General features: G+C 67.4%; 52 protein-coding genes, 1 tRNA gene and 1 other RNA gene (1 of these 54 only partly in view). 12 read left to right on the forward strand and 42 right to left on the reverse strand.

Features of this window, described 5'->3' with window-relative positions; genetic code table 11:
- The first annotated feature begins 52 nt into the window (after positions 1-52).
- Positions 53-691, forward strand: a complete 639-nt coding sequence (locus ACI3KU_RS01655; protein WP_404920542.1) for a Pr6Pr family membrane protein — start codon at positions 53-55, stop codon at positions 689-691.
- 33 nt (positions 692-724) lie between these two features.
- Positions 725-1,492: an HAD-IIB family hydrolase gene (locus ACI3KU_RS01660; protein ID WP_404920543.1), complete on the forward strand. Its 768-nt coding sequence runs from the start codon at positions 725-727 to the stop codon at positions 1,490-1,492.
- A gap of 171 nt (positions 1,493-1,663) precedes the next feature.
- On the opposite strand, the gene ACI3KU_RS01665 is transcribed toward ACI3KU_RS01660, so the two are convergent.
- From ACI3KU_RS01665 to ACI3KU_RS01695, 7 genes are all read right to left on the reverse strand, one after another.
- Positions 1,664-3,022, reverse strand: a complete 1,359-nt coding sequence (locus ACI3KU_RS01665) for an alpha-hydroxy-acid oxidizing protein (protein ID WP_404920544.1) — start codon at positions 3,020-3,022, stop codon at positions 1,664-1,666.
- A complete protein-coding gene (locus tag ACI3KU_RS01670; RefSeq protein ID WP_404920545.1) occupies positions 3,022-3,771 on the reverse strand; it encodes a FadR/GntR family transcriptional regulator in 750 nt (249 codons plus the stop codon). The genes ACI3KU_RS01665 and ACI3KU_RS01670 overlap by 1 nt, the downstream gene beginning before the upstream one ends.
- A gap of 208 nt (positions 3,772-3,979) precedes the next feature.
- On the reverse strand, positions 3,980-4,636 hold the full coding sequence (locus ACI3KU_RS01675) for a thymidine kinase (RefSeq protein WP_404920546.1): 657 nt from the start codon (positions 4,634-4,636) through the stop codon (positions 3,980-3,982).
- Between the two features lie 315 nt (positions 4,637-4,951).
- Positions 4,952-7,042, reverse strand: a complete 2,091-nt coding sequence (locus tag ACI3KU_RS01680; protein WP_404920547.1) for a RecQ family ATP-dependent DNA helicase — start codon at positions 7,040-7,042, stop codon at positions 4,952-4,954.
- A 49-nt stretch (positions 7,043-7,091) separates the two neighbouring features.
- Complete coding sequence (locus ACI3KU_RS01685) at positions 7,092-7,538, reverse strand: pyrimidine dimer DNA glycosylase/endonuclease V (protein WP_404920548.1); 447 nt, start codon at positions 7,536-7,538, stop codon at positions 7,092-7,094.
- A 268-nt stretch (positions 7,539-7,806) separates the two neighbouring features.
- Positions 7,807-9,264 (reverse strand): malate dehydrogenase (quinone), encoded by a 1,458-nt coding sequence (gene mqo / locus ACI3KU_RS01690; protein WP_404920549.1) that lies wholly within the window; start codon positions 9,262-9,264, stop codon positions 7,807-7,809.
- A gap of 93 nt (positions 9,265-9,357) precedes the next feature.
- A complete protein-coding gene (locus ACI3KU_RS01695; protein WP_404920550.1) occupies positions 9,358-10,425 on the reverse strand; it encodes an aspartate-semialdehyde dehydrogenase in 1,068 nt (355 codons plus the stop codon).
- Between the two features lie 173 nt (positions 10,426-10,598).
- Here ACI3KU_RS01695 and ACI3KU_RS01700 point away from each other — a divergent pair, with 173 nt between their 5' ends.
- The 4 genes from ACI3KU_RS01700 to ACI3KU_RS01715 all read left to right on the forward strand — a co-directional run bounded on the left by ACI3KU_RS01700 (position 10,599) and on the right by ACI3KU_RS01715 (position 14,044).
- Positions 10,599-11,549: an ABC transporter ATP-binding protein gene (locus ACI3KU_RS01700; RefSeq protein WP_404920551.1), complete on the forward strand. Its 951-nt coding sequence runs from the start codon at positions 10,599-10,601 to the stop codon at positions 11,547-11,549.
- On the forward strand, positions 11,546-12,358 hold the full coding sequence (locus tag ACI3KU_RS01705) for an ABC transporter permease subunit (protein WP_404920552.1): 813 nt from the start codon (positions 11,546-11,548) through the stop codon (positions 12,356-12,358). Before ACI3KU_RS01700 ends, ACI3KU_RS01705 begins: the two co-directional genes overlap by 4 nt.
- A gap of 42 nt (positions 12,359-12,400) precedes the next feature.
- Positions 12,401-13,423 (forward strand): LLM class flavin-dependent oxidoreductase, encoded by a 1,023-nt coding sequence (locus ACI3KU_RS01710; RefSeq protein WP_404920553.1) that lies wholly within the window; start codon positions 12,401-12,403, stop codon positions 13,421-13,423.
- A 129-nt stretch (positions 13,424-13,552) separates the two neighbouring features.
- A complete protein-coding gene (locus tag ACI3KU_RS01715; protein ID WP_404920554.1) occupies positions 13,553-14,044 on the forward strand; it encodes a hypothetical protein in 492 nt (163 codons plus the stop codon).
- A gap of 213 nt (positions 14,045-14,257) precedes the next feature.
- Here ACI3KU_RS01715 and ACI3KU_RS01720 read toward each other — a convergent pair whose 3' ends face one another.
- A complete protein-coding gene (locus ACI3KU_RS01720) occupies positions 14,258-14,878 on the reverse strand; it encodes an HAD family hydrolase (protein ID WP_404920555.1) in 621 nt (206 codons plus the stop codon).
- Positions 14,875-15,333 carry a GNAT family N-acetyltransferase gene (locus ACI3KU_RS01725; RefSeq protein WP_404920556.1) on the reverse strand — a complete coding sequence of 153 codons (459 nt, stop codon included), beginning with the start codon at positions 15,331-15,333 and terminating at the stop codon, positions 14,875-14,877. Before ACI3KU_RS01725 ends, ACI3KU_RS01720 begins: the two co-directional genes overlap by 4 nt.
- Before the next feature lie 68 nt (positions 15,334-15,401).
- Here ACI3KU_RS01725 and ACI3KU_RS01730 point away from each other — a divergent pair, with 68 nt between their 5' ends.
- The gene (locus ACI3KU_RS01730) at positions 15,402-15,704 is read left to right on the forward strand and encodes a YciI-like protein (RefSeq protein WP_404920557.1); all 303 of its coding nucleotides are present in this window, start codon (positions 15,402-15,404) and stop codon (positions 15,702-15,704) included.
- A 15-nt stretch (positions 15,705-15,719) separates the two neighbouring features.
- On the opposite strand, the gene ACI3KU_RS01735 is transcribed toward ACI3KU_RS01730, so the two are convergent.
- From ACI3KU_RS01735 to ACI3KU_RS01810, 16 genes are all read right to left on the reverse strand, one after another.
- Entirely contained in the window at positions 15,720-16,097 is a 378-nt protein-coding gene (locus ACI3KU_RS01735; RefSeq protein ID WP_404920558.1) for a RidA family protein, read from the reverse strand.
- Positions 16,098-16,131: 34 nt separating this feature from the next.
- Positions 16,132-17,235, reverse strand: coding sequence for an alanine racemase (locus tag ACI3KU_RS01740; protein WP_404920559.1), 1,104 nt, complete (start codon positions 17,233-17,235; stop codon positions 16,132-16,134).
- Positions 17,232-18,248 (reverse strand): ABC transporter ATP-binding protein, encoded by a 1,017-nt coding sequence (locus ACI3KU_RS01745; RefSeq protein ID WP_404920560.1) that lies wholly within the window; start codon positions 18,246-18,248, stop codon positions 17,232-17,234. The genes ACI3KU_RS01740 and ACI3KU_RS01745 overlap by 4 nt, the downstream gene beginning before the upstream one ends.
- A complete protein-coding gene (locus ACI3KU_RS01750; protein WP_404920561.1) occupies positions 18,245-19,243 on the reverse strand; it encodes an ABC transporter ATP-binding protein in 999 nt (332 codons plus the stop codon). The genes ACI3KU_RS01745 and ACI3KU_RS01750 overlap by 4 nt, the downstream gene beginning before the upstream one ends.
- Positions 19,243-20,127 (reverse strand): ABC transporter permease, encoded by an 885-nt coding sequence (locus ACI3KU_RS01755; RefSeq protein ID WP_404920562.1) that lies wholly within the window; start codon positions 20,125-20,127, stop codon positions 19,243-19,245. The genes ACI3KU_RS01750 and ACI3KU_RS01755 overlap by 1 nt, the downstream gene beginning before the upstream one ends.
- On the reverse strand, positions 20,124-21,083 hold the full coding sequence (locus ACI3KU_RS01760; RefSeq protein ID WP_404920563.1) for an ABC transporter permease: 960 nt from the start codon (positions 21,081-21,083) through the stop codon (positions 20,124-20,126). Before ACI3KU_RS01760 ends, ACI3KU_RS01755 begins: the two co-directional genes overlap by 4 nt.
- An 18-nt stretch (positions 21,084-21,101) precedes the next feature.
- The gene (locus ACI3KU_RS01765; RefSeq protein WP_404920564.1) at positions 21,102-22,727 is read right to left on the reverse strand and encodes an ABC transporter substrate-binding protein; all 1,626 of its coding nucleotides are present in this window, start codon (positions 22,725-22,727) and stop codon (positions 21,102-21,104) included.
- 32 nt (positions 22,728-22,759) lie between these two features.
- Positions 22,760-23,617 carry a fumarylacetoacetate hydrolase family protein gene (locus tag ACI3KU_RS01770; RefSeq protein WP_404920565.1) on the reverse strand — a complete coding sequence of 286 codons (858 nt, stop codon included), beginning with the start codon at positions 23,615-23,617 and terminating at the stop codon, positions 22,760-22,762.
- Between the two features lie 13 nt (positions 23,618-23,630).
- Positions 23,631-24,584: a hypothetical protein gene (locus ACI3KU_RS01775; RefSeq protein ID WP_404920566.1), complete on the reverse strand. Its 954-nt coding sequence runs from the start codon at positions 24,582-24,584 to the stop codon at positions 23,631-23,633.
- A complete protein-coding gene (locus tag ACI3KU_RS01780) occupies positions 24,584-25,597 on the reverse strand; it encodes a Gfo/Idh/MocA family protein (protein ID WP_404920567.1) in 1,014 nt (337 codons plus the stop codon). Before ACI3KU_RS01780 ends, ACI3KU_RS01775 begins: the two co-directional genes overlap by 1 nt.
- On the reverse strand, positions 25,594-27,138 hold the full coding sequence (locus tag ACI3KU_RS01785; protein WP_404920568.1) for an amidohydrolase family protein: 1,545 nt from the start codon (positions 27,136-27,138) through the stop codon (positions 25,594-25,596). Before ACI3KU_RS01785 ends, ACI3KU_RS01780 begins: the two co-directional genes overlap by 4 nt.
- Positions 27,139-27,141: 3 nt before the next feature.
- Positions 27,142-28,464: an aspartate aminotransferase family protein gene (locus ACI3KU_RS01790; protein ID WP_404920569.1), complete on the reverse strand. Its 1,323-nt coding sequence runs from the start codon at positions 28,462-28,464 to the stop codon at positions 27,142-27,144.
- Positions 28,461-29,306 carry an amidohydrolase family protein gene (locus ACI3KU_RS01795; protein ID WP_404920570.1) on the reverse strand — a complete coding sequence of 282 codons (846 nt, stop codon included), beginning with the start codon at positions 29,304-29,306 and terminating at the stop codon, positions 28,461-28,463. The genes ACI3KU_RS01790 and ACI3KU_RS01795 overlap by 4 nt, the downstream gene beginning before the upstream one ends.
- Complete coding sequence (locus ACI3KU_RS01800) at positions 29,303-30,109, reverse strand: IclR family transcriptional regulator (RefSeq protein WP_404920571.1); 807 nt, start codon at positions 30,107-30,109, stop codon at positions 29,303-29,305. Before ACI3KU_RS01800 ends, ACI3KU_RS01795 begins: the two co-directional genes overlap by 4 nt.
- A gap of 110 nt (positions 30,110-30,219) precedes the next feature.
- The gene (locus tag ACI3KU_RS01805) at positions 30,220-30,723 is read right to left on the reverse strand and encodes a sialidase family protein (RefSeq protein ID WP_404920572.1); all 504 of its coding nucleotides are present in this window, start codon (positions 30,721-30,723) and stop codon (positions 30,220-30,222) included.
- Positions 30,710-31,921, reverse strand: coding sequence for a sialidase family protein (locus tag ACI3KU_RS01810; RefSeq protein WP_404920573.1), 1,212 nt, complete (start codon positions 31,919-31,921; stop codon positions 30,710-30,712). Before ACI3KU_RS01810 ends, ACI3KU_RS01805 begins: the two co-directional genes overlap by 14 nt.
- 144 nt (positions 31,922-32,065) lie before the next feature.
- Here ACI3KU_RS01810 and ACI3KU_RS01815 point away from each other — a divergent pair, with 144 nt between their 5' ends.
- Positions 32,066-32,908, forward strand: a complete 843-nt coding sequence (locus ACI3KU_RS01815; protein ID WP_404920574.1) for a type II CAAX prenyl endopeptidase Rce1 family protein — start codon at positions 32,066-32,068, stop codon at positions 32,906-32,908.
- 70 nt (positions 32,909-32,978) lie between these two features.
- On the opposite strand, the gene ACI3KU_RS01820 is transcribed toward ACI3KU_RS01815, so the two are convergent.
- From ACI3KU_RS01820 to ffs, 14 genes are all read right to left on the reverse strand, one after another.
- Entirely contained in the window at positions 32,979-34,265 is a 1,287-nt protein-coding gene (locus ACI3KU_RS01820) for an aspartate kinase (protein ID WP_404920575.1), read from the reverse strand.
- Positions 34,266-34,374: 109 nt separating this feature from the next.
- Entirely contained in the window at positions 34,375-34,848 is a 474-nt protein-coding gene (locus ACI3KU_RS01825) for a hypothetical protein (RefSeq protein WP_404920576.1), read from the reverse strand.
- A complete protein-coding gene (locus ACI3KU_RS01830; protein ID WP_404920577.1) occupies positions 34,845-35,396 on the reverse strand; it encodes an EamA family transporter in 552 nt (183 codons plus the stop codon). The genes ACI3KU_RS01825 and ACI3KU_RS01830 overlap by 4 nt, the downstream gene beginning before the upstream one ends.
- Positions 35,397-35,415: 19 nt before the next feature.
- A complete protein-coding gene (locus ACI3KU_RS01835; protein ID WP_404920578.1) occupies positions 35,416-35,712 on the reverse strand; it encodes an EamA family transporter in 297 nt (98 codons plus the stop codon).
- A 56-nt stretch (positions 35,713-35,768) separates the two neighbouring features.
- Positions 35,769-36,362 (reverse strand): recombination mediator RecR, encoded by a 594-nt coding sequence (gene recR / locus ACI3KU_RS01840; RefSeq protein WP_404920579.1) that lies wholly within the window; start codon positions 36,360-36,362, stop codon positions 35,769-35,771.
- Positions 36,362-39,307, reverse strand: coding sequence for a DNA polymerase III subunit gamma and tau (locus ACI3KU_RS01845; protein WP_404920580.1), 2,946 nt, complete (start codon positions 39,305-39,307; stop codon positions 36,362-36,364). The genes recR and ACI3KU_RS01845 overlap by 1 nt, the downstream gene beginning before the upstream one ends.
- Positions 39,308-39,559: 252 nt before the next feature.
- Positions 39,560-42,037, reverse strand: coding sequence for a glycoside hydrolase family 65 protein (locus ACI3KU_RS01850; RefSeq protein ID WP_404920581.1), 2,478 nt, complete (start codon positions 42,035-42,037; stop codon positions 39,560-39,562).
- 35 nt (positions 42,038-42,072) lie between these two features.
- Positions 42,073-42,813 (reverse strand): HAD family hydrolase, encoded by a 741-nt coding sequence (locus ACI3KU_RS01855; protein WP_404920582.1) that lies wholly within the window; start codon positions 42,811-42,813, stop codon positions 42,073-42,075.
- 130 nt (positions 42,814-42,943) lie between these two features.
- Positions 42,944-45,400 (reverse strand): hypothetical protein, encoded by a 2,457-nt coding sequence (locus tag ACI3KU_RS01860; protein WP_404920583.1) that lies wholly within the window; start codon positions 45,398-45,400, stop codon positions 42,944-42,946.
- 529 nt (positions 45,401-45,929) lie between these two features.
- Positions 45,930-47,153: an acetate/propionate family kinase gene (locus ACI3KU_RS01865; RefSeq protein ID WP_404920584.1), complete on the reverse strand. Its 1,224-nt coding sequence runs from the start codon at positions 47,151-47,153 to the stop codon at positions 45,930-45,932.
- Position 47,154: 1 nt separating this feature from the next.
- Positions 47,155-49,278, reverse strand: coding sequence for a phosphate acetyltransferase (pta, locus tag ACI3KU_RS01870; protein ID WP_404920585.1), 2,124 nt, complete (start codon positions 49,276-49,278; stop codon positions 47,155-47,157).
- Positions 49,279-49,336: 58 nt separating this feature from the next.
- Positions 49,337-49,846, reverse strand: coding sequence for a hypothetical protein (locus ACI3KU_RS01875; RefSeq protein ID WP_404920586.1), 510 nt, complete (start codon positions 49,844-49,846; stop codon positions 49,337-49,339).
- A gap of 4 nt (positions 49,847-49,850) precedes the next feature.
- Positions 49,851-50,363, reverse strand: a complete 513-nt coding sequence (locus tag ACI3KU_RS01880) for a hypothetical protein (RefSeq protein ID WP_404920587.1) — start codon at positions 50,361-50,363, stop codon at positions 49,851-49,853.
- Between the two features lie 163 nt (positions 50,364-50,526).
- Positions 50,527-50,623, reverse strand: an RNA gene (gene ffs / locus ACI3KU_RS01885) — signal recognition particle sRNA small type.
- Between the two features lie 130 nt (positions 50,624-50,753).
- Here ffs and ACI3KU_RS01890 point away from each other — a divergent pair.
- From ACI3KU_RS01890 to ACI3KU_RS01905, 4 genes are all read left to right on the forward strand, one after another.
- Positions 50,754-51,773 carry an AAA family ATPase gene (locus ACI3KU_RS01890; RefSeq protein ID WP_404920588.1) on the forward strand — a complete coding sequence of 340 codons (1,020 nt, stop codon included), beginning with the start codon at positions 50,754-50,756 and terminating at the stop codon, positions 51,771-51,773.
- A 1-nt stretch (position 51,774) separates the two neighbouring features.
- Positions 51,775-52,983, forward strand: a complete 1,209-nt coding sequence (locus ACI3KU_RS01895; protein ID WP_404920589.1) for a DUF58 domain-containing protein — start codon at positions 51,775-51,777, stop codon at positions 52,981-52,983.
- On the forward strand, positions 52,970-55,246 hold the full coding sequence (locus ACI3KU_RS01900) for a DUF3488 and DUF4129 domain-containing transglutaminase family protein (RefSeq protein WP_404920590.1): 2,277 nt from the start codon (positions 52,970-52,972) through the stop codon (positions 55,244-55,246). The genes ACI3KU_RS01895 and ACI3KU_RS01900 overlap by 14 nt, the downstream gene beginning before the upstream one ends.
- Before the next feature lie 74 nt (positions 55,247-55,320).
- Positions 55,321-55,407, forward strand: a tRNA-Ser gene (locus ACI3KU_RS01905).
- Between the two features lie 139 nt (positions 55,408-55,546).
- On the opposite strand, the gene ACI3KU_RS01910 is transcribed toward ACI3KU_RS01905, so the two are convergent.
- The 3 genes in view from ACI3KU_RS01910 to ACI3KU_RS01920 are tightly spaced (at most 48 nt apart) and all read right to left on the reverse strand, a layout consistent with a single transcriptional unit that may run on beyond the window.
- Positions 55,547-56,839 carry an LssY C-terminal domain-containing protein gene (locus ACI3KU_RS01910; protein WP_404920591.1) on the reverse strand — a complete coding sequence of 431 codons (1,293 nt, stop codon included), beginning with the start codon at positions 56,837-56,839 and terminating at the stop codon, positions 55,547-55,549.
- 48 nt (positions 56,840-56,887) lie between these two features.
- Positions 56,888-57,286 (reverse strand): YccF domain-containing protein, encoded by a 399-nt coding sequence (locus tag ACI3KU_RS01915; protein ID WP_404920592.1) that lies wholly within the window; start codon positions 57,284-57,286, stop codon positions 56,888-56,890.
- 28 nt (positions 57,287-57,314) lie between these two features.
- On the reverse strand, positions 57,315-57,671 hold the final stretch of the coding sequence (locus tag ACI3KU_RS01920; protein WP_404920593.1) for an acyl-CoA dehydrogenase family protein. Its footprint extends 1,290 nt past the window's final position; the window shows 357 of its 1,647 coding nt (coding positions 1,291-1,647); its start codon lies beyond the right edge, outside the window — the gene reads right to left on this strand; it ends in the stop codon at positions 57,315-57,317.

The raw sequence follows: 57,671 nt of genomic DNA on the forward strand, positions 1-57,671 counted from the left end.
GGGTGTTCTCAGGTTCCGCGTCAAGAATGGCTGACACAGGGGAAGCACAGAGATGACCCGCTCCATCAGAAGACCGATCGCGGTCGCGCGACTCGCGTTCGGCACGATCATCGTTGGTATCCTCACGTACACATTCGGCCTGCTCGCGAACACGCACGGCATCTCGCTGATCGACTACTTCGGGTTCTTCACCAACCTCACCAGCCTCCTCACCGCGATCGTGCTGATCCTGACCGGCGCGGCGGGGTGGACCCGGCATTCGTTCTCCGTCCCCCTCACGCTGGCCCGCGCGGTGGCCACCGCGTGCATGATGCTGGTCGCCATCATCTACAACGTGCTCGTTCCCGGCACCGGAGCCGCGCCGCCGTGGGTGAGCGCGGTGCTCCACATCGCGTTGCCCGCACTCATGCTCCTGGACTGGATCGTGATCCGCGACCACCCCGGCGTCCAGTGGCGACACTTCTGGGTGCTGCTTCCCTATCCGCTGGTGTGGCTGGTGGTCGTCTTGATCCGTGGTGTCACCGACGGGTGGGTTCCCTACGGCTTCCTGCTCCCCGAACGCGGGTGGCCGAACATCCTGTTGACGTCGCTCGGGCTGCTCCTCGCTCTCGGAGCGGCAGGGATGGTGGTGTGGGCGACGCGCGGTTCATCGCCTGGGCTGTCCGGGCAGCGTACAGAAGCTCCTCGCTAAACTGGTGGCTTCCCGGACAAAGGATCATCTGCCGTGCCTGCACCGAAGCTCGTCGCCTTCGATCTCGACGACACTCTCGCTCCATCGAAGTCCCCCGTGAACCCGCGCATCGCGCAACTGCTCGTGGAGCTTGCCGAGCGTGTCGAGGTGGCGATCATCTCCGGCGGACAGTGGGAGCAGTTTCGCAGCCAGGTGCTCGCCTACCTCCCGGCGGGTTCGGAGGGTGCACTGGAGCGCCTGCATCTGATGCCCACGTGCGGCACCCAGTACTTCCGGCATGACGGCTCGGCCTTCGCCGCCGTCTACGCCGATTACCTCACCGACGATGAGAAGGAGCGCGCGATCGCGGCGCTGCGCTCGGAGGCAGCGCGCCTCGGGCTCTGGGAACCGAACCCGGCGGGCGATGTGATCGAGGACCGTGGATCGCAGATCACCTTCTCCGCGCTCGGACAGCGAGCTGCCCTTGACGACAAGAAGGCGTGGGATCCCACGGGTGCCAAGAAGTCGGCCCTGCGTGAGGCCGTTGCCGCACTGGTTCCGGATCTCGAGGTCCGTTCGGGTGGGTCAACCTCCATCGACATCACCCGTATCGGCATCGACAAGGCCTACGGGATGACGCGGCTGGCGGAAGCGACCGGCATCGCGTTCTCCGACATGCTCTTCTACGGCGACCGTCTCGACGAGGGCGGCAACGACTACCCGGTGCTCACTCTCGGGGTGCCCGCTCGCGCCGTCGAGGGCTGGGAGGACACCGCGGCACACCTCGATGCCCTGCTGCTGGAGCTCCCGGTCCGGGTCTGACCCCGCTTGTCGGGTCGGTACTGCGGATGCGGCCGACACATGAACATGCGCCGAGTCCATGACCCGCGTGGCGTTGCCCTCATGAACTGGGCGCATGTTCATGGACTCACCACAGGCATCACGCGCGAAAGGCCGGATGAGACGTCTCATCCGGCCCTTCCTACCTGTCGGTCAGCTCGCGGCCACGTCCTTGGCCTTGGCCGCCTTCGCCGGGGCCTTGACGGATCGCGCCGACTTGTTGGCCGGAACGGTGCGCGGCTGGTCGGCGGTCATCGCCTCGGCGACGTCCGCGAACGGCTTCGCGATGGGCTGCAGTCGCGACAGCTGCGTGACGTGCTTCGGGCTGAGCTCCTCGATGCTCGCGGCCTCTAGCAGCTTCATCGTGCGCTCGATCTCGGTGCCGAGAATCGAGATGGTCTTGTCCACACCGCGACGCCCGCCGGCCATCAGACCGTAAAGGTACGCGCGGCCGACGAGCGTGAACTTCGCACCCAGTGCTACGGAGGCCACGATGTCAGCGCCGTTCATGATGCCGGTGTCGACGTGGATCTCCATGTCGGAACCGAGCTCCTTCACCACGTGCGGCAGCAGGTGGAACGGGATCGGCGCACGGTCGAGCTGGCGCCCACCGTGGTTGGAAAGCACGATGCCGTCGACGCCCTTGTCGGCGAGGAGCAGCGCATCCTCGACGGTCTGCACGCCCTTCACCATGATCTTGCCCGGCCACAGCGAGCGGATGATCTCCAGGTCATCGAAGGAGATGGTCGGGTCCATGGCAGCGTTGAGCAGGTCGCCGACAGTGCCGCCGGTTGACGAGAGCGACGCGAACTCGAGCTTCGGGGTGGTGAGGAAGTTGATCCACCAGGCCGGACGTGGAATCGCGTTGATGACCACGCCGGGCGTCAGCTGAGGCGGGATCGAGAAGCCGGCGCGCTTGTCACGCAGACGCGCACCCGCGACAGGGGTGTCCACCGTGAAGAACAGCGTGTCGAATCCGGCGGCGGCGGCACGACGGACGAGGTCGTAGGAGACCTCGCGGTCGCGCATCACGTAGAGCTGGAACCAGTTGCGGCCGTTCGGGTTGTTCGCCTTCACGTCCTCGATCGATGTGGTGCCGAGAGTGGACAGTGTGAATGGGATGCCGGCGGCGCCCGCGGCACCGGAACCGGCGATCTCGCCCTCGGTTTGCATCATGCGCGTGAAGCCGGTGGGCGCGATGCCGAACGGCATCGAAGACGTGCCGCCGAGCACCTCGGTGGTCATGTCGACCTCAGGCACACTGCGCAGGATCGACGGGTGAAACTCCACATCCTCGAACGCCTGGCGCGCGCGTGCGAGCGACAGTTCGCCCTCGGCGGCGCCCTCGGTGTAGTCGAAGGGCGCACGAGGGGTGCGGCGCTGAGCGATGGTGCGCAGGTCGGCGATCGTGAGCGCCTTCTCCAGGCGACGATCGGTGGGGTTCAGGGTGGGCTTCTTGAACTTCATGAGCTCGGCGAGCTCGATGGGGTTCGGGAACTGGCGCTTGACCATCAGGCGCTTTCCTCTCGCTGTGCGGTGTGCATGTTGTGGGGGTCGAGGGAGATCGCGGCGTAGTAGCCCGCGATGTGGTCGTGGGTGCGGGTCGAGGCGGCCTCGGGGTCGGCCTCGCGGATCGCCGCGATGATGCTGCGGTGCTCCGCGCGAAGGCGATCGGCCATCGTGGGCCAATCCGCGAGGCGAGCGGCCCCGTCGCGCACGTAGGTCTCGATGCTGTGGCGAAGCCCGGCCATCGTCGCGATGATGACCTGGTTGCCCGCGGCCGATGCCAGCGCGAGGTGAAACGCGGCGTCCAGAGCAAGAAACTCCTCGGGCGTGACGTCGGGGGCATCCATGGCGTCCAGCAGCGCGGCTGCCGCGCCCAGATCGCCACCGACCCGAGCAAGGTCGCCGGCGACGGCGGACTCCAGGATCAGTCGAGTGCGCACGATGTCCGCCACCCGGAATCCACTGGCCGCAACCTGCAGGCGCATGAGCGCGCTCATTCCACCTTCCGGCGTGGCGACGATGATCGCGCCTGCGTTGGGGCCGGATCCCGTGGCCGTGCGGATGAGGCCCATGACCTCCAGCACGCGCAGCGCTTCGCGGACGCTGGACCGGCCGACGCCGAGGTCAGCGGACAGGATCCGTTCGCCGGGAAGTCGATCTCCCGGCACAAGGTCGCCGGACAGCAATCGGGATTCGACATGCTCGATGACGTTCTGCCATGCCTTCGGCGCCGCCTCGCCCGTGCTCTCGCTCATCCTCGCCCCGTCGCTCGAACGCCGCTCCCGCGGTCGTCACTGTGGTCCGACCACAGCGTATCACTGTGGTCGGACCACACACAATGCTCATGATCCTCCGCAGGAAGGCACACCCATACACCGCGAGACTTCCGTCTGTGGGCGAGAATCAGCGCAACGCGGCGATTGTCACCCACAGACGGAAGTCTCGCGGGACATGGTGCGGACTTCAGGGGGCGAGGACGCCGCCGGATTCCTCGAGATAGCAGGAGCCGCAGAGCGACTCGTACGTGACGAAGTGCTCATCGCGGACATCGGACGTGGCGGCATCGATGGCAACCTGGTCGCCGTCGAACACAAACCGACCATCGATCACACGGCCGTTGAAGACGGCCTTGCGACCGCACCGGCAGATCGTCTTCAGTTCTTCGAGGGAGTGGGCGATCTCCAGCAGCCGGCGCGAACCGGGAAAAGCCGCGGTGCGGAAATCACTGCGAATCCCGTAGGCCAGCACGGGAATCCCGTCCAGCACGGCGATACGGAACAGATCATCGATCTGAGTCGGGGTGAGAAACTGCGCTTCATCGACGAGCACGCACGCGATGTCTCCGACGCCGCCAGGGATGAGGGCCTCAGCAGCGTGAGCGAGGAGTCGCTCACGATACTCGCGCACCACGGTGCGAGCGTCATCGCCCGGGTGGAGGAGGAAGTCGACGTCGCGCGTCATGCCGAGGCGGGACTCGATCTGCCCGGCACCCTTGGTATCGATGGCCGGCTTCGTCAGCAACACGGTCTGACCGCGCTCCTCGTAGTTGTACGCGGCCTGGAGCAGTGCAGTGGACTTGCCCGAGTTCATCGCGCCGTATCGGAAGTAGAGTTTGGCCACCGGACGAGTCTACGGACTCGAACCGACACTCGAAGCGCGCAGCGGTCGCCGTCGGCCGCGTAGCGCGAGGATCGCAACCTCAGCCGCGCGACGCGAGGAACGCAGCGCGGCCACACGGCGCGACGATCACGAGCGCACAACGTGAGGACTCAAAGCGCCCCGCGCGAGGACCCAAGCGCCCCGCGCGAGGATCGCAACCTCAGCCGCGAAACGCGAGCGGCGCAGCCTCAGGCGCGTAGCGCGAGGAGCCTCCGGCGCGCAGCGCGAGGAGCCTCCGGCGCGCAGCACGAGGAGCCTCCGGCGCGCGGCGCAGCCTCAGGCGCGGAGGGCGAGGGTGAAGGGCAGCACGCGGGTGGCACCTGCCGCACGGAGCACGGACGAGGCAGCCTGCAGCGTCCATCGGCTGTCGGCGATGTCGTCGACCAACAGCACAGGGCCGGCGGGAATGTCGAGCCCCGTGGCGTGGAGTGTGCCCCAGACACGCGACAGGCGGAACGCGCTGTTGCCGCCGGTCTCAGATGCGGTACCGATGGCCGTGGTGGCGAGCTCGCCGAGGTACGGAAGCCGTCCCAGACCAGCGAGCCCCTGGGCGAGCGACGACACCAGCTGTGGGCGGGTGCGAGACGGAACGGAGACAACGGCGACGGGCCGCTCCGCCCACGACCACTCCCCCAACACGCGCGCGCAGGCGTTGAGCACGGCCGGCTGCAGAGGCGCATCCGCGGCTCCGGCCGCGAAGATCTCGCGCATGGTATTGCCCCACCCGAGGTCGGTCAGCCGGGCAAGGGCGCGACCCTCGTCGTATCGCTCGTCGACCGGGATGCGTCCGGTCAGGCTGAGCCCGAGGGACCCCATCCCCGTGGGCCATTGCGCGCGCGGCTCGATCACCGCACCGACACGATCCATGGCGGTGCGAGCCTCTTCCGCCGCGAACGATGCGACCTGCGCATCGATCCAGGCTCCGGCGCAGTTGTCGCAGCGCCCACAGGGTGCGGCAGTAGCGTCGTCCAGCGCGCGTTGGAGGAACATCATCCGACACTCGGTGGTGCGCTCGTACGCGAGCATCGCTTCCTGCTCTGCCCGGCGGGCGGCGGCGATTCGCCCATAGCGCTCGGCATCGTAGGTCCACGGCTGGCCCGTGCCGACCCAGCCCCCCTGGACCCGACGGACCGCGCCATCGACGTCCAGCACCTTGAGGAGAAGTTCGAGGCGGGACCGGCGAATGTCGACGCGCGCTTCCAGCGCAGGGGTCGACATCGGCGCGTCGCCGAGCGTGGTGATCACTCGCTCGGCGCGCTCCTGGTCGGGCATGGACGATGTGGCAAAGTACTCCCAGATCTCCGTGTCTTCCGGGCCGGGCAGCAGCAGAACATCGGCTCGATCCGTTGCGCGACCCGCGCGACCGACCTGCTGGTAATAGGCGACGGGCGACGACGGAGCGCCGAGGTGCACCACGAACCCGAGGTCGGGTTTGTCGAATCCCATGCCCAGGGCCGACGTGGCAACCAGCGCCTTCACCTCGTTGCGTCGCAGTTTGTGCTCGAGCTCTTCGCGCTCTTCGACCGGCGTCTGGCCGGAGTAGGCGTAGGCGTCGATACCCGCGGTCCGCATGGCTCGCGCGGTGTCTTCCGCGGCAGCCACCGTCAGCGTGTAGACGATCCCCGACCCGGCGAGATCACCGATGTGGGTGATCAGCCAGGCGAGGCGCGTGACCGCATCCGGCAGTCGCAGCACGCCGAGTCGCAGTGACGCCCGCGCAAGCGGACCACGAATGGTCAGCACATCAGTGTTGGCCGTCTCCATCTGCTCGGCGATATCGGCGACAACGCGGCTGTTAGCCGTGGCCGTTGTCGCAAGCACCGGGACGGTGGGATCGAGTTCGGCGATGAGGTCGCGCAGACGCCGATAGTCGGGCCGGAAATCGTGACCCCAGTCGCTGATGCAGTGCGCCTCATCCACCACGAGCAAGCCCATGCGCCGAACGAGTGACGGCAGCTGGTTCTCCCGGAAGGCAGGGTTGTTCAGTCGTTCCGGCGAGACGAGGAGCACGTCGATCTCGTCGTTCTCCAGCGCCGCCGACACCGTGGTCCATTCGTGCGCGTTGGTGGAGTTGATGGCGACGGCTCTCACGCCGCTGCGCTCGGCAGCGGCAATCTGGTCTCGCATGAGGGCGAGCAGCGGCGAGACGAGCACCGTGGGGCCGGCACCGCGCTCACGCAGCAACGCCGTGGCGACGAAGTAGACAGCGGACTTTCCCCACCCCGTGCGCTGGACCACCAGTGCACGACGATGTCCGTCGACGAGTGCTTCGATGGCCTCGAACTGCCCATCGTGGAAGTCCGCATCGTCCCGCCCCACCAGGGAGCGCAGGATCCGTCGTGCCGCCTCGCGGGTGTTCTCGCTCATCACTCCACCCTGCCACGGGGCACCGACATTGGCTGTGGCCCCGATGCGCCTACGCCGCGGAGGTGTCGAGCGGGACGCCGCGCTCCCACGACTCGATGGGGCCGGGAACCACGACGAACGTCGGCGCGGCGGCGGGCCCGGTGAGCTTCGGAAGCCACGCCGGATCGCGCACGATCACCTTGGTCCGCAACCATTCCAGCTCGTACGCGAGCTGCCCCTCCGTCACTGGGATCCGCGGATTCTCCGCATCCACGACGCCGATACGCGTGGCGTCGAAACGGTAGCCGCGCGCGGTCGCCTCGATCTGGAGCGCCGTGAGGAAGTGACCGATCGCGGCTGACGGATCGTCGGCTTCACGGAAGCGCTCGAGCTGCGGGTGGCGGGTGTAGCCGCGAGTCCCGCCAGCCAGGACCTTCTGCGCGAGAAGCCCCTCGCGCCAGCACGCAACCAGGGCCGCCCGGTCGAGGATGGACGGATCCAGAGACCACAGGCGCATATATCGAGCCTACTGGCCGCTGCCGGAAGCCCGCCGCCGAGGCCCGACGCCCGCGCGATGGTCTCAGAAGGCGCACCGATGCACCCCGACAACGACAGCAAGTGAGACCAAACCGCTCGGTGGTCTCAGAAGACGCACCGATGCGCACCGACAGCGACAGCAAGTGAGACCAAACCACTCGGTGGTCCCAGAAACGGTGGTCTCAGAAACTGCACGCCATCACCCCGACGTCGACAGAAAGTGAGACCGCCCGCGACGGACGAAAGACTCAGGCGGAAAGCTGCAGGGTCTCGGCGGTGGCGGCGAACTCCGCCGCAGCCGCCTTCGGGTTCCTGTTGAGCTTCTCGCCGTAGCTGGGGATGAGCTTCTTCAGCTCGGGCTGCCACGCCTCGATGCGATCGGGGAAGCAGGTCTTCAGCAGGTCGAGCATGATCGCGACCGCGGTGGACGCGCCCGGCGAAGCACCAAGCAGACCGGCGATGGAGCCGTCCTTGTGCGCGACGACCTCGGTGCCGAACTGGAGCTTGCCGCCCTTCATCACCTGTGCGCGCTGACCAGCCTGCAGCAGCTTCCAGTCGGCATCCTTCGCGGTGGGCATGAACTCGCGGAGGCTGTCGACCTTGCGGCGATGGTTTTTCGCCAGCTCCGACACCAGGTATTTGATCAGACCGAAGTTCGTGAAAGCCACGTTCAGCATCGAGAACAGGTTGCTGAATCGCACCTGCGTGACGATGTCAGTGAGGCGTCCCTGCTTGAGGAACTTCGGCGTGAAGGTCGCGAAGGGACCGAACAGCAGGCTGGTCTCCCCGTTGACCACGCGCGTGTCCAGGTGCGGCACAGACATGGGAGGCGCGCCGTTGGCCGCCTGCGAGTACACCTTCGCCTTGTGCTGCGCGACGATCTCGGGGTTGCTGGTCATCAGCCACTGCCCGCCGATCGGGAAGCAGCCGTAGCCCTTGATCTCCGGGATGCCGGAGTTCTGCAGCAGCTTGAGTGCCCAACCACCCGCACCGACGAACACGAAGCGCGCGCGGATCTCACCCGGCGTCTTTCCCAGCGAGCGACGATAGTTGATGCGCCAGGTGCCGTCCTTCATGCGCTTGAGGCTCTTCACCTCGGTGTTGGTCTGCAGGGTGGCACCCTTTTCGACCAGGTTGGCGAACATCTGGCGGGTGACCTCGCCGAAGTCCACGTCGGTTCCGTTGGGAACACGAGTGGCGGCGAACGACTCCCCCGCCAGGCGCTTCTGCATGAGCAGCGGCGCCCACTTGTTGATCACGCGCGAGTCGGTGGAGAACTCGATGCCCTCGAAGAGGGGCTGCTCTTTGAGCACCTCGTAGCGACGACGGAGGTAGTCCACGTCCTTGTCACCCCGCACGAAGGTCATGTGCGCAGCCGTGTTGATGAACGACGACGGATCGTGCAACACTCCGCGATCCACCAGGCTCGACCACAGCTGACGGCTCTGCTGGAACTGCTCGTTGATGCTGATGGCCTTGGCCGGATCCAGCGAGCCGTCCTTCGCCTCGGGCATGTAGTTCAGCTCACACAGGGCGGAGTGTCCGGTACCGGCGTTGTTCCAGGCGTTGGAGCTCTCCTCGGCAACTTCACTCAGTCGCTCGAAGACGGTGATCTTCCAGTCGGGCTGCAGTTCCGAGAGGAACGTGCCCAAGGTGGCGCTCATCACGCCACCGCCGATGAGGACGACGTCTACGGTTTCGGTCACCAGACAAGTCTAGGCCGGGTTTGACCGGTGACCTACACGACGAACATCCCGGTGAGGCGGGCGAACGATGCCCACCCCACCGGATGATGATCTTCAGGCGAGGTTGCTTGCAACCACTTCCGCGATCTGCACGGCGTTCAGTGCCGCTCCCTTGCGCAGATTGTCGTTCGAGATGAACAGAACGAGGCCCTTGCCTTCCGGTGCCGACTGGTCCTGGCGGATGCGACCCACGTAGCTCGGGTCGTTGCCCGCGGCGAGCAGCGGCGTCGGGATCTCCTCCAGCGCCACACCGGGGGCTGCCGCCAGGAGGTCGCGCGCGCGGTCGGGAGTGATGTCGTCAGCGAACTCGGCGTGGATGGAGAGCGAGTGCCCGGTGAAGACGGGAACGCGAACGCAGGTGCCCGCAACCAGCAGGTCGGGGATGCCGAGGATCTTGCGGCTCTCGTTGCGGAGCTTCTTCTCCTCGTCGGTCTCGTTGTCGCCATCGTCGACGAGATTGCCCGCGAACGGCAGCACGTTGAAGGCGATGGGGGCGACGTACTTCTCGGGCTGCGGGAAGTCGACTGCGCGGCCGTCGTGAACCAGGTTCAGCACCTTCTCGGGCCCCTGCGCAAGAACGCCCTCGACCTGACCGAACAGCTCCTGCGCACCCGCAAGACCCGATCCGGACACAGCCTGGTAGGTGGAGATGATCAGACGCTGCAGGCCGGCGGCGTCGTGCAGCGGCTTCAACACCGGCATCGCGGCCATCGTGGTGCAGTTGGGGTTGGCGATGATCCCCTTCGGCGGGTTGACCGTCGCCTCGGGGTTCACCTCGCTGACGACCAGCGGAACCTCCGGGTCCATGCGCCACGCGCTGGAGTTGTCGATGACGACGGCACCGGCCTCGGCGAATCGAGGCGCGTGGGCGCGGGATCCGGTGGCACCGGCGGAGAACAGCGCGATCTCCACGCCCGCGGGGTCGGCGGTCTCGACATCTTCGACGATCACGGTCTGGCCGCCGAACTCGATGGCGGTGCCGGCGGAACGGGCCGTGGAGAACAGACGCAGCTCGCGAATCGGGAACGCACGCTCGATGAGGATCTCGCGCATCACGGTGCCCACCTGACCGGTGGCACCAACGATGGCGACGGAGTACCCGGAATCGGAGATGCGCGTCATGTCGTGTCCTTCGAATAGGGGACGCGCCCAACCGCACGCGCCCAGCGTTCGGCGTACGTTGCCGTTTGGGCGATCTTACCCGTGACACGCCTCGGCACTGATTCCTATGACTTCGATCGACAACGCCGTTCGGGTAGTTATAGTTGAACTAGAACCAATCGGAAGGAGCGACGATGACTGAGACCGTCGTCAGCACGCAGATGCTGGAGAAGCGATACGGCGAGCGCACCGTCGTTCGCGGACTGGATCTCGAGGTTCGTCCGGGACGCGCCTACGGACTCCTGGGGCCGAACGGCGCGGGGAAGACGACGACCCTCCGGCTCGTCACCGGCCTCATCGCGCCGACCGCCGGCACCATCTCCGTGTTCGGCGAGCAGCTCACGTCCGCCAACGCGGATCGGATTCGTCAGCGAATCGGCGTGCAGACCGATACGGAGCTCTACGCCACGCTCAGCGCACGCGAGAACCTGGAGCTGTGGGGCGGCTTCTTCGGTCTCCGCGCCGCCGAGGCACGTCGCCGCACGGACGAGGTCCTGGAGATGATGTCTCTCACCGATCGCGCCTCCTCCCCCGTCGGATCCTTCAGCAAGGGCATGCGCCAGAAGATGGCGGTGGGGCGCGCGCTCCTCCCGCGCCCTCAACTGCTGTTCCTCGATGAGCCGACCGCAGGCCTGGACCCCGGGGCGACGGAAGATCTCATCGCCGACCTCACCACCCTCATGCGCGATACCGATCTGACCGTCGTGATCTGCACGCATCAACTGGCGGGGCTGGACGCCCTCTGCTCTGATGTGGGCGTGCTCGTTGGCGGCACGCTCGTGGCGCAGGGCGATATCGATGAGCTCATCGCCCACCGATGGCCGCGAACGCCGGTGCGCATCGACGTGGCGGGAGACCCTGCACGCGCCGCCGCTCTCGTCCACGGCGCGACGATGACACCCACGGGCATCGAGATACAGGCGGCATCGGATGCTGATACTGAGCGCGCCATCGCCGCACTCGCCGCGGGAGGGGTACCGATCCGCGCCGCTGTTCCGCAGCGACCGACCGTCCAGGACCTCTATTTCGCCACCGTCGCCGACGCTCATCGGGGCTCAGCTGAATCCGGAAAGGCCGCCGCATGAACCGCCAGCGCGTGTTGACCCTCGTCCGCAAGGACCTGCTCGAGGTTGTCCGCAACAAGCAGGCACTCGCGCCGATCCTCGTCGTGCCGTTGGTCCTCGTGGTGCTCATCCCGGTGGCGATCATCGTGCTGGGCGGCAACCCGGCACTGCTGAGCTCCATCAATGGCGTGCGCCCGTTCTTGGAGAACTTGCCCGCGGGTTTCGTGCCCGACGGTTTCACCACGCAGCAGACGGTCATCTATGCGGTGACCGTGTTCTTCATGGCGCCGATGTTCCTCCTCATCCCGATCCTGGTCGCCTCCGTGACGGCGGCATCCGCCTTCGTGGGCGAGAAGGAGAGGCGCACGATCGAGGGGCTGCTCTACACCCCGCTCACGGATCGTGAACTGGTGCTCGGGAAGGTGATCGCGTCCCTGATCCCGTCGGTCGGAGTCGCGTGGGCGTCGTTCGTGGTCTACACGATCGTGGTGAATGTCCTCGGCGGACCGGTGATGGGCGGCGTGTTCTTCCCGACTCCCGCCTGGTTTGTGGTGATCCTCCTCCTCGTCCCCCTGGTGGCGGTGCTCGCGATCACCCTCATCGTCGCGATCTCGGGACGGTCGAGCACTATGCAGGGTGCACAGGGACTCGCGGTCCTCGTGATCCTTCCCGTCCTCGCGCTGATCGTGGGTCAGGCGACGGGTCTGATGCTGTTCGATCTTTGGGTCGCCGTCATCGCGGCGGGCGTGCTCCTGGTGGTGGATGGCGTCGTGTTCTTCCTCGTGGCGCGCTCCGTCAGTCGCGAGCGGATCATCACGCGGCTGAGTTGAGGGATCGGGAATGAAGCCGAGATCCATTCGGTTGCATCGATCATGAAGAACATCGGATTCCTGTCGTTCGGGCACTGGACCGACCATCCCGATTCCGGGACGCGATCGGCTTCCGACGTGTTGCATCAGTCGATCGACCTCGCGGTCGCGGCAGAGGAGATCGGCGCGGACGGCGCGTACTTCCGGGTGCACCACTACGCGCAGCAGCTGGGATCGCCGTTTCCGCTGCTGGCGGCGATCGGTGCGAAGACCTCGACCATCGAGATCGGCACCGGCGTGATCGACATGCGGTACGAGAACCCGCTGTACATGGCGGAGGACGCGGCTGCCGCCGACCTCATCTCCGACGGCCGACTGCAGCTGGGCGTCAGCCGTGGTTCACCCGAGCAGGTGGTCGATGGCTGGAAGCACTTCGGCTACGCCGCGCCGGAGGGTATGACCATGGCCGATGTCGCGCGTCAGAACACCGAGGTGTTCCTGCAGGTGATCGACGGCGCTCGCTTCGCCGAGCCGAACCCGCGGCCAATGTTCCCTAACCCGCATGGCGGCCCGCTGGGCATCCAGCCGCAGTCCCCCGGGCTGCGCGAGCGCATCTGGTGGGGTGCCGGCTCCAACGCCACGGCGGAGTGGGCGGCCCGCGCGGGCATGAACCTGATGAGCTCCACGCTGAAGGATCACGAGTCGGATGAGCCCTTCCACGTGCAGCAGCGTCGGCAGATCGAGCTCTTCCGCGACGCGTGGAAGGAAGCGGGACACGAGCGCACACCGCGCGTCTCCGTGAGCCGCTCGATCTTCGCGCTCACCACGCCCGAAGACCACCGCTACTTCGGTCTGAATCGCGAGAAGAACGACCAGGTCGGATACATCGACTCCGGCCAGGCCATCTTCGGCCGCTCGTACGCGGCAGAACCCGAGACACTGATCGCGGAGCTGGCGGAGGACGAGGCGATCGCCGCGGCCGATACGGTGCTGCTCACGGTGCCGAATCAGCTGGGGGTTGCGTACAACACGCACGTGATCGAGTCGATCATCCGCGACGTCGCACCCGCCCTCGGCTGGCGCTGACGAGTTCGTGGTCCATGGATTCCATGGACCACGAACTCGCCTATCCACAGCTGGTGCTGGCCGAAGGACCGCCGTCCCAACATGTCCACTATCGTCGCAGGGCACACGGCAACCGGACATGAGGCATTGATGCGAGACATTTCAGCGGGCGGCGACATCGTGAATTCGACGATCACAGAGATCGTCGGGAACAACCCTTCCGTTGAGATCTTGCAGCAGCCAGCGCAGGAGCTCGCCGAGGCTGAGCGTGGATCGCGACGTATTGTGCGATTCGAGCGACGGCGGCGCGCCCGCCGCGCGGCGATCTTCGGCGGCGTCGCTCTGGCGGCGTTCGGCGCAGCCGGCGTACTCGGCTACTTCTGGCTCTTCCAGGGTGGCGAGTTGTCCTTCAACGACCTGGTCCACGATGGCTCGAACATCGCGATCGCCGCGCTCATCTCGACGCTCGTCGCCGCAATCGCCGGCGTCGTCACGACCGCGCTCTCCATTCGGCAGAAGACGCCCCGGGCGGCTGAGACTCTCAACGTCGAGCGCCTGGCGACCATCACGCTTCGATGGGATGAGTTGCGAGCACTGGGTCTCTCGAAGGCTGAGATCAAAGCGCTGCGCAAGCGTCGTTAGGCTGGTCCGCGCATGATGCGCTTCTAGCCCTCCCTGACCTCGTCTTGTTCGAGGATCGCGTGCCCCTGACAGATCGGTCGCACTCCGTGCCGGGCATCGTTCACGGCGGCCATGTTGCGAACGGTGCTCACAGACATGCATGCATTTGGCTGCATTGCCGGCGTAGTGTTTCGGAGATGTCGAGACTGGCGAGCAGCCGGAAGGCTCGCGTCGTCAGTCCAGGACGATGCCGTGGGTGCGCAGGCGCTCTGCCAGGGTGTCCTGGTCGTGATGAATCGACCAGTGCGTGGCCTGAAGACCCGCATCCTGAGCTCCGGCGACGTTCTGGGCGTTGTCGTCCACGAATAGGATCTCGGCGGGAGCGACACCGATCCGCTCTGCCGCGATGTGGAAGAAACGCGGGTCAGGTTTGGCCGCACCGATCGCACACGAGTACGCCGAGACGTCGAACATCCCGTCATACCCGAGAACGCTGGCCATGTGCCGCGCGCTCACGTGATCCTGATTCGAACCCAGGTGCACGCCGATCCCCGCGACGCGACAGGCCGCGATCGTGCGGAGGGAGTCATCGAACTGCGTCATAGCCCGCAGTGCCGCGTCGTGCAGCACGGCCGCCTGGACGAACTGCCCGAACTCGCCGAGCAACGCGTCCATCATCGCGTGCAGGTCCCCCTCTCCGGCGAGCATCGGGAGCTCCGCCTTCCAGGCACGACGCAGGAACTCGTCGCTGCGCTCTCCCAGCACCGGGAGAAGGACGTCGCGCCAGGCCCCGGGAAGATCCTGGATCACGCCGTCCGCGTCGAAGAGGACGTGGGTGAGAGGAGGTGTTGTCACAGCTCGCGTGTCATGTAGACGCTGTTGGGGTCGTCACGGTACTTGCCGAACGGGCCGCACTCGCGGAATCCGGCACGCAGGTACATCGATCGAGCGGCGACGAAGAAGTCATCGCTGCCCGTCTCGAGGGAGAGGCTGTGCACGCCGCGGCTGCGGGCGTCCTCGATCGCGAACTCCAGCAGCGCCCGCCCGATCCCCTGCCCGCGACGAGCCGGAGCGGAGCGCATGCTTTTCAGCTCTTCGTGCCCGTCTTCGAACGCCGCGAGCGCGACAGTGCCGACCACCGCGTCCTCGTCCCGGGCCGTCCAGACCCGCACGCCCGGAGCCTGCAGCCCGGTGAGATCCAGCGCGTGGCGGCTCTCCTTCGGAGCGGTCGGCTCCATATCGCGCAGGTGCTCTTCCAGGAACGCGATCACGCGTGCGTCGGTCAGATCTGCAGGCACAATGGTCACCATGATCTCCAGTAGATCACTGCGTGCCGTTCGGCACGAAACCCGGCTGATCCACCGACGGAAGGACCCCCGTGCACGCGGTGCTCCAGTACACCTACGCAGACGACTACCTCACCTCTCGCGAGGCATATCGGCCGGCGCATCTCGCCTATGCGTGGGAGGCGGCGGAGCGGGGCGAATTGCTCGTCGGCGGCGCGGTCGGTGAGGTGCCGACGACCGGGTTGATCATCTTCCACGGCGACGACGCGCTGGAGAGCGCACGCAGATTCGCCATGAACGATCCGTACGTGCACGCCGGCGTCGTCGTCGCCTGGACGGCTCAGCCGTGGACGACGGTGGTGGGTGACATCGCGGCGACGCCGGTTCGCCCCTGATCCGGACGGTGCGGCTCAGTCCGCCACAGACACGATGGCGTCGATCTCGATGTCGAAGCCGCGAAGCGCCGCCTCGATGGTGGTGCGCGCTGGATACGGCTCGACTAGATAGTCCTGGGCGAGCTCATTGAACTCGGCGAAGTCGTCGAGATTGCGCAGATACACCCCGATCCGCACCGCCCGATGCAGCGACGAGCCGGCAGCGAGCGCCACCGCCTCCAAGTTCTGGAAAGTTCGGTGCACCTGGTCGGCGAACGTCTCGCCGACGCGCTGACCGCGTTCGTCGAACGGGCCCTGACCCGCGAGGAAAGCAAGTCCCCTCACCACCACTGCCTGAGAGTACGGCCCCGCCGGAGGGGGCGCCTGCTCGCTGACGATCTTCGTTCTGCTCATCTGCTTCTCCTGTTCTCAGAAACCCGTATCGGAATCAGTGCCGGGCGAGGACCGACCATAGCCCGGTCACCACGTCGTCTTCCACGACGACGATGCGGTGGTGCATGTTGACCACGCCGCACGCGTGGTTCGGGCGGATGCGCACGACCTCTCCTACACGCGGATCGTCCGCTCCCTGCAGGAAGCCGTGCTCCTCGTGGCCGGTGATGACCACTCCGCCGCCGTCCGAGATCACGGTGCCGATGCGGCCGTCACCATGCATGCTGCCGTCGCTGCTCATCGCCTTGATCCCCGCGTCGATGATGGCCCAGTCTGCGGGCTGGGTGCTGATCACCCGGCTGTGTACCGACACGGCCACATCCTCCGGGGCGATCGTGCCGATGTGCACCTGGTTCTCATCACCCAGCGCATAGGTGCCGGGGCGCGCCTCGGTGACGCCGGGCACGGTCGGCGCCGACCGCACCCCGGGCGTGGAACCCACGGACACGCTGCGAACCTCATGCCCATCGGCGCGGATCGCCTCCGCCACAGCCACGAGCACCTCGCCGGCACGAACGCCGCGACGGTGCCGTTCGACGGGATCCGTGCCCGCCGCCTGCACCTGACCCTCGTGCGTCCAGACTCCGTCCAGATGCAGGCCGGGGAGAATCGCAACCGCGCGGGCGGCCGCGACCGCGACCTCCGGCACGACCCCGGTGCGGTGCAGCCCGGTATCGATGTCCAGGCGAACGGGGATCACGACCCCCGCTGCGGCCGCCGCATCAGACAGGTCCCGCACCGCGTCGACCGAGTCCGCGCCCACGATGACCTTCGCGGTGCGGGACGCTTCGATGACCGTGCCGACCCGGAAGCGGCCCACGGGCGGGTACGCCAGGAACACCGACGGCGACACGCCACCGGCGAGCGCGGCAAGTTCGGCCACGGTCGCCGCGGTGTGTCCCACGGACCCGGCATTGAGCTGCAGGCGCGCCACTTCCGCGGACTTCGTGGTCTTCCAGTGCGGGCGGAGGGCGACGCCGAGAGCGGCCGCGTGTGCCCCCATCTCGGCGATGTTGCGACGAAGCACGCCGGCATTGACCACCAGGACCGGCGTCGGCAGATCGGCGGCGTCCATTCCGATCACGATGCTCTCGCTCATGCTCGGGCCTCCCCCGCAGGACGACCGGCAAGAACGTCCAGCGGGTGGAAGCACGCCACGGTGCGGCCGCTGTCCCCCGCGGGCTCGAGTTCCGGCCTGCGCTCGGCACAGAGATCGTCAGCCCGCCAGCAGCGGGTGCGGAAACGACAGCCGGAGGGCGGGTTGAGCGGCGACGGCACATCCCCGGCGAGGACGATCCGCTCCCGCTTCTCGGCCGGGCCGGCGGGCGGAGTCGCCGATGCGAGTGCCGCCGTGTAGGGATGCGCCGGATGGGTGAGCACCTCCTCTGCCGTCCCTTGCTCCACGATCACACCCAGATACATCACCACCACGCGATCGGTGACATGGCGGATGACGTCCAGGTCATGCGAGATCATCACCATCCCGAGTGAGCGTGTGACGCGCAAATCCATCAACAGGTTGAGAATCTGCGCCTGAATCGACACGTCGAGCGCAGAGACCGGCTCATCCAGAATCAGCAGGTCGGGATCCAGGGCCAGGCCGCGCGCGATCCCGATGCGCTGACGCTGTCCCCCGGAGAACTCGTGCGGATAGCGATTCAGCGCAGTGGGACTGAGCCCGACCTGATCCAGCATCTCCACGACCTCCTCGCGAGACTGCTTTCCCCGCCACTCGCCGAACGCTCGCAGCGGCTCGGCGATGATGTCCTGCACGGTCATGCGGGGATTCAGCGAGGACTGCGGGTCTTGGAAGACGAACTGAATGCGTCGGCGCAGTTCCTTCCGGCGCGCGCGGGATGCGGCCACCAGATCTTCACCGCGGAAGGCGATCTCCCCGGCGGAGGGTCGTTCCAGTTGGGCGATGGTCTTGCCCGTGGTGGTCTTGCCACACCCGGACTCGCCGATGATTCCCAGAGCTTCGTTCTCTCCCACGATGAAGGACACACCGTCCACAGCACGCACCACGCGTCTGCCGGCAGCACGGAAGCTCACGTCCAGATCCGACACCTGCAGAAGGGGTGCGGTTGCTGCACCAGCGGATTCGGAGATCATGACTGCTCCTGGAAGTCTCGATAGTGGCACGCGCTCAGACGTCCGTTGATACTGGGGGCCACAGCCGTCGGCTCTTGGACGCACCGCTGTGACTTGAACGCCGAGGTGCATCGCGGCGCGAACGGACATCCGACGGGTAGACGATCCAATGACGGCGGCTGGCCGGGAATCGCCGGCAGCCTACCGCCGGGTTCGGCCAGCGCGGGGCGGCTGCGAATCAGGGCCTGCGAGTACGGGTGCCGGCTGTCATCGAACAGCTCCGTCGTGGTCGCGGACTCCATCACCTGCCCCGCGTACATCACGATCACGCGGTCCGCGTATTGCGCGATGACGCCGAGGTCATGAGTGATCAGCATGATCGCGACGCCGAGCTCCGTACGAGCCCGAGCCAGCACCTCCAGCACCTGAGCCTGAATCGTGGCATCCAGTGCGGTGGTCGGCTCGTCGGCGATCAGAAGGTCTGGATCGTTGACGAGCGCCATCGCGATGACCGCGCGCTGGCGCATGCCGCCCGACCACTGGTGCGGGTACTGCTGCATCCGCCGCACCACATCCGGTACGCCGACGAGCTCCAGCACCTCGGCGGCGCGTGCGCGCGCGGCGGCCCGCGACGCTCCTCGGTGATGGATCCGATACGCCTCCTCGATCTGCCTGCCCACCTTCACCACCGGGTCCAGAGTCGTCATCGGATCTTGAAAGATCATGCCGATTCGTCGACCGCGGACGTCGCGGATCGCGCGCTTCGACGCGGCAACGAGGTCATCGCCGTCGAAGCGCACGGACCCCGAGGTCACGCTGACAGCGGCCGGCAGCAGCCCCATCACCGCCAGGGCAGTCATGCTCTTCCCGGATCCGCTCTCGCCGACCACGCCGACCATCTCGCCGGGGCGGATGTCGAAGGCCACGTCACGAAGGATGGTGACCGGATCGGTGCGGCGGTCGATGCCGGCGTGCAGCCCTCGAATCTCCAGCAGGGGTGCGACTGTCTCAGACATCACTTGTTCCTCCGGGGGTCGATCGCGTCCCTGATTCCGTCGCCGATCGCCATCGCGGAGAGCACCGTGAGCGCGATCATGATGCCCGGCGGCAGCCACAACCACGGCATTGACGACAGCACGGTGAGCGACTGCGCTTCGGTGAGCATGTTGCCCCAGCTCGCCTGCGGCGGGCGGACACCGGCGCCCAGGAAGGACAGCGCGGATTCCAGCAGGACCGCCTCGGACACCAGAAGCGTCGCGGCGACGGTGACGGGCGGGAGCACGCCCGGAAGCAGGTGGCGGAACATGATGAAGCCGTTCCCGGAGCCCGACACCCGCGCCGCCTGGATGAACTCCTGCTCCTTCAGGCTGAGCACCACGCCGCGCGCGATACGGGCGGAGGAGGGCCACGACAGCCCCGCGATGACGCCGATCAGCATCGGGACGCTGGGGCCGATGATCCCCGCCACCACGATCACGACGAGCACCGGCGGCACGGAGAGCATGATGTCGACGATGCGGCTGATCACCGCGTCCAGGGCGCCGCCAAACCAGCCAGCGACGGTGCCGGCCAGCGCGCCGACGCAGACGGCGATCGCCGCGGAGAGGAAGCCCACCATCAGCGAAACCTGCCCGCCGGAGAGGAGTCGTGCGAACACGTCGCGACCCGTGGAGTCGGTCCCCAACACATGTCCCGCCCCCGGCGGTTTGCGCACCGCCGTGAGGTCGATCGCCGAGGGATCCAGCGCGGGAATCATCGCGGAGATCACGGTGGCGCACACGATCACCGCGAGGACGACGGAGCCGATCACGGCCACGGGGTTCCGCAGGAAGCGGCGCCAGGCCAGCGCACCGGGTGAACGGTCCGGCTTCGGCAGCAGGACGGAGACGGTATCGGTCATCGTGATGCCCTCACTCTCGGATCGACGACGGAGTACAGCAGGTCCGCAATGAGGTTGCACACCAGCACCAGGACGGCGACGTAGAGGCCGAACCCGATGATCACCGGATAATCGCGGGTGGTGAGGGAGGTCACCGCCAGCTGACCCATTCCCGGCCAGGAGAACACCTGCTCGAGCACGACGGCGCCGGCGAGAAACACCGGGATGTAGAGTGCGAGCACCGTCACCAGCGAGACCAGACTGTTGCGGAACGCGTGCATCAACGTGCGGACGGAGCTCGCCCCCTTCGCCTGCACGGCCCGAATGTAGTCCTTGCCAAGCTCTTCCAGCATTCCACTGCGCACATACCGAATGAACGGCGCCGCCACCGCGAGCGCGAGCAGCCCCACGGGGAGGATCATGTGCATCAGCAGGTCCGGGAGATCCGTCCTGCCGGATGCGTGCATTCCCGAGGACGGCAGCACCCGGAGCTTGACTGCGAACACGTAGATCGCCAGCATCGCGAGGAAGAATCCGGGGACAGCGATCGCGAGCACGCTGACGCCCGTGATCCCCTGATCGGTGACGCTCCCCCGACGCACGGCGGCGATGATGCCCAGCGGCACCGCGATGATCATGCCGACCACGAGCGCGGTTCCCGTGAGCAGGAGCGTCGGGCCCAGCCGGCCGAGCAGAAGCTGCCCGACCGGCTGGCCGTTCGCATAGGAGTAGCCCAGGTCCCCCCGCAGGAGCGCTCCGAACCACGCGAAGAACTGCACGATGAGAGGCTGGTCGAGCCCGAGCCGCTCTCGCATGGCGGCGATGAACTCCTCGCGTCCGGCACCACCGGCGTCCGGCGGGATCATCATGTCGACCGGGTCGCCCGGGGCCAACCTGACGAGCAGGAACAGTCCGATCGCGATCAGGACGAACACCAGCACGCTGGATGTGAGACGAACCAGCAGGCTCCTCAGCATCGTGCACTCCTCATTCGATCAGCCCGCGATCTTCCAGTCGGCGGCGTTCCAGAACCCGTTCGTGAAGTCGCCGTGCGGCTCGAAGCCGGTCAGCCGCTCACTCGTGGCCCAGATCGTGTTCGGCACGTTCAACCACACGTACGGCACGAGCTTGTTGTCGAGACGTGCGGCGTCCTGGTAGATCGCGGCGCGCGCGTCTTCGTCGGCGACCTGCTGACCGTCGAGCATCGCCTTGTCCAGCGCGGGGTCGCAGAACAGCGCCGTGTTCGCACCGGCCGGGAACTTCTGCTCGCACGCCACGATCGGCAGGGTGCTGGCCGGGTCCGGCGTGTACACGCCACCGCCGAACAGCGCGAGATCGTAGCTGCCGTCGCTGTAGCTCGCGGTGAGGGCACCGGCGTCCACCTGGTTGGCGACCGCAGAGATGCCGGCCTCCTTCAGGTTCTCGATGATGACGTTGACCATCTGGTCGCGGTCTCGCTGACCGGGCACCCACGAGATCTTGACCTCTTCGGAGGTGTCGAACCCGGCGGCGGCAAGAAGCTCCTTCGCCTTCGCCGGATCGTGCGCGTACTCCTCGAGGTCGTCGGGAAGCGCCCACGGCGTCATGATGTCGCTGTTGAGCAGGGTTGCCTCCCCGCCGAGGACGCCATCGATGATTCCCTGGCGGTCGATCGCATAGACCAGCGCCTGACGCACTCGCTCGTCGGCGAAGCGCGGCTTGCTGAAGTTCACCGCCATGCGGGTGAAGCCGGCAGCCGGCTTCGAAACGACGGAGACACCCGGGAGGGACTTCACCGCGTCCAGGTCCAGCGCCGACACCTGAACCAGGTCGATCTCGCCGGTTCCCAGCTGCGCGGTGGCCACATCGCTGGTGAGCATCTTCAAGTAGAGGTGATCGATTCCCACCTCGGAGCGGTAGTCGGGATTCGCCTCCAGCTCGATGTCCTGGTCGACGTTGAAGGCCTTCATGACGTAGGGCCCCATGCCGACCGTCGGCTGAGCGAACCAGGGATCCTCCAGGAGCGTCGCCGGGTCCTTCTCCCCCAGCACGTGCTCGGGAAGGATGAACATCACCGATCCGTAGCCGATCAGCGACAGGAAGCCGGCGTTGGCAGCAGACAGCTGGAACACCACGGTGTTGTCGTCAGGCGCGGTGAGTCCCGACAACGACGTGGCCGAACCGTCTTGGAAGGCCGCGTACCCCTCGATGCCGGAGAGACGTGCACTCCACGCACCGCCGACCTTCGGATTGGCGGCGAGGTTGTAGGTGAAGAGGACGTCCTGTGCGGTGAACGGCTCGCCGTCGCTCCAGGTCAGACCTTCGCGCAGATGGAACGTGAATGTCTTGGCGTCGTCGGACACATCCCATGACTCTGCGAGTCGCGGGGTGAAGGAGAAGTCCGGGTCGGTGGTGAAGAGGTTGTCGAAGATCAGCGACATGGTCAGCTGCTCGGCGCCCTGCGCCGGCTTCAGCGGATTGAACGTGACCGGCTTCTGGTAGAGGTACACGTTGGCGGACGTCTCGGCAGTGGGAGCCGAGGTCGCTCCCCCGCTCTCCTCTGGAGGTGCGGACGTACACCCCGCCAGGAGTGCGCTGACCACGCCGAGCGCGGCCAGGCCGATGAGTGACTTGTAACGCATGAGGACTCCTTTGGTTCGTGTGGTGCTCGTGTTCACCCGTCGACGCGTGGGGCGACGATACGGGTGGTGAGGGCGCCGAGGCCCTCGACCTCGGTGACGAGGACGTCGCCGGGTTGCAGGTAGGTCCCGGTGGTGGCACCGACACCGGCGGGGGTGCCGGTGAGGATGACATCGCCGGGGAGCAGCGTCATCAGCCGTGAGGAGAACGCAACCAGCTCCGCGACGGAGTGGATCATGTCGGCCGTGCTTCCCGACTGTCGTGTCTCACCGTTCAGGGTGAGAGTCACAGCCAAGCGCTGCGGGTCGGGGATCTCGTCCGCTGTCACCAGATACGGACCGATGGGTGCTGAGCCATCCAGCCACTTGCCCTCGAGCCAGTCGAAGAAGCCGGTCCAGACCTCGCCGTCACGCGGCCGATCGAGTGCGAGGCTGCGCGCCGACAGGTCGTTGCTGGTGGCATAGCCGAACACGTGGTCGAGCGCCTCGGTCACGGACACATCGCGTGCCGTACGACCGATGACGACGGCCAGCTCGGCTTCCCAGTCGAACTGGGTTGTGATGGCGGCGAGTTCCACCTCGGCGTCGTCTCCGACCACGCTGGTGTCCGGCTTCAGGAACAGTCGCGGTGACGCCGTGACGACGTCCCGCGGCTTACTGCCGCTCTCCGTGACGTGCTCCTGGTAGTTCGCAGCGACCGCCAGCACCTTGCCGGGGCGCAACACCGGCGCGAGCGCCCGGACGCTGGAGAGAGGCACCCGGGTTGCGCCGGTCGCGACGGGGGCCCCCGCCACGACGCCGGTCAGATCCCCGGTGCCGATGACGGCGACCTCGTCGCCATCGACGACTCCGTGCTGCACAACGCCGTCGTGCTCGAAGGTGATCAGTCTCATCGTCTCTGTCCTCTCAATCCTGCTTGTCGACCGTGACCGCGACACCGAGCGCTGCGGATTCCGTGACCGCATCGAGGAATCTCGAGACGGCCAGCCACGAGCCAGCACTCTCGCCTGCACGGGCTCCTTCGCTCAGCCGCCGCAGTTCCCGCAGTCGCGCGACAACCGAGCCGGTGCCATAACCTACGGAACGGCTGGTACTCGCGGTCCGCACGGTGAGTGCTGGGCGGGCGAGATCGACGTCAATGTGTCCGTGCGTGCCCACCACACGGATCCGCGCGAGCAGGGTTCCCTGTCCTGACGCGGTCCGAGACACATGACCGGACAGCACGACGTCCCGCTCGGTCTGGCCAAGGAAGGTGACCGCGTCGTCTGCGAGCGCTGACGTCGCGAGCGTGACGCTGGCTGGTCCGGTCAATCGCAGCATGAGGTCCACGGCATGGGCACCGATGTTGCGCAGATCGCCTTCGGGACTGGGCCCGTCCCCCGCGGCGACCACGAGGTCGATCATCACGGCACGCAGCAGGCCGATCTCGCCGTCGCGGACGGCAGCGGCCGCACGAGTGAAGGACGGGTGCGACGCGTAGTGATGGCCCGACAACAGGCGCCCCGTGGATGCGCCGCCGAGTTGCGCGGCGAGCTGCGTCGTGCTGTCCAGCGTCGGCTTGTCGACGAGCACCGCAACCGCGGCTCCGACCGTGGCGAGCAGGCCCTGTCGAGCCTCCCCGCGCAGGCACGCCACGATCGCGGTTCCCGCATCGAGGTGTGGGAGCTCGCCCACGGTGAACGGCACGTCGAGAGAGTGCGCCAGTCGCGCCGCCCGCTCCGAGTCGCCGTCGTTCGCGGGCGACCACACGCCAACCGGCACGAACCCGGCCGCGCTCAGCCCCGGAGCCCACATCGACGACTGGTGGTCTTGGCGTCCCACCCCGACGGTGCCCGCAAGCAGTACCGGTACTCCAGCCATCAGCGTGCTCCTTCCCGTCGGACCAGCCGGCCCGTGTGCAACGACTCCTCCGCGGCCGCCGCGACGCGCACAGCGTCCACGGCATCGGCCACCGGCGGAACGACAGCGGACTCCCCGCGCGCGGATGCCGCGAACGACTCCAGTTCCGCGACGAACACGTCGCCCGCGGACCCGTCCGGAGCCCACATCGACAGGCCTTCCTCCTGCCAGGCCCGGATGCCGTCGGCGTCCCAGTTGCGGGTCACCACGCCCTCGGTGCCGACGACGGTGAACTCGAGGTATGACGCCTTGCGCGGTCGCTCGCCGCGGCTCACCTCGCACACCGCACTCGCCCCGCTGGGAAAGCCCAGTTCAATCACGAGATAGTCGGCGATGTCGAGAGCCCGGCTGGTGACTGCCTGGCCGCGCGCGAAGACGGTGTCAGGTTGCTCCCCCATCCACCAGGCCGCCAAGTCGGTGAGGTGCACACCATTGTGCAGCGAGTGCCCACCGGACACCGCCGGATCCAGCACCCAGGCCTGCCACCCCGGCCAGATCCAGCCGCCGTTCATCACGATCCGAGCGAACCGCGGCGCGCCGATCTCCCCGGACGCCACCACATCGTGCACGGCCCTGCTCTGGGCTGAGAACCGGTGGCTGTGTCCCACGGCCAGAGTGAGTCCACGCTCCGCCGCGAGCGCGGCAAGCTGCTGTGCAGCCTCGACAGTCATCGCCAGTGGTTTCTCCATCAGCAGGTGCCGCCCGGATTCCAGGACGGCGGTCCCGATGCTCTGATGCGTGAGGTTGGGCGTGCACACGATCACCGCGTCCACGTCGTCGCGCGCCAGCACGTCCGCGAGCTGATCCTCGACGGCACACCCCTGTTCGTTGGCAACCGCCCCGGCGCGGGCGCGATCCATGTCCTGCACGCAGACCAGGCGCGCAATGCTCATCGCCCGCAGCGCCGCCATATGGGAGGCGGCGATCCCGCCGACGCCGACGATGGCGACTCCCAGCGCTCGTGAGTCGTTCACAGCGCGTGCTCCTTCCTGCGCAGCCGTCCCGGCCGCGCTCCTGTCGATCTGCCGTGCTGCTGCACGGCGATGCCGTTCACGTAGACGTCGCGGATGCCGATGGAGGGCAGCGCGGGAGCAGCGAATGTGGCGCGAGCATCCAGCTCCTCCTCGGAGAACACGACGATGTCGGCGGACGCGCCGGCGCGGAGGCCGCTGGGAATGCCCACCCGCTCAGCTGAGGCGACGCTCATCCGGCGCACCGCCGTCGGCAGGCTCACCCCGAGGGCGCGCATGCGACGAAAGGCGGCCGGGAAGGTGCCCCAGGATCGCGGGTGAGGCGCCGATGCCCGGTGTTCGGCAGATAGCGCCGTCCCGTCGGAGCCGATCGTGACCCACGCGGTCTGCAGGGCGAGATCCACGTCGGCGTACGCGCCGCTCTGCACCGCGACGTCGACGAGAGCGTTGTTCGCAAGGAGGATGTTCGCCAGCCAGGTCCACGGATCGGGCTGGGATGCGGGACTGGCTCCGACAGCATCGGGGGTGGCGGCGGCCTTCATGACGATGATCTGATCCGCGTTCCACCCCGCTTCCCGGAGGAGCTGCGCGATGACCTTCGGTTCGAGCGCAAGCGCTGCGGCGGTGCCCGCCGCACGGATCTCCGAGGGCAGCAGCTGGAGGAGGGTGGTGTGACCGGCGATGTAGGGGTAGCAGTCCGCCGCGATGTCCTGGTCACCACGCAGCCGATCGATGCGCGCGAGCGTCTCGACAAAGCGTCCGTTCGCATGCGTCGCCCGCAGATGTGAGATCTGGGTTCGTGCGTCACCAGCGACGGCAGCGAGTTCGGAGATCGAGCCGTCCAGCGCCCGGGCGTCGTAGTCGCGCAGGTGTGCGGCGAACAGACCATCCCGGCGCGCCACAGCTGCCGCGACCGCGGCGAGTTCGTCCCGTGTCGCCGACTCGCCCGGCGCGTACATCAGTCCCAGGCTCACGCCGACGCACCCGGCGTCCAGCGCCGCGTCGATCTCCGCGACCAGTGCGGACAACTCAGCCGATGTGAGGTTCGTGCCGCGGCCCGGCGCGGCGGCATGACGCGCGGAGCCGTGCCCGACGAGTGCCGCCACGTTCGCGGCAGACGGGGAGGAGTCCAGCGCCGACAGCCAGTCGGCGACGCTCGCCCACGGCCGCGGCTGGTCAGGCGTGACGTCGATGGTTGCGATGATCTCGGCCAGCCCCGCGGCATCGCCGCCGGTGGGTGCCGCGGACATGCCGCAGTTGCCGATGATCTCCGTGGTGATGCCCTGCGTGATCCGGCTCTCGGCGTCGGGATATGCGAAGCGCGTGAGATCGGAGTGGCAGTGGATGTCGACGAACCCCGGCGCGACGACGAGCCCGGTCGCGTCGACGACATCGGCGTCGTACCCACCCGCGGGACGCGAGCCGAGCGGGACGATCGCCTCGATCCGCCCGTCCGCCACGATCACGTCACCGACGAACGGCGCTTCGCCGTAGCCGTCGACCACATTCCCGGACAGGAGCACGGTTCTCTGCATCGTGGGCATCGGTCACTCGCCTCCGCGACCGAACTCGCCGTCGCGCTGCATCGCGGCCAGCACGCTGGCCGCGTTCTCCAGCGTCCGGTCGATGTCCTCCTCGGTATGCGCCAGCGAGATGTGATTGCGCTTGAGCGCCATCGGGTACATCAGTGACCCTTGCTCAGTCATGCGCCGATGAAACTCCGCGTACGCGTGGTCGTCGTTGCGCATCAGGTCGCGGTAGCCGCGCACCTCGCCCTCCAGGAAGTAGGTGACGAAAACGGATCCGAGTCCGGTGACCACCGCGGGAACCCCGAGGTCAGCGGTGATCTGTCGCATACCGGCGCGCATCCGATCGCCCAGCGCTCGCACGTGCCCGTAGAAGTCGACCTCCGGATCGGACAGCACGCCGATGGTCGCGATGGCGGCCGCCATCGACGCCGCATTGCCGTTGAACGTTCCCGCGAGCATGACCGATCCACCCGCCGGGGTGAAGTTGCTCATCACCTCACGGGAGCCTGCCATGCCCGCAACCGCGAAGCCGTTGCCCATGGCCTTGCCGAATGTGGTGAGGTCCGGCGTCACACCGCACAGCTCCTGGTACCCGCCGAGCGCGTGCCGGAACCCTGTGATGACCTCGTCGAAGATCAAGAGCGCTCCGTGCTGACGAGTGATGTCACGCAGGCCCTCCAGAAATTCCTGTTCCGGCAGCAGCGCGCCCACGTTGTGCGGCACCGGCTCCAGGATGACCGCGGCGATGTCATCGCCGTGGCGGGCGAACAGCTCCCGCACGGAGTCGAGGTCATTGAACTCCGCGATCAGCGTGTTCTCCAGCGCGTCGTCGAGGATGCCCGAGGAGTTCGGATCCCATCCGTAGGCGCGGGAGGGTGCGGAGATGACGTTCCGCGCCACAGCGTCGAAAGATCCGTGGAAGCATCCCTGGAACTTGACGATGCGACTGCGACCGGTCGAGCCTCGCGCCAGACGCACCGCCTGCAGCACCGATTCGGAGCCACTCATGGTGGTGATCGTCATCTCCGCGGAGGGAATCGCCGCCACAATGAGCTCGGCCAGTTGGAGTTCGAGCTCCGTGATGCCCAGTCCCACGAGGCCCAGACGGCGCGACGCATCCTCGACGGCCGTAGTGACGCGCTCGTCTCCGTGCCCCAACAGGATCGCGCCGAATGCCGCGTGGTAGTCGATGTAGTCGGTGCCGTTGGCGTCCGTCACGGTCGCGCCATGTGCCGAGCGGAACACCCAGGGCGCACCGATCGCACGCGTGGCGGAGTTCACACCTCCTGGGATGATCTCCGCGGCGCGGGCCGCCATGGTCTTTGCATCGAGGGTCGTCATGATCGCTCCTTCACGGTCAGTCCGAGCAGCGCGAGCGTGTCGCGGTGCACAATCTGGTCGATGCTCTCCTCCTGCACGAACGGCAGGTCGCCCGCCCGGAACGACGCGATCTGTCGCAGCCGCGAGATCGCATCCTCCGGCGTCCACAGCGGGTAGTCCGAGCCGAAGAGAAGCTTGTCCACCGTGCCCCACTCCTGGGCGTGAACGAGGGCGAGGTAGGCGTCCATCGGGCGCGAGGGCACGCCGGACACATCGGCGAACACGCGCGAGTTCTTGCGCAACACCACGTTGGTGTCCCGCTGCCACGGGTGTCCCATGTGGGCCATCACCTGGACGAGATCAGGGTGTCGACGGGCGACCTCATCGACGACGAGGGGCTGGCTGACAGCGAGGCTGCCGACGGGACTGGGTGTCGCACCCATGTGCCACAGCACCACCAGACCGTGACGGATCATCGTGCGGTAGAAGTCGTCAAAGTCGGGCGACAGCGGATCGAACAGGGCGAGCACCGGGTAGAGCTTCACGCCCTGCAGCCCCAACTCGACGGCCTCGTCAAGCTGCTCACGCCAGTCCGGGTCAGAGGGATCGATCGCCGCGAACCCGATCGTGGGCGTCGTGACAGATGCGACGAAGTCCGCCACGAACGAGTTCGGTGTGCGCACGCCCGCCTGGCTGGCGGCCATCCCGAAGGTGACCGCGACGTCGACTCCCCTCATCGCCTCGTCAAAGCTCTGCGGGGTGACCACCGGATAGGGCTCGCCGTATGCCCCCTCCCAGTGATCCTCGTGCTCGGTCCCCCAGTGCTCCGGAAGGTGGCAGTGGGTGTGGATGTCGATGATCATGCGATGGCCAATCTGCGTCGTACGTTCTGCATTGCGGCACCGAGCCGCGGAAGCGATGCGATCTCTGCGGCCGCTTCGGTGAGCGCGCGGTGGACCCGTTCCTCGTCGTCGGTGGAGAGTTCACCGGCCGGACCCGATACGCTCAGCGAGATCGCCGTCTCGCCCTCCGCAGGCACGAGAATCGCCATGCACCGCACGCCGCGGTTACGCTCCTGATCGTCGATGCTGACCCCCCGCGCGCGGATCCGCTCCAGCTCTGCGTCAAGCTGCTCGCGGGTGGTGAGGGTGTAGTCGGTGAAGCTCTCGTAGGGTGCGCGGGTGGGAACGTGATCGTCCACCTGCCGCGGGTCGAGCACCGACAGCAGCATCTTGCCGAGGCCGGTGCAATAGGTGTGGTCGAGGAATCCTCCGGCGGCGATACGCAGCGCGCGGGCCGGCTCCTCGACGGCGAGGTGCAGCACGGCCCGACCCTGCAGAATGCCGAGGTTCGAGGTAAATCCGAGGTCGTCGGCGAGCGCCTTCATGACGGATGCCGCGATCTCGGCGAGCTCCACCGGAGCCAGCGACTCGGTGAGCTCATACAGGCTCGGCCCGAGGGCATAGGCGGGCGGCTGACCCACACGCATCACGAACCCCTCACGTTCCATGACGGCGAGCAGGCGAAGGAGCGTCGGCTTGGGCAGATCGATCGCTCGGGCGAGCGCGGCCAGCGGCATGGGGTGGTGCGCTGCCCCCAGCGCTCGAAGCGCTGCCAGCCCCCGGGAGAGCCCCTGCGAGTGATACGACGTGGAATTCGGTTCCATGTGATGAACCCTGACGTGGAGCGCCGTTTCATGTCAAGCAATTCGTTGAAGATCGCCGAAAACGCCGAAACCCCGGGGCTATCCCCCGGGGTTTCGGTTCGCACGGCGAATCAGCCCGCGTAGTCCGATCGTTGCGTGAACACCGCGGACAGGGTGCGAGCGACCACGTCGTAGCTCATCGTCAGGAACGTTCCGGATGCGAGTTCCACGTTCGAAGGATTCGCCTGATCGCCGTTACCTGCGTCGTACACCAGGGTGGAGCGCACGGCGTGTCCGTTCCAGCTCGCGGACGGGTCAGCGATGATCACACCCTCGGTGGGTCGTCCCGTGCGCGCCGGATTGCCGTACGTCAGCAGGAGGCTGCCATCAGAAAGCACTGTCTGAGAGTGCGACTCTGCCGGAATGTCTGTGATCGCGGCCGCGGACCAGGTGGCACCGTTGTCGAAGGAGCGCGAGAGGTACGCGCGCACCGGGCTCGACGTGGACCGGATGAGGGCGACGATCTCCCCCGATGGCAGCACCGAGAGGTTCGGCTCCTGGAACGCTACCGAGCCGACCGCGAGGGTCACTTCGTTCGCTGCGTCCCACGTGAGGCCCTGGTCAGTGCTGCGCACGACGGTGGCCCGCTGGCGTGCATCCCCCGGCAACGTGCCGTAGAGCGGGGATCAGCAGATCCCCGCTGGCTAGCTCAACGATCGGTCCATGGTTCGCCGCCCACCCGAGCGGGTATCCACCCGACACCGGACCGCAGGCGCAGCTCATCTGCGTGGACACCGTCGTCGGCGATGACCACGTGCTTCCGCCGTCGGTGCTGCGCATGACGTAGGTGCCGTGCAGGACGTTGGGCGAGCCCCACTGCGTGTAGAAGTAGGTGAGCAGCAGAGTGCCGTCCGCCAGAACTGCCAGCTTGGGATCACGCGGATCGTGTGCGGGGTCAGTCACCAGCGCCGGCGTGGACCAGGTCGCACCATTGTCGGCACTGCGCACCAGCTTGATCACACCGTTGGTACCAGCGTGTGCGGGAGCCTCGTAGTATGACGCCACCACAGTGCCGTCGGCGAGCTTCACCGCTCCGGGGAATCGGATCGCCGAACCCGCGGGGGCGGTGGCCGCAACGGTCGTCCGGAACACGGGGATGGTCGATGCCATCCCGAGGTCGTCGATGTAGAGGTTCAGTCCGACCGGTCCCGTGCCCTCGGAGCCGATCATCAGCGCACCGAGCGAGGTACCGCTGCTGGCGCGAACCGTGGTGGGAAAGCGCACGCGATCCACCTCGATCGTCGCTTTCGCCGTGGTCGCGTCCATGCGGACCTCGATCCAACGCGCCAGCGGGTCGACGCCCGGAGCCGTGCCCAGCGTCACCCACGCCGATCCGTTGTACGCCTTGACCACGAGGTCACCGCCGGAGCGGGACAGGAAGAACCGCCAGACACCGAGGGCATCGGACGCCGATGCCCCGAGTGAGACGATGACACCCGTGTCCATCTGCGAAGCGAGTAGCCGGAACGTCACCGACTTTTGTGCGGACGCCGCGTCAGGGCACGTCATCCGAGTGTGCACCGACGTGCTGGCGTCGGTCAGCCGCACCGCACGGTTGCTCGCTGGCGCACCGGCAAGGGCCGCGACTTGGACGGTCGCATCACCCACAACCGTGCAGGCGGCAGGCGCTGCCCCCACGGCCTCGGCGTCGAACGAACGTACGGCACCAACGAATGGCGCGGCTGTTGCGGGCGCTGCGACGCTGAGCCCCAGCGCCAGGGCGGTTGTCGCGATCAGTGTCGCGATCACCCGCGGAAAGCGGTTCGGCATCATTGCCTCCTCCTCCGAGACCGGCCCAATACCGGTCGGTGGTGGGGAAGCTAAAGTCGCCGTCCGTTCCATGTCAATTCGTGGAACGATTCCTTTGATCAGTATTTCGACTGGATCCGGGTGATCATCACCCCGTACGGTATGTGCATGGGCCACACCGCAACCCCAGGAGATGACGATATGACCGATGACCGCGAGACCACCCGTTGGCGCACATTCTGGGCGCGGGGTGGCTGGTGGCGGTCCGCGCTCGTAGTCGTCGCGTACTTCGTGGTGTTCCAAGCCGGATCTTTACTGTTCGCGCCACTCCTCGCGACCGTGACCGACCCGGCGATGGTGGTGCTGGTATTCACCGCCCTGCCGATCGCCCTCGGGGGCATCATCCTGGTGGCGTTCGCCCTCTCCACGGGACAGTTGCGGACGCTCTTCGGGCATCAGCCGATCGGTGGCCGGTGGTGGATGTGGATCGCCGTGGCTATCGTCCTCGTGTTCAACGCTCTGCGCTTCGCCACCACCGACTATGCCGATGCAGGCTTCACGCTGGCACTCGCGTGGCTGGTGGCGGGACTGTTCATCGGTTTCGCGGAGGAGTTCCTCACCCGCGGCATCGTGGTGCAGTTCATGCGACGCGCCGGCTACGGCGAGATCGTCGTCGCCGTCGTCTCAGCGGCCCTGTTTGCAGCGATGCACGCGGGCAATCTGCTCACCGGGCAAGCACTGTTCCCGACGGTCGTGCAGCTCCTCTACACGTTCGCGTTCGGCCTGTGCATGTACCTGACACTGCGGGTGACGGGAAATCTCATCTGGCCGATCCTGCTGCACGCGAGCACCGATCCATCGATCTTCCTGCAGAGCACCCATCCTGCTGACACCCCGGTCGCCGCCTTCGCCGGCCTCGGAAATATCGCGGTGATCGTGGCCGGCCTGATCCTGCTGATCTTCATCCGCGGTCGTGTCACGCCCCCACAGCACGTCACCACCGTGGGGTGACGATCACCCACCCGCGAATCACGAAGGTCCGAACCCGGCGGGTTCGGACCTTCGTGTTGACGTGCTGGTGTCAGCGACCGGTACCGGCGTAGACCGTCGCCTCACCGTCGGAGTCAAGGCCAAAGGCCGAGTGCACGACCGCGGCCGCCGCTGCGATGTCGGAGGCACGCAACACCACGGAGATGCGAATCTCGCTGGTGGAGATCATCTCGATGTTCACGCCCGCCTTGCTCAGCGCCTCGAACAGGGTTGCGGAGACGCCGGAGTGCACGCGCATACCGGCACCGACCACGGAGAGCTTGCCGATCTGGTCGTCGTGCAGCAGGTTCTCAAATCCCACGCCGTCCTTTTCCGCCTGCAATGCGCGAATGGCGGTAGCCGCATCGGCCTTCGGGAGCGTGAACGAGATGTCCGTGCGACCGGTGCTCGCAGCCGACACGTTCTGCACGATCATGTCGACGTTGGCACCCGATTTGGCGACGATGGTGAAGATGTCGGCAGCCTTGCCGGGCACATCAGGAACACCGACGACGGTGACCTTGGCCTGGCTCAGATCGGTGGCGACACCAGCGACGACGGGCTCTTCCATTGCATCTCCCTCAGCTGCGCGCGGGCTCTTCATGCCCTCGCCAAGAACGTAGGTTCCCTCGTTCGATGAGAACGAGGAGCGGGCGTGGATCAGCACGCCATGACGACGCGCGTACTCGACGGCGCGGATGTACAGCACCTTCGCGCCGTTGGCCGCGAGCTCCAGCATCTCCTCGCTGGAGACCGTGTCGAGCTTGCGGGCGTGCGGGACCACGCGAGGGTCGGCGGTGAAGATGCCGTCGACGTCGCTGTAGATCTCGCACACATCGGCGTCGAGTGCTGCGGCGAGTGCAACGGCCGTGGTGTCGGACCCGCCCCGGCCGAGCGTGGTGATGTCGCGGGTGTCGCGGTTGAAGCCCTGGAAGCCGGCGACGATGACGATCGCGCCCTCATCCAGCGCTTCGCGCAGGCGCACCGGGGTGACATCGACGATGCGCGCCGCACCGTGATGCGCGTCGGTGATCATGCCGGCCTGGCTGCCCGTGAACGAACGCGCTTCGAAGCCCATCGAGTGGATCGCCATCGCGAGCAGGGCCATCGAGATGCGCTCGCCTGAGCTCAGCAGCATGTCCAGCTCGCGGGGTGCGGCGATCGGCGCCACAGCATTCGCGAGGTCGAGGAGCTCATCGGTGGTGTCGCCCATCGCGCTCACGGCGACCACGACATCGTGTCCGGCACGACGTGTGTCCACGATCCGCTTGGCCACCCGCTTGATGCTCTCCGCGTCGGCGACCGAGGATCCGCCGTACTTCTGCACGATCAACGCCATGGGGAAACTCCTGAGAATGTTGAGCGATCTGCTCACTGAAACACCAGTTTACGAGGCGCTGCATGCTGCTTCTGCCATGTGACGCCTGATCGACATGCAGAGCGCGCGGTCAGCTCTCCCAGACGATCACGGGCGTGTGCCCGTCCGGGAATCGCGCGACCAGGAGCTGATCGGTCTGCGGATCCTCGATGCCGTAGTCGATGCTGAGGACGGAGTCCGTCGCCCACGCCCCGTCGGGGAAGATGCCAACGCGAACCACGACCAGCGCGTCCAGGAAGTCGCCCGGCGTGCGATCCTGCCAGCCCTCAACTTCCTCGTGGAAGAAGCGCCAGTAGTCCGCAACCGTGGTGCCGTCGTCTCCGAGATCCGCGGCGATGCGCTCGCGCGCCGAGGCGTCGTGCTGGTCTAGCCGATCGAGCACGTCGTCGAGCCGCGTCACCGCGTCCTCGTCGAAGGCGGCGGGATCGGCCACCACGAGCGTCGCGGGAGCGGGCCGCTGGGCGATGGTCACGGCGGCGTCCACCACGAACTCGTCGCCGTCTTCACAGAAGGAGAGGGAGCCCAGATGCCTGCTGTGCTTCATGGCGTGAGCGTAGCGTCCTCCGCTTCGGGCGACACAGGACGTGACCGCAAGCGTCCACCGGTGGCTGCCAGCCAGCAGCCCACGAGAACGATCGGAGCTCCCAGGAGGAGACCCGGTCCCAGTGGCTCGCTCATGATGAGGACGCCGAGCCCGAGGGCCACGATGGGATTGATGTACGTGAACAGCGGCGCGTTCAGGGGACCGACCTGGGCGATGAGCGCAAAGAACACGAGGAATGCGACGGCCGTACACAGCACGCCGAGAAGAACGAGGCTCACCACGCTGGGAACGGACGGCACCGTGTGGGTGGTCAGGATCCCCGCGGGCAGATAGCCGATGCCCACGATGAGCAACGCGAGGCAGATCGATCCCATCGAGGGAACATCGGCGAGCTTGCGCGCGATGACGAACGGCGCAATGGCGTAGAGCAGCGCGACCAGAAGCACCTCGCCCACGGCGAAGAGGCCGCCGCCCGTCACGCCGACGCCAGGGCCGAGCACGATCACTGCGACGCCGCCGAGTCCGAGGACGAGCCCAAGGATACGCACGGGTCGCAACGCCGTTCGATCACCACCGCCGAGTGGCGACGAGAAGCCCGGTGAGCCCTGAGGGCAGCGACTGCTCCGCATGGCCGAGCAGAAGGAACGGACCAGCCATCTCGATGAGTCCGAAGGCGAGCACCCACGGCCACTTCTTCGCCGCCTGCTTCAGTGCTCCTGAGCGGATCGCGAACGGGAGAAGCAGAAGCGCACCGATGAGGGTGCGTCCGGCGACGATGGCGGGCGGCGAGAAGGAGTCGACAGCCACCTTGATGAGCAGATACGGGATCCCCCACAGCAGCCCCATGCGGCGAACAGCAACCACCCCCGGCGGGTGAAGCCGGTCATGACTGGAGATCCCTGGGCGTCGTCGTGGCGCCGTCAGACTGCACGGCGTCCCTCGAAGGCGCGCCCCAGAGTGACTTCGTCGGCGTACTCGAGATCGCCACCGACGGGAAGGCCCGATGCGAGTCGCGTCACCGAGATCTGCATCGTGGTGAGGAGCCGACTGAGGTATGCGGCGGTCGCCTCACCCTCGAGGTTGGGGTTGGTGGCGAGGATCACCTCCTGCACGGTGCCGTCGGCGAGGCGTGAGAGAAGCTGAGAGATACGCAGATCGTCGGGACCGACACCGGCGATGGGGCTGATCGCGCCACCGAGCACCTGGTAGAGACCGCGGTACTCGCGGGTGCGCTCGATTGCGGCGACGTCCTTCGCGTCCTCCACCACGCAGATGAGGCTCGGGTCGCGGCGTGGGTCACGGCAGATGGCGCACCGCTCCTGCTCCGAGACATTGCCGCACACCTCGCAGAAGCGCACCTTCTCCCGAATGTCGACAAGCAGCGCCGCCAGCCGGGAGACGTCGAAGCTCGGCGTCTGCAGAATGTGGAAGGTGATCCGCTGTGCGGACTTCGGCCCGATCCCGGGCAGGCGGCCGAACTCGTCGATCAGCTCTTGAACGATTCCGTCGTACATCAGGCGAACCTCGTGGGCGGCTCGTAGGGTTCCTCACGGACGAAGGTGGCGCCGAGCACCTGTCGTACGACCGCCTCGCCGTAGCGCTGGCGGCCGTCACCGATGTCAATGGATCGAGAGGAGACCGTGGGTCGCTGTTCTTCCTCGACCGGGTCAGGCTCGGGGTCGGGCTCCGGCTCTGGTGCCGCGGGGGTCGGCTCCGCCGCAGCGGGAACGGACAACGGAGTCGAGCCGCCGGGGATTGCGGCCACAGCCCAGTCAGTGACAGGTGCCGCGGCCGATGAGACTGATCGCGGAGGGCGACCTGCGGGCGGAGGGGCCGACGGAGCAGTCGCCGAGGCATTCGTCGCGGACGCAGGCGCCCCCGGCGCGTTGGTCGCAGATGAGTTGGTCGCCGACGTGTCGGCACCGGGTGCGCTCGAATTACTCGCACCCGTCGCACTCGCCCCGCGCGCACCCGCGTCTGGTGTGCTCGTGCGCTGCGAGCCGCGCGATCCAGATCCGCGTCGTCCATTGTCTTCGGGCGCCTCGTCCTCCTCGGGCGGGGCTTCATCCGACGGATACCAGCCATCGTCAGCCGGTGCCGTCGCCGTCGGGGCGTCCGTGCGCCACCCAGGCCCGGGGGCTTCGGGTGCACCGGGCAGCGGGGCCGCGGCACGGTCGTGTCGCGCGAGGTATTTCACCCGCACACCGAGCACATCGATGATCGCCGTGCGGAGATCCTCGCTCGGTCCCGCTCCGGCGTTGAGCTTCTTGAAGGCCGCGACATCCGCCTGACTCTGGAAGCCGAGCGTGAGCACGTCTCCCTCGAACGCCAGCACGCGCGCGTCGCTGGCGACAAGCCACGACGCACGGTTGATCGCTTCCAGCCGCTGGAGGATCTCGAGCCAGGCATCCTTCATTCGCTGGGCGCCGATCGGCGCATCCCCGTCGGGAGCTGCACCGACGGCCGCGTCCTCGGCAGGACCGACAGCAGCACTGGCGGCCGTCTCGACCGCTGGGTCGCCGGCAGCGCCAGCGGTTTCCTCGGCCGCTGAATGAATGGTCGCCTGCTCCGCCGCGCCGCGAGTCGTTTCGTCGGCAACACTGGCGTCGCCCTCGGGCAAGTCTGCATTCGGCGCTGTCTGACCGTCCGCTGCGGGCACGGCCGCATCCGCTCCGGCGGTCGGCTCTGCCCCTGCTGACTCCAGATCCATCGCAAACATCGGTTCATCATCGACAGCGCGGTCGGCGTCAGGTGCGTCACCAGTCGCGGCGTCGTCAGGCTGAGGTTTCGGAGCCTCTGCCCGCACGGCCTCATCGTCGTGAGTGGACGGCATGGCATCTCGGCCTGCCGAGGTCGATGTGGTGCTGGGATCGGTGTCGGACGGAGCTTCCGGCTCCGGGCCGGCTCCCGCAGTCACCGCCCCCGAGACCGTGGACACTGGCACTGCGGACTCGGCAGGACTCGACACCGCGGTCGATGCTGCCGGCGCCTCCTGCGGCGCTGGCACGGATGCGGGCTGAGACGTGGGAGGAATCGAGGCGACATCGGCCGACGCCGCGGTGCCCGGCGATGCCTCTGTCTGCGAAGCGGCGGGCGCTGTGGACGGTCGCGAGGCAGCAGGAACGGACGTGGCAGCAGCAGACGTAGGTGCAATCGGCGCAGATGCGGTCGGCGCAGCAGCAGGTGCGGCCGCAGCGGGTGCCGTCGGCGCCGCCGAAGCGGGTGCCCCCGGTGCCGCCGATGCAGACATAGCCGGCGCAGATGTCGTCGGCGCAGCAGCAGGCGCAGGTGCAGCAGCGGGTGCCGCAGCTCCAGCCGCGAGGGCGCCCGGCGCCACGGGGACGGCGCCGTCGATGGCGCCCGTGCCCGCGAGCACACGCGCGACGAGCAGCTCCAGGTGCAGACGCGGCGAGGTGGCGCCGGTCATGTCGTCGAGCGCGGTAGACACGAGGTCCGCCGTTCGTGACAGGCGAGCTCCTCCGGTCGCCGCCGCCTGCCGGGCCATGTGCTCCAGCTCGTCGGCGGGAACGCCCCGGAGCACAGCGGTGGCTCCGGCTCCAGCCGCAGCGATGATGATGAGGTCGCGGAGTCGCTCCAGCAGATCGTCGACGAAGCGCCGCGGATCCTGACCGGTCTGGACCACGCGGTCCACGGCGGCGAATGCGGCGGCAGCATCGTCAGCAGCAAACGCATCGACCACAGCATCCAGCAGTTCGCTGTGCGTGTAGCCGAGCAGCGCGACGGCACGCTCGTAGGCGACGCTGTCGTTCTCGGATCCCGCGATCAGTTGGTCCAGCAGCGACAGAGTGTCTCGCGGGGATCCGCCGCCGGCGCGAACCACGAGCGGCAGCACGCCGGGCTCAACCGACACGCCTTCCTGCACGCAGAGACTGCCGACGTAGTCGAGCATGGCGGCAGGCGGCACGAGGCGGAACGGATAGTGGTGGGTGCGCGAGCGAATGGTGCCCAGAACCTTCTCCGGCTCCGTGGTGGCGAAGATGAACTTCACGTGCGGCGGAGGCTCCTCCACCAGCTTCAGCATGGCGTTGAAGCCCTGCTGCGTGACCATGTGCGCCTCGTCGAGGATGAAGATCTTGAAGCGGTCTCGGGCCGGTGCGAACACGGCGCGCTCGCGCAGGTCGCGCGCATCGTCGACACCGTTGTGGCTGGCCGCGTCGATCTCGACGACATCGAGGGACCCGCTGCCGCTCCGCGACAGCTCAACGCAGCTGTCGCACACGCCGCAGGGCGTGTCCGTGGGGCCGGCGGCGCAGTTCAGACAGCGCGCCAGAATACGCGCTGACGTGGTCTTTCCGCATCCACGGGGACCCGAGAAAAGATAGGCGTGTCCGATGCGATCGGCACGCAGCGCGGTCATCAGCGGATCGGTGACCTGCGACTGCCCGATCATCTCGGCGAACGTCTCCGGACGGTAGCGGCGGTACAGGGCTGTGGTCACCCCTCCAGCCTACGGGAGGGCACCGACATTGAGTCCGGGATCTAGCTCACCCACCGACGCCACTGGCCCGAATCCATGAACAGGCGCCGAAAACATGAGCGATTGGCCGGATCTCTCATCCACCGGCCGCATACTCATGTTTTCGCCGCACTCCCCCACCGCCACCCCGCACAGCCACACTCCCCAAAGCCGGACGAGAAACAACACACGGGGCGGACCAGATCACCTGGCCCGCCCCGTGCGTACGTCCGCTTACTCTGCGGCGACGTCGATGACTCCCGTGGGAGGGATGCTTGCCGTGATGTAGCTGCCGTCTTCACGACGACCGCGCGCGACATCGCTGATCGTCGGCCGTCCCTGCAGCACGGGCCCCTGATCCGCCAGGGCGACGACCGCGTCAGCGCCCACCGCAGCGGTATAGGCCACGCCGCGGACGGTGAACTCCACCGCCTCGCCGGACTCGACGCTCACGCGCAGCTCGGACGGCGCTACCGACACGAGAAGCTGCGATCCGTGCCAGTCCAGCGGGAACGCCAGCTCGGGCCACGCCGCCGGCAGGCGAGGATCGAACGACAGCTGTCCGCCGTGATCACGCATGCCGCCGAAGCCCGACACGAGCGCGGTCCACACACCACCGGCCGAGGCGATGTGCGCGCCGTCCGCCGTGTTGTGGTGCAGGTCGGCGAGGTCCACGTTCAGGGCGTGGAGGAAGTACTCCATCGCCAGGTCGCGATAGCCGACCTCGGCTGCGAGGATCGACTGCACCACCGCGGACAGCGTCGAGTCCCCCGTGGTCAGCGGGTCGTAGTAGTCGAAGTCGGCGAGCTTCTGCGTGGCCGAGAACTGATCTCCCTGCAGGAACAGCGCCAGGACCACATCGGCCTGCTTCAGCACTTGGAACCGATAGATCACCAGCGGGTGGAAATGCAGCAGGAGGGGGCGCTGCGACGCCGGTGTGTTGTCGAGATCCCACACCTCGCGATCCAGGAACAGCGCATCCTGCGGGTGGATGCCGAGGTGGTCGTTGAACGGGATGTGCATGGCGTCCGCGGCGGACTGCCAGGCGTCCGCTTCACCGGGCTCCAGCCCCACGCGATCCGCCAGCGTGCGGTACGCCTCGGGTGCAGCCACGGCCATCTCGCGCACCACGCTCGCCGCATAGGCGAGGTTGAAGCGCGCCATCACGTTCGTGAACAGATTGTCGTTGACCACCGTGGTGTACTCGTCAGGGCCGGTGACGCCGTGGATGTGGAAGGTGTGATCGCCGTTCTCGCGCCAGAATCCGAGGGTCGACCACATACGAGCTGTCTCGACGACGATGTCCGCTCCCTCGCGATGCAGGAACTCGACATCTCCCGTGGCGCGCACATACTTAGCCACCGCGAAGGCGACGTCGGCGTTGATGTGGTACTGCGCGGTGCCGGCTGCGTAGTAGGCCGATGCCTCCTCGCCGTTGATGGTGCGCCACGGGAACAGAGCACCCGCCTCGTTCAGCGCCGCCGCGCGACGGCGCGCTGCCGGCAGCATCAGCGCGCGCATCCGCAGGGCGTTGCGGGCCCAGTCGGGAGACGTGTAGGTGAGGAACGGCAGGACGTACACCTCGGTGTCCCAGAAGTAGTGGCCGCTGTAGCCGGACCCCGTGAGGCCCTTCGCGGGAACCCCCTGGGCGTCCGCACGAGCTGAGGCCTGCGCCAGTTGGAAGAGATCCCAGCGCACAGCCTGCTGCACCTCGTCGTCGCCCGAGATGCGAACATCGGAGCGCTTCCAGAACGCGTCCAGGAACGTGCGCTGAGCGGTGAAGACCGCGTCGGCACCTCCCGCGCGCACCCGGTCCAGCGTCCGGCGCCCGCGATCGACCAGCTCACGTGCGGGCGCGATCTCCGACGAGTGATACGCCACCGTCTTGGTCACCGTGACGGGAACGCCCGCGCGTGCCTGCACCCGGTAGACGGTCTTGGCGATATCGCCCTCGACGAGACTGCGGGTGTTGAAGTCGTTGGCGGTGGCGATCTCGTGATCGGCGACGACGGCGAGCGTCATGCCGGAGTTGGTCACCCGGTATGACAGCGCGGAGCGATCACCGTCCTCCCAGAACTCCTGCGGCTGCAGCACGCGGTTGCTGATGCGCTCAGTTTTTCGGGGGTCGAACTTCGCGGTGCCGTGTCCGTGAGCGGGCGCGGCTCCGCCGAACACGTCCTCACCGTCCTGGCGGTTCACGACCTGGCTGCTGATGGCGACGGGCGCGTCGGTGTCGACGCTCACCGACAGCCGCTGCAGCGTCAGGTGTCGATCCGTGAACGAGACCAGACGCTCCAGGTTGACGCGCACCTTCTTGCCCGCAGGCGTGCGCCAGAGCAGGTGTCGGCGCAGCACACCGGCCTGCATGTCGAGCTCGCGGCGATACTCCAACAGCTCGGAGGTCTCCAGCACCAGCGGCTCATCGTCGACGTAGACGCGCATGATCTTCGCGTCCGGCGCGTTGACGATGGTCTGACCGACCTCGGCGAATCCGTACGCCTGCTCGGCATGACGGATGGGCCAGGTCTCGTGGAATCCGTTGACGAACGTGCCGTGCTCGTGCGCGTCGCGTCCTTCCGGATGGTTTCCGCGCAGGCCGAGGTAGCCATTGCCGACGGAGAAGAGGGTCTCGGTGAGGCCCTTGTCCTCCGCATTCACACGGGTCTCGACGAGACGCCAGGGGTCGACGGGGAAGCGATCGCGATCGAGCATGTCTGCTTTCAGGAACGAGAGGGATCGGATGGGGTTCAGAAGAGGAGGTCGGCGAGGTCGCTGACAACGACGTTCGCGCCGGCGGCACGCAGAGCGTCCGCACCGACTCCGCGATCGACGCCGATGACCAGGGCGAAGCCACCGGCCGCAGCGGATTCGACACCGCTGATGGCATCCTCCACGGCGACAGCACGCGAGGGCGCCACACCGAGGTCGGCGGCACCGCGCAGAAACACATCCGGCGCGGGCTTGGAGGGCAGTCCATCGCGCTCGGCGACCACGCCATCAACCACGACGGCGAACCGATCGGCGATGTTCGCGGCGTCGAGAACCTCGACGGCGTTCTTGGAGCTGGAGACCACTGCGAGCGGGACTCCGCGAGCCACGAGGGCGTCGACGAGAGCGAGGGAGCCGGCGTACGGCTCGATGCCCTCCTCGCGCAGCACCCGCGTGAAGACGACGTTCTTGCGGTTGCCGATCCCACACACGGTGTCGGCAGTGACCGGATCGGACGGATCGCCCCACGGCACCTCGACATCGCGCGATCGCAGCAGCGAGGCGACACCGTCGTAGCGCTTCTTGCCGTCGACGTATTGGAAGTAGTCCTCGGACGTGTACGGAGGCGTGATGTCCCACTCGTCGAAGAGGGTGTCGAACATGCTCTGCCACGCGTGCATGTGCACCTCGGCGGTGGGCGTCAGCACCCCGTCAAGATCGAACAACACGGCGTCGTAGGCGGTCAGGTCAACAGCTGCACCAGTGGGCAGTTCGGCCACTGCTCCTCCGAATCGGACGGGTTGACGCGCACCCTGCGCGCACTCGGCCCAGGTTATGGTGTGGAACCGTTCCACTGCACACGGACCGGAAGCCACGGCATGACCGTCGTGCCGTGGCCTCCGGGCGCGATCACCAGGTGCTGATACGCGTGATCTCCAGCTCGCCATCCACGATCGCGTACTGCCCGGTGAAGGCGAACGTCGAGGTGCGCGGTGTCGGGTCCGGGTTCCAGGTGGTTCCCTTCCCCGTCGTCGAGATGGTGAACTGCTCGGTCTGGAACCGGCCGTCGCCGATGTCCTCGAACCCGGTCGCCATCTCGGTGAGGCTGAGCGCACTGAGGTCGGTTTGGCGCAGCGCGTAGGGGCACTCGTCGTTCATGTTCGTCGGCACCGTGACGCAGGCGGTCGCGGCTGCCTGTACGACTTCGAGGACCTTGTCGCGCACTGCCGACGTCTCGGATACTCCTGCAGATGCTTCCCCGCCGCTGTCCGTGACACGCAGTTCTGCGTCGCCTTCCGTGGCGAAGTACGGTGAATCGTCCTCATAGGTGAGCGCGTACACCCCGGGGTAGGCGTAGAACGCCACACCGGTCGCGTCGCTCGCTTTCTGGTGCGGATCGATGGAGACGTCGCCCACTCGGATCTGCGCGATACTCTCGTCCATCGAGAATCGCACCGGTGCCAGGAGCGGTGATCCGTCGAGCTTCCACGTGTCGAGCACCAGGAACTCCTTGGGGCCGGGGGCGACGCGGAACGAGTGGGTGAAGCTCTCGCCGTCCAGCGAGTAGTTCGCCACGACCGACGCTCCCGAATCCGAGCGATCCTGTACCGTCACGTCGTTGACGACGATGCGCATCGAGTCGCCCGCGAAGGCCACGTTCGTCAGCAGCCCGCGCGCATCGTTTCGCAGACCGGGATCGAGAAGTGCGGTCGCCCGATCCGCGTCACCGTTCGCGATGGCGGACAAGTAGGCGCGCACCTCCACCGCCGGATCGCGCTGCGCGTTGAGGATACCGACCGCGACGAAGCCCGCGCCGATCATGGCGCCCACTCCGGCGAGCGAGATGGTCCAGACGAGGATCGCGCGCTTGGTGCTCGGCTTCATCGGCTGTACCGGGGCGGGCACGGCGACGCCGGCCTCCGCTGACATGGGTGCCGAGGCCGTCATCGGCATGGTCATGTGCGAGGGGGTAGCGGACCACCCCGGTGCCGCTGGGTCGGAATCCTGCATGCCGTTCGCCATGACCGGCACGGCGAACGGGGCGCCGGCCCCAGCAACAGCCGGTGCTGCTCCCAGCCATGTGTCCACGGCCTGACCGCCGCCCAGCGTGCGCAGCAGGGCGGGGCTGAGCGAGAAGAGGAATGACGGGGTCACCTCAGCCAAGAGTGAGACGACCGCCGCGAAGACGAACACCAGGAAGGGCGCCTCCCATGAGGGTGCGAGCACGCCGTTGGCGTCGATGACAACATTCACCGAGATGGAGGCCGACAACAGCGCTGCAGCAGCCAGAGCCACCGCGAACATCGCCACAGGGAGCTGCCAGGCGCGGGCCACGACCACACGACCGGTGCGCGGACGACGAACGCCGATGAACACGGCCAGCCAGATCAGCAACAGCACGAACACGGCGATGATGAGCGCGGCCCAGCCACCGACCAGGTCCCAGAGGTGCGTCGACGACGACGTCACAGCGCTCCCCGACCAGTTCGTCACGCCCGTCGTGCTGATGCCCGACATCTGAACAGCGTCGAACAGCAGGCCGGTGACGTTGAGTCCGTAGGGGATCCACAGCAGCCACATGCCGTCGGCGTCGGCACGAGCGGCTCCGAGGAACACCAGGATCACGCTCAGCAGCGCGAGCGGGGCATGGGTGACGACGAGGTAGGTCAGCACCTCACGAAGGGGCGCAAGCCACCCCGGACGAACGCGCGATCCGATCACGCCCACACGGCCCAGGAAGGCCGCGGCGGCGACGATCACGAAAGCCCATGCCGCGGCGCTCAGCACGTACGGCTGAACCACCAGTGAAAACCCCAGGTCGGTACCGGTCTGGAGACCGAGCCGAGCAAGGGCGCTCGTGATCGCGATCACGAGCGCAATCGCACCGGCCTCGACAAGCGACCGTCCGAGCGCGGAGAGGACCGTGCGGGCGGCAGACGGCTCTCTTGCAGCGGTCCGCCGCGCGACCCACCACACCCCGGCGGCTGCACCGACCAGGGTGGACAGACTCACAATGTTCACTGCGCTGACACCGGTTCCGGACAAACCGCCGAACAGCTCAAGAGAGGCAGTGGCCGACACCTCGACTCCGCCTCCCAACGTCGCGAAGAGCGCGGTGAGGAAAAGCGGTACACCAACAACACCCGCGGATGCCAGGTGCAGGTTGGATTCCTGGATCGTGAGGACGATGCAGACAGCCAGCGCACTCACCGCAGCCGGCGCGACGACCGCGGCCAGCTTGAGGAGGGTGCCCAGAATTGCGGACGACGTCACGGCATCGCGCATCTCGAGCCCGAACGGTCCGGGAGCTCTCGGCGGCACGATTCCCGCCGGCGCCACGCCGGGCAGCACGGTTCCCGCAGGCATCGCACCCTGCCCATTCGCATGCGGTGGCACGTCGCCCCGAGACACCGCACCATCCGACACCAAACCGGGTGCCACATACTCCTGCGGAAACACGACCGGCTGGACCGCGCCCTCGTGCGGCGGAACCGTTGCGTCCGACGAAAACGCCCGTAGGGACGTCGGCACGCTCAGGCCCGGTGTCGACGCGGCGATCCCGCTCCATGCCGTGGTCTCCTCCCGGGCGGGTGGAGTCGAGGGCGGTGAGGTGTTCTGCGATGAGCCCTCCGAGCCTGTCACCGGCCGGGACAAACCCGGATCTGGTGGGCTCGGGTTCAGCGTATTCGGATCGAACTCAACACGGTCGTCAGGCGTCATGGACGTCACTCGCTTTCCGCCCCCCTCGGGCTACTCCCCCCGCCCCTCCGGGGAAAGCTTTCACAGCCTACTCACATGTTTGCCGGGTCGACACATCCCCGGTGCCGACGCCGCTCAAACTGTGATCACACTGCACCCTTCAGGAAACGCCAGAGGACCGATCCGGTCGCACGTCTCAACTGGCGATGGCCTGCAGCGTCTGGCGGGCGATCTCCAGCTCCTCATTCGTGGGCACGACGAGCACCGTCACTCGGGACGCGTCGGTGGAGATCACGCGAGGCCCAGCGGAGCGTGTGGAGTTGCGCTGCGGATCCAGTTCGATGCCCGCCCAGTCGGCCCCCGCAAGGGTCGCGGCGCGCACGGCGGCAGCGTTCTCCCCGACGCCTGCGGTGAAGGAGATCACGTCGACCCCGCCGAGGATGGCGAGATAGGCACCGAGGTAGTGCTTGAGGCGATGGACATAGACGTCGAAGGCGAGGGTGGCGCGGTCATCTCCGTGTTCGCGGCCGTCCAGCACGTCACGCATGTCCGAGACGCCGGCGAGGCCGAGAAGTCCGGACTGCTTGTTCAGCAGCCGATCCAGGTCGTCCGTGCTCATCTCGGCACGACGCGCGAGCTGGAAGAGGACGGCAGGATCCAGGTCGCCCGAGCGCGTCCCCATCACGAGACCCTCCAGCGGCGTGAACCCCATCGACGTGTCGACGCTTCGACCGCCGTCGATCGCCGTGACGGAGGCGCCATTGCCGAGGTGGAAGACGATCTGCTTCAGCTCGGTGTTGGCTCTGCCGAGGAAGGACGCGGCCGTCTCACTCACGTACTTGTGGCTGGTGCCGTGGAAGCCGTAGCGGCGGATGCGGTGTCGGTGCGCTACTTCGGTATCAATGGCGTACGTGAAAGCTGCGGGCTCGAGCGTCTGGTGGAAGGCCGTGTCGAACACCGCGACGTGCGGAACGTCGGCAAAGGCCTTCTTCGCGGCGATGATGCCCTCCACGGCTCCGGGATTGTGCAGCGGGGCGAGCGTGGACAGATCGTCGATGTTGATCTCGACCAGCGGCGTGATCACGGTCGGCTCGAAGAATCGCGCGCCGCCGTGGACCACCCGGTGCCCCACCGCCGTGGGCGGGTTCTCGGCGAGCAGCGGACCATGCTCGTCGAAGGCCTCGAGCATGAGAGCGAAGCCGGTGGTGTGGTCGGGGATCGGGACGACGGTGTCGTAGGTCGCCTTCTGCATCGCCACCTGGATGCCGCCGACCGGTGCGTGGACCGTGTGATGGATCGCGCCGCTCGCCTCTCCGATGCGCTCGACCAGGCCGCTCGCGAGAACGCGCTCACCGTCCATCTCGAGAAGCTCGTACTTGAACGAGCTGGATCCGCTGTTGATCACCAGCACTGCGCTCACGTCAGACCCCCTGTGCCTGAATGGCCGTGATGGCCACCGTGTTGATGATGTCCTCCACCAGCGCGCCGCGGGAGAGGTCGTTGATCGGTCGGTTGAGACCTTGCAGCACCGGCCCCATCGCTACCGCGCCGGCAGAGCGCTGCACCGCCTTGTAGGTGTTGTTGCCCGTGTTCAGGTCCGGGAAGATGAACACCGTGGCGCGTCCGGCCACCTCGGATCCGGGCATCTTCGCTGCAGCGACAGCCGCATCGGCGGCTGCGTCGTACTGGATCGGACCCTCGACCAGCAGCTCGGGCGCACGTTCTCGCACCAGGGCGGTCGCCGCGCGCACCTTGTCGACATCGGCACCGGATCCCGACTCCCCGGTGGAGTACGACAGCATGGCCACGCGCGGCGAGATGCCGAACTGCGTGGCGGTGGCTGCCGACGAGATCGCGATGTCCGCGAGCTGCTCGCTGGTGGGATCCGGGATCACGGCGCAGTCGCCGTAGACCAGCACCCGGTCCGCGAGCGCCATCAGGAACACGCTGGAGACCACCGACGTGCCGGGACGGGTCTTGATGATCTCGAACGCCGGGCGGATCGTGTGCGCCGTGGTGTGTGCGGCACCAGAGACCATGCCGTCCGCGAGTCCGAGGTGCACCATCATCGTGCCGAAGTAGGACACATCCGTCACGGTGTCCGCTGCGCGCTCCAGGGTCATGCCCTTGTGAGCGCGCAGCCGCGTGTACTCCTCGGCGAAGCTCTTCACGAGTTCGGGATCGAACGGGCTGAGAATGTGAGCGCCGCCGAGGTCCACACCGAGCTCCACCGCTCGTGCCCGCACTGCCTGCTCGTCGCCGAGGATCGTGAGCTCGGCCACCCCCCGAGCCTCGAGCGTGGCCGCGGCACGAAGGATGCGATCGTCATCGCCTTCGGGCAGGACGATGTGCCGTCGGTCCGCGCGCGCCCGCTCCACGAGGGCGTACTGGAACATCAGCGGCGTCACCACGTCCGTGCTCGCGACACCGAGCGCCTGGGCGAGCACGTCCGTATCGACGCTGGTGTCGAACAGCGTCAGCGCCCGATCGAGACGTCGACGCGAGTCGGACGCGAGCCGGCCCCGAGTGCGCATCACTCGCAGCGCGGTGTCGTATGTGCCGAGGTCCGTCGCGATCACGGGGAGCGAGGAGGAGAGACCGTCCAGCAGTCGGGTGATCTCCTCCGGGAGCGGGAACGGCCCGTTGAGGAGGATACCGGACACCGAGGGGAACGTGCCGGACGCGTTGGCCAGCAGGGTCGCCAGCAGCACATCGGTACGGTCCGCCGCGATCACCACCATGGCGTCCTGCTGCAGCCGCGGCAGCACGTTGACCATCGACATGCCGGCGACGACGACCGACAGCACCTCGCGGGTCATGAGCTCAGGATCGCCCTGGATGAGTCGCCCGTCCACTGCCTGCATGATTCCCCGCACGGACGGCGCAACCAGCGAGCGATCTTCGGGAATCGCCCACACCGGGGTTCCGGGCGCAGCGCCGTCGGCAACGATCGCAGCGGAGACCGCGGCGATGATCCCCTCGGACTGCGCGGGATCGGCGCGGTTCACGATCGCCGCGAGCAGGTGAGCACGGCTGTGGCGCAGCTCTGTCATCGCGATGTCAGCGGTGGCGGCGATCTCGGCCGCGCTGCGAGCCGTGGTCGTCCCGAGCTGCTCGCCCTGTCCCAGCTGGGCTCGACCGCCGAGCACGAGGAGAACCGGCGCTCCGAGGTTCGCGGCAATGCGCGCGTTGAAGCCGAGCTCTGTGGGGCTCGCGACATCCGTGTAGTCGCTGCCGATGATCACGACCGTCTCGCACCGGGCCTTGACCGCGTTGAACCGTTCCACGATCTGCGACAGCGCCGCCTCGGGGTCGGCGCGCACCTCGTCGTAGGTGACGCCGGTGGCCGCTGCTGCATCCAGCTCGACGCCGTCATGATCGAGCAGCATCGCAAGCACGCTGTCGATTTCGTCGCGCGAGCGCGTGATAGGGCGGAACACCCCCACACGAGCCGTGGTGCGGGTGAGGAGGTCCAGCACGCCCAGCGCGATCGCGGACTTGCCGGTGTGTCCCTCAGCTGACGTGATGTAGATGCTCTTCGCCACGCTTCCAGCCTAGGCGGGGCGCCGGTGAACGCGGCTGGAGATATTCAGCGAAGGCTCGTCATCCCTGCAATCTCGCGCGCATCGGCCGAACAGCCTCACGGAACTTCGCTGCCAACTCGGCGGCGCTGACGCGGCGGCTCCATGAGGGCCGCGGTGCCATATACCAGAGGTGCATGAACTCGTCATGCATCAGGAAATGATCCAGCAGGGTGGCGATCAGCACGAGGCCTCGCTCGTCGTCTGGCCACTCGTCGGCGAGCCGCACCATCGCTACTTCGAACCAGAGGCGATGAGCTTCTTCCGGCGTCGTGGCGACCAGCAACGCGGCTTCGCGGATCGCGGACGATATCTCGATCCGATCCAGTTCGAAGTACATCTGGGCGATGCGCTGCTCCGGCGGCGACAGGTCGATGCCGCTCTCGTCGCGCTGCTGTTCGATGGCGACGATGTCCTCGGTACGCACGAAGTTGGCGTCCAAGCCGTACACCAGCACCGCCGCGTCCACGCGTCGCAGCGGAACACGCACCACAAGGTCGTGGAGGTTGAGGGTGTCTTCCACGGGTCGCATGGGCTCAGAACAATCCGAACAGGTGCGCGACGAGTGCACTGATTGCTGCGGCCCAGATGAACAGCAGCGCGCTCGTGGTCACACCGGGATGCGCCGCGAGAAATGGGACCCGGCGGCGCACGGCGGGAGTCGGAGCCCAGAGGAGCCCGATCGCCGCGACCGACATTCCGGCGATCAACGCCAGTGCCGTTGCCAGAAACGGATTCACCGTGGAGTTGGGAGCAAAGCCCGTATGGGTCGTCACCTGGGGAAAGCTGATGATGACGATCAGCAGTGCGCTCGCGCCCCAGAACTGCGCCTGTCCAGGCTTCAACGCTCGTCGCTCCCGTTCCTCGGGCGTCAGCGGCTGACCGTCTTCGTCAAGATCATCCTGCGCCGGCTGCGGTGGCGGGCCATAGATCGCCGAGTTCATGGAAGAGAAGAAACGCTGGAGTTTGAGCGGGGTCAGCAGCGCGATCGGCGCGACGTGAAAGAAGACCAGCATGATGATCGTCCCGAAGACGAACTCAACCTTCACGATCGTCTCGTCGCGAGCGACCCGCAGACGATGACGTTCCCCGTGGCACCGACCGGGTGGGTCGGGCTGAAGAACATCTGATTCAGGCTGCGCATCGGCTCACAGTAGCGGCAGAGCGCCGCGGACCGAAGCAAAACGCCCGGCGACACGACTGTCCCGGGCATGAAAAGACTCTCCGCGCACCCGGCAGAGCCTGGTTACCCTTGCTACGTTTCCGTCCTGGGGGAGTTGGCCTGGATACCGCCGCGCGGAGAGCTGTCCCCAGTCTAACAAGCTCCGCACGCATCCTCTGACCACCTGGCCCGGTTAGAGTGTGCCCGGACGGTGTTGTCACACCCGAGGGCACCGCTCCGACCCGCGCAAGCGGGCATCGCGGACGAGAGGATTCCGATGGATCAGGGCACCACTCCGGCACCAGCGCCAGCAGCCGACCACGCGGGGGCCGCGGTCGACCAGGATCGCTTCTCGGCAGTCGTGGGTCGCATCGTGGAGTCGGTGGAACGGGTGATCGATGGCAAGCGTGCCGCGATCGACGCCGCGCTGGTGTGTCTGTTCGCCGAAGGTCACCTGCTCATCGAAGACGTGCCGGGAGTCGGCAAGACGATGCTGGCCCGCGCGCTCGCCGCGTCCGTCGACGCCGAGGTGCGACGAATCCAGTTCACCCCGGATCTGCTGCCCGGCGACGTCACGGGCGTGTCGGTGTTCAACCCGGTCACGCGTGAGTTCGAGTTCAAGCCGGGGGCCATCTTCGCCAACGTGGTGATCGCGGATGAGATCAACCGCGCGTCGCCCAAGACGCAGTCGGCGTTGCTGGAGGCGATGGAGGAGCGCCAGGTCACCGTTGACGGTCTCTCCCGCCCGCTCCCCGGGCCGTTCATCGTGGTGGCCACGCAGAACCCTCTCGAGATGGACGGAACCTACGCCCTTCCCGAGGCGCAGCGCGACCGATTCCTGGTGCGCCTGTCGATGGGATACCCCGACGCGCAGGCAGAGCAGGCGATGATCCGCCAGCGCGACACCGGCAACCCGCTCGCCGAGCTCCGCCCCGTCACCGATGCCGCGGAGATCACGGCGATGATCCGCTTCGTGCGGGGCATTCATGTGTCGCCTCTCATCGAGGAGTATGTGGTCCGCCTGGCACAGGCCACTCGCGTCCATCCGGATCTTCGACTCGGCGCATCGCCGCGCGCCACCCTGCAGCTGGTGCGCGCCGCGAAGGTGTGGGCGGCCCTGGACGGTCGCGACTTCGTGTTGCCCGACGACGTCACCGACCTCCTCTCCCCCGTGTTCGCGCATCGTCTGCTTCCCACGCGCACCGCCCTCGGTCGTGCCAGCAACGACGAGATCATCGACGAGGTGCTCTCCGGACTGACCCGCCGGGTTGCGGTGCCGATCGCGAGCCGCCGCTGACATGAGAAGTCCGCTCTGGCCGTTGACGACCCGCGGCACCGTGCTCTTCGTGGTCGGGCTCGTGATCGCCGTCGTGGGCCTGCGCATCGGACTCGATGCCGTCATCTACGCCGGCGTGGCGCTCGCCCTGCTGGTGTTGAGCAGCCTCGCGGTTCTGTGGTTCGGCGGCGCTGCCGGGGTGGTGCAGCACCGCGTCCTTCCCGATGTCTCGGCGGTCGGAGAGAAGATCGAGGTCGCGGCCACGTGGTCTACAGGGTCCGCGCCCGCGGGTCTCACGCGCTGGAGCGAGCGTGTGCCGGCCGGCCTTGCGGGTCGCGCCAGCGGCATCGTGACGCCGAGCGACCAGCGCATCGACCGTGTCCTGATCCGATACGAGCTCACGGGCACAGCTCGGGGCGATCACAGCGTCGGACCCCTGCGTGTCGGACTCGTGGATGCTCTCGGGCTCGCCAGACGGATGCCGACGATGGGCGAGTCGTTCTCCGTCCTCGTCGGGCCGGAGGTGCACGAGCTCCCCTCGCTGTCCGAGGCAGCGGGCGAGAGCGGCGGCACGCACTCGGCGATGTCGCCGCGTGCCGTCGAGGGCGCCGACAATCTGATCGCGCGCCCCTACACGCCCGGCGACTCGCTGCGTCGGATCCACTGGCGGGCGACGGCCCATCGCGATGAGCTCATGGTCCGTCAGGAGGAGTTCGAGAGCACGCCGCGCGCGACGGTGATCATCGACCGAGTGCGCCAGCCTGACGCGGGACGATCCGCGTCCACAGATCTTGAGACGGCACTGGCCGCCGCGATCTCAGTGGTGGTGCGGCTGGTTCGCGACGGATACGCCGTCACGCTGACCGACACGTCCGGATCGACGCTCGTTGCCGATATCGCAGACGAAGACGGCATCCGCTCCTCTCTGGCCGTGCTGGCGCGGCTGCAGAGTGTGCACGCTGCCGTGCGCGTGGCCCCGATGGCCGCGGAGCTCGGACCTGTCGTGCTCATCACGGCAGGACGCGTCGACGCAGCCGTCGACGCCACCGGAAGCATCGCGGCGCGCTCGTCCCTTCCGGTGCTGATCGCCGTGGGTGCCGTCGGATCAGGAGTGGAACGAGCATCGGCCCGCGGCTGGCGCACCGGCGTGGTCGCCGAATCGGGATCGACCGCACTGCGCTCGGCCTGGGCGCGTGCGGTCGGCGCGGAGGTGACCCATGGTCGTCCGTGAGGCTCCGGCACCGGCCAACCGCGCCCGTGAGATGCCGACGCGCTTCCCGCACCCGGACGCCCGTCGCCCCCGTCGCCCCCGTCGCCCCGCCGACGCGATCACGACACTGCTCCTGGGTGTGCTGCTGTGTCTGGCTCTCGTGCCGTTCGGGCGGATCTTCTCCGGCGAGACCTGGCGCGTGCAGGCTGTGCTGACGATCGCCGTGCTCCTCGGTGTCGGCTTCCTGATGCGCCTGCTTCGCACGGCCGGGATCGGTGCCCTCATCGCTCAGGTGCTCGTCGGACTCGGGTCTGCCACCGTGCTTGCCGCCCCCACCGAGGCCATTCTGCTCGTCATTCCGACACCCGAGGTGTTCGGTCGCTGGGATCTGCTCGCGGGCGGCGCAGTGCAGCAGATCCGCGAGGGCGTCGCGCCCATGCCTGAGGACCCCACCCTCTCGTTCCTACTCGTCTCGGCCATCGCGTTGATCACCGTGCTGACCGACCTCATCGTCACGACCTTGCGCGCAACGGTCGCAGCGATCCTCATCCCCCTGGCGCTCGCGCTCGCGCCGTCCGCGATCCTTCCCCACGGCAGCGATGCGGTCGCGATCGCCCTGATCATCGCCGTCGGTGCGGCGCTGCTGTATCGCCGCGTGCGACTGCGCGGCGGCCTGCGCCCGGGTGGCGTCGTCGGTGCCGGCATCGCTTCGGTCGTCATCGGGTTGGTCGCAGCGATGGTCGTCGCCCCACTCCTCCCCCGCGGCGGCACAGGTTCGCTGAACGGCTTCGGACTCGGCAGCGCGAACCGCATCGATGCCACTCTTGACCTCGGCGAGGACCTCCGCCGTCCGAACAACACCCGCATGCTCACGTTCACCACTGATGGCGGACCGGTGCCGTACCTTCGCCTCACGACCATGTCGGCGTTCACGGGCAGCGTCTGGGAGCCGGATGAAGGTGAACGCGTTGATCTGGAGTGGCTCGCCCAGTTCCCCGAGCCGCGCGATCCCGCCATCACGACCACGACCCATGAGATGGCCGTGGACGTCGATGGCGTCGATTCCACGATGCTGCCGCTGCCTGCGGAGCCTTTCGATCTGACCGGAGTTGACTCCTCGTGGAGAGCGGATCCCGATAATCGGACCGTTGCGTCGGATGGTCGGGTGATCAACGGCCTGGTCTACACCACGTTCTACTCGACCGCCGCTCCGTCTCTGGAGCAGATTCGCGCAGCGTCGGCACAGGTGGGCGCCAGCACCGGGCTCTCAGCGGAAGAGGCGCCGCTGCTGCACCAGTACGCCGCAGAGGTGACGGCAGCCGCCGCCACGGACTACGACAAGCTGCTCGCTCTGCAGACCTGGTTCCGCTCGAGCGAGTTCTCGTACTCGCTGGCCGCTCCGGTCGAAGACGGGTACGACGGATCGAGCGCCGCCGCGATCGAAGCGTTCCTCACCCAGCGCAGCGGCTACTGCGTGCATTTCGCCGCTGCGTTCACGCTGATGGCGCGTGACCTCGGCATGCAGGCACGCATCGCGCTCGGCTTCCTTCCCGGCGAAGCGACGGGCACGAGTGTCGACGACAGGGTGCAGTACGAGGTCACCTCGGACCAGCTCCACACGTGGCCGGAGGTGTACTTCGCCGGGATCGGCTGGGTGCCGTTCGAGCCCACGGCCAGCCTCGGCGTGGCCACCCGGTTCCTCTCGGCGGCTCCCACCAGCACCGATCCGAGTGAACCGACCGCCGCCGCCCCGACGCCCACCGCCAGTGCTCAGCCGGAGCGGCCCGACATCGAAAACCCCACGGACACCGGTGCCACGGGCGGCGGGCCGACGTTCGATCTGGGTGCCCTCCTCGCCGTTCTCGGGTGGATCGTGGTCGCGGCTGCCATCGCTCTGACCCCGTTCGCTGCGCGCACCGCTCTCCGATCCCGACGCATGGCCGCGGCACGCGGTGGCGACGCGGCAGCGGCATGGACCGAGCTTCAGGCGGACGCGACAGACCATGGTGTCCGAGTTGACGACTCGGATACCCCGCGCGAGTTCGTTGATCGGATCGTCACGGCCACGGGTGCTCCGCGCGACGAACTCGATCTGCTGCGCACCGCCATCGAACGAGCCAGCTACGCTCGCGCCGGCGATGCCGGAGACGAAGGCGAGGCCCTCGCTGCAGCAGTGGCCAACGTGCATCGGATCTGGCGCGAGACGTCAAGCACGCGCATCCGGCGCCGCGCCATGTTCCTGCCGGCGTCCCTGCTAACGCGGCGCGGAGCGGCCTCCACGTGACGCGCCCGGGCATTCAGCCCGGTCATGAGCACACCGCAACACAGGGTAGGATCGTGTGTGGCTCATTGAGCCGAGGAGAATTCGCCTAGTGGCCTATGGCGCACGCTTGGAAAGCGTGTTGGGTGTTAAAGCCCTCGGGGGTTCGAATCCCCCATTCTCCGCCGAAGTGACACCCGAGTGCGAAGGCCCTCGGTCCCTGGGAAACACGGGGATCGAGGGCCTTCGCCGTTGCGGCGCGCACGGGTCGCTGTGCGGGGCTGCTGTAAAAGCGGCAGATTCTGCTGTAAAGAAGCACCGCGTCTATGGTGCCTCGTGCGGCGTTGCGTCGAGATCGTCGGTGAGCCGGCGTCGTGACCAGGCTCCGGCGGAGTCCGTGGTGAGCGCGAGGAGGCCGAGGCACTGGACCGTGGCGTTGAGTAGGGCGAAGTCCAGGCCGAGCGCGATGGTGCCATCGAGGTAACTGGCCGCGGCGCCGACGATGGTGATCGTGAGCAGGATGATGAGGGTGTTGCGGGCGCGCCGACCGCCGCGGAGCATGTTGATGGCCAGCACGATCTGGATCACGAGTGCGACTGCGAAGATCCCCAGGATGACCCAGAGTGCAGCGATCTCGATGTCATCGAGGCCTGCCGTGTTCGTGAGGGCATTGACGATGTCGAGGCCGCTCAGCAGCGCACCGATCAGCACGATGATCGCCCCGACAATCGTGGTCATCGGCGGACGCGCCCGCTTCTCTGCCACGTAGCGCGCCGTTGTCGTGGTGTCTGCGAGGGAGGGCTCCACCCCGGACAGATCGAGGATGGGCAGGTCGCCGTCCGTGATGAACCGATCCCCACCGCCGTTTCGCGAGTGATATCCCGTCGTGAAGTCGCTCAGCACGCCCACGCGAACGGAGTCGTCTGCGGCCACGGCGGAGGAGACCACGAAGTCGCGCTCGACATCGGTGTCCTCGTCGATGCGATGGGTGATCTGGAGGGTGAATAGCGAGACCCCCACGTCGGTGTCATAGGTGCCTGCCCCCAGCCAGTCCACGCGCGCACCTCCCGGCAGAGGCCAGTCCGGCGGCGTGTGCCAGAAGCGCACGTGATGTCGTTGCTTCGGATTTCCCGCGACCTCCTGCTGGTACGCGACGTCCTGACGACGGCCGAACAGGTACAGGTTCGACACCGGCGCCGTGGGGTATGAGCGCCGGGTCAGCGTCGAGGTGATGATCCTCCAGGTGGAGGACGGTGATATCTCGTCTGCCGTATGCCACCCGGCACGACGCATCACCGCGTCGAGTTGGTCGAACGAGCCGTCCACGGCGAGGTTTACGGGGTCGCCGAGGAGACCATCCGCGGTCCGGGTGCGCCCGAAGAAGTAGTCCGGAACGTAAAGGTCGGAGAGCATCTTGTGCAGTCGTGGCAGGGCGAGATAGGCGAGCAGCGCCCACACGACCAGCGCGAGTCCGAGCCCCCACCAGGTGCGAAATCCCTGCAGCACGAGAAGGGTCGCCAGCCAGACGGCGGCAACGGTGCCGATGAGAAACGCGACACGGTCGAACACGGTGAAGCGATCAATCGGCTGTTGCATGCGCAGTGCGCTGCGCCTCACCGTGGTGGAGCGCTCCTCAGCAGAATCCGACGTGTGGGGCATCGTCTGTCACAGCGTCCGATCGAACGACCCGCGTCGGGTCGAGACGATCTCCTTACCCAGAGGGGCGAGCGAGACCGGAATCATCTTGAAGTCGGCGATGCCCATGGGGATGCCGATGATGGTGATGCACAGCGCGATTCCCGACACGATGTGTGCGATGGCCAACCACCAACCCGCCAGGATCACCCAGACCACGTTGCCGAGGAAGGACCCGACTCCCGCTGTCGGCTTGGCCACGACTTCGCGCCCGAACGGCCACAGCGCGTAGCCGGCGATGCGGAACGAGGCGATCGCCCACGGGATGGTGAAGATCGGGATGCACAGCAGGATCCCGGCGAGGAGGTAGCCGAGGAACAGCGCCCACCCCGAGAGGATCAGCCAGATGATGTTCAGGATCGTGCGCATGCGGCCATGATCCCATGTGCTTCGGACATCAGGGGAAGGTTCCGGAGTGGCGCTCGACGATCATCGCCGCATCCGCGATGCTCCCCGCGCCGTAGAGGAAACCTCGCGCGCCGTCGATGCGCGTGGCGATGAAGGCATCGGATACGGCGGTGGGTGCGTGGCGGAGGAGCAGCGACGCCTGAAGGGCCACCGCAAGCGCTTCCGTGAGTGCGCGTGCGGAGGTCTGCGCCTCGGCAGAGCCAGGATCCGCCGCGGCCCGACGCGCGAGTGCCGCAGTCTGATCGATGAAATCGTCCAGGCGCCGGTCCGCTCCCGCTGCTTCGCGGACTTCGTCGAGATACGCGTCGAGTGAGTCGGGCTCCCGTGCGAGGGCGCGCAGCGTGTC

The sequence above is a fragment of the Microbacterium sp. ZW T5_56 genome, from assembly GCF_044987425.1.
Classification (GTDB): Bacteria; Actinomycetota; Actinomycetes; order Actinomycetales; family Microbacteriaceae; genus Microbacterium.

Excerpts from the sequence above, each read along its gene's own strand:
- ACI3KU_RS01710 (WP_404920553.1), top strand. The coding sequence starts at position 12,401 with ATGAAGAACATCGGATTCCTGTCGTTCGGGCACTGGACCGACCATCCC.
- ACI3KU_RS01875 (WP_404920586.1), bottom strand. The coding sequence starts at position 49,846 with ATGCGACCCGTGGAAGACACCCTCAACCTCCACGACCTTGTGGTGCGT.
- ACI3KU_RS01810 (WP_404920573.1), bottom strand. The coding sequence starts at position 31,921 with ATGATGCCGAACCGCTTTCCGCGGGTGATCGCGACACTGATCGCGACA.
- ACI3KU_RS01765 (WP_404920564.1), bottom strand. The coding sequence starts at position 22,727 with ATGCGTTACAAGTCACTCATCGGCCTGGCCGCGCTCGGCGTGGTCAGC.
- ACI3KU_RS01655 (WP_404920542.1), top strand. The coding sequence starts at position 53 with ATGACCCGCTCCATCAGAAGACCGATCGCGGTCGCGCGACTCGCGTTC.
- ACI3KU_RS01755 (WP_404920562.1), bottom strand. The coding sequence starts at position 20,127 with ATGACCGATACCGTCTCCGTCCTGCTGCCGAAGCCGGACCGTTCACCC.
- ACI3KU_RS01785 (WP_404920568.1), bottom strand. The coding sequence starts at position 27,138 with ATGCCCACGATGCAGAGAACCGTGCTCCTGTCCGGGAATGTGGTCGAC.
- recR (WP_404920579.1), bottom strand. The coding sequence starts at position 36,362 with ATGTACGACGGAATCGTTCAAGAGCTGATCGACGAGTTCGGCCGCCTG.
- ACI3KU_RS01695 (WP_404920550.1), bottom strand. The coding sequence starts at position 10,425 with ATGACGCGCATCTCCGATTCCGGGTACTCCGTCGCCATCGTTGGTGCC.
- ACI3KU_RS01900 (WP_404920590.1), top strand. The coding sequence starts at position 52,970 with ATGGTCGTCCGTGAGGCTCCGGCACCGGCCAACCGCGCCCGTGAGATG.
- ACI3KU_RS01700 (WP_404920551.1), top strand. The coding sequence starts at position 10,599 with ATGACTGAGACCGTCGTCAGCACGCAGATGCTGGAGAAGCGATACGGC.
- ACI3KU_RS01890 (WP_404920588.1), top strand. The coding sequence starts at position 50,754 with ATGGATCAGGGCACCACTCCGGCACCAGCGCCAGCAGCCGACCACGCG.
- ACI3KU_RS01735 (WP_404920558.1), bottom strand. The coding sequence starts at position 16,097 with ATGAGCAGAACGAAGATCGTCAGCGAGCAGGCGCCCCCTCCGGCGGGG.
- ACI3KU_RS01715 (WP_404920554.1), top strand. The coding sequence starts at position 13,553 with ATGCGAGACATTTCAGCGGGCGGCGACATCGTGAATTCGACGATCACA.
- ACI3KU_RS01760 (WP_404920563.1), bottom strand. The coding sequence starts at position 21,083 with ATGCTGAGGAGCCTGCTGGTTCGTCTCACATCCAGCGTGCTGGTGTTC.
- ACI3KU_RS01705 (WP_404920552.1), top strand. The coding sequence starts at position 11,546 with ATGAACCGCCAGCGCGTGTTGACCCTCGTCCGCAAGGACCTGCTCGAG.
- ACI3KU_RS01740 (WP_404920559.1), bottom strand. The coding sequence starts at position 17,235 with ATGAGCGAGAGCATCGTGATCGGAATGGACGCCGCCGATCTGCCGACG.
- ACI3KU_RS01685 (WP_404920548.1), bottom strand. The coding sequence starts at position 7,538 with ATGCGCCTGTGGTCTCTGGATCCGTCCATCCTCGACCGGGCGGCCCTG.
- ACI3KU_RS01725 (WP_404920556.1), bottom strand. The coding sequence starts at position 15,333 with ATGGTGACCATTGTGCCTGCAGATCTGACCGACGCACGCGTGATCGCG.
- ACI3KU_RS01680 (WP_404920547.1), bottom strand. The coding sequence starts at position 7,042 with ATGAGCGAGAACACCCGCGAGGCGGCACGACGGATCCTGCGCTCCCTG.
- ACI3KU_RS01665 (WP_404920544.1), bottom strand. The coding sequence starts at position 3,022 with ATGGTCAAGCGCCAGTTCCCGAACCCCATCGAGCTCGCCGAGCTCATG.
- ACI3KU_RS01860 (WP_404920583.1), bottom strand. The coding sequence starts at position 45,400 with ATGCCTGCGGGAACCGTGCTGCCCGGCGTGGCGCCGGCGGGAATCGTG.
- ACI3KU_RS01800 (WP_404920571.1), bottom strand. The coding sequence starts at position 30,109 with ATGGAACCGAATTCCACGTCGTATCACTCGCAGGGGCTCTCCCGGGGG.
- ACI3KU_RS01795 (WP_404920570.1), bottom strand. The coding sequence starts at position 29,306 with ATGATCATCGACATCCACACCCACTGCCACCTTCCGGAGCACTGGGGG.
- ACI3KU_RS01815 (WP_404920574.1), top strand. The coding sequence starts at position 32,066 with ATGGGCCACACCGCAACCCCAGGAGATGACGATATGACCGATGACCGC.
- ACI3KU_RS01850 (WP_404920581.1), bottom strand. The coding sequence starts at position 42,037 with ATGCTCGATCGCGATCGCTTCCCCGTCGACCCCTGGCGTCTCGTCGAG.
- ACI3KU_RS01775 (WP_404920566.1), bottom strand. The coding sequence starts at position 24,584 with ATGGCTGGAGTACCGGTACTGCTTGCGGGCACCGTCGGGGTGGGACGC.
- ACI3KU_RS01670 (WP_404920545.1), bottom strand. The coding sequence starts at position 3,771 with ATGAGCGAGAGCACGGGCGAGGCGGCGCCGAAGGCATGGCAGAACGTC.
- ACI3KU_RS01820 (WP_404920575.1), bottom strand. The coding sequence starts at position 34,265 with ATGGCGTTGATCGTGCAGAAGTACGGCGGATCCTCGGTCGCCGACGCG.
- ACI3KU_RS01915 (WP_404920592.1), bottom strand. The coding sequence starts at position 57,286 with ATGCGCACGATCCTGAACATCATCTGGCTGATCCTCTCGGGGTGGGCG.
- ACI3KU_RS01770 (WP_404920565.1), bottom strand. The coding sequence starts at position 23,617 with ATGAGACTGATCACCTTCGAGCACGACGGCGTTGTGCAGCACGGAGTC.
- ACI3KU_RS01790 (WP_404920569.1), bottom strand. The coding sequence starts at position 28,464 with ATGACGACCCTCGATGCAAAGACCATGGCGGCCCGCGCCGCGGAGATC.
- ACI3KU_RS01895 (WP_404920589.1), top strand. The coding sequence starts at position 51,775 with ATGAGAAGTCCGCTCTGGCCGTTGACGACCCGCGGCACCGTGCTCTTC.
- ACI3KU_RS01745 (WP_404920560.1), bottom strand. The coding sequence starts at position 18,248 with ATGATCTCCGAATCCGCTGGTGCAGCAACCGCACCCCTTCTGCAGGTG.
- ACI3KU_RS01750 (WP_404920561.1), bottom strand. The coding sequence starts at position 19,243 with ATGTCTGAGACAGTCGCACCCCTGCTGGAGATTCGAGGGCTGCACGCC.
- ACI3KU_RS01825 (WP_404920576.1), bottom strand. The coding sequence starts at position 34,848 with ATGAAGCACAGCAGGCATCTGGGCTCCCTCTCCTTCTGTGAAGACGGC.